We start from the raw sequence: 56,548 nt of genomic DNA, 5'->3' as shown, positions 1-56,548 counted from the left end.
GTCGGGGCCCCCGCCTGGTCGCGTACGGAGATCTGGGCGACGGTCTTCAGCAGACTGCGCTGGAACGTGGCCACGAAGCCCTCCGTCGTGTCGGTATCGCGCGGCTTGCTGAGATACGGCTTCAGCTTCTTCTCCACCTCACGGACACCCGGCTGCGCCGCCATGTGGCGGGCGACGGCCTCGAGGTCGCCGGTGTACTCGATGACGCGGACCAGCGTGTCGTCCCGCAGGAAGACGGCGGTGGCCAGGATGGTGCCGGCCGTGCGGCCCCCCTCGTCCGTGACACTGCTGCCGCGCACCCGCTTGAAGTTGCCGAAGATCTCGGTGAGTTCCTTCTCGTAGCCGGGCTTGATGTCGTAGGTGATCGCCGCAAACGGCATGGGACGGCTCCTGTTCGCTCCGGGGTGTGTGGGCCCAGCGGAACCGAGACGGCTCGGAAGTGCCTCGAGGCGCCCTCCATCCCCCGGAGAGCTGGATCTGTGTTCGAGCGGCTCTCCAGACAGCGGTGCGACCGTCCGACCTGATGCTGACCGTGGTTCCCCAGGAGGTACGCCGTGCACCGCACCTTGATCGTCGCCCGTCTGAAGCCCGACAAGGCCGACGACATCGCTGAGATCTTCGCCGAGTCCGACGCCACCGACCTCCCGGGAATGGTCGGCGTCTCCCGTCGCACCCTCTTCCGGTTCCACGGCCTCTACTTCCACCTTGTCGAGGCCGACGAGGACATCACCGGCAACCTGTACCGGGCGCGCAGCCACCCGCTGTACGACGACATCAACACCCGGCTCGCCGAGTGCGTCGAGCCCTACGACCCCGACTGGAAGGAGCCCAAGGACGCGATGGCCGAGCCCTTCTACATCTGGACCAAGGACGGAGGGCGGATCCAGTGACCACCTCCCTCACCCGAACCGTGAAGGTCTCCGAGGACGAGGTCGCGGCCAACACCAAGCGCGGCGGCGACATCCGGGTCACCCTCAGCCCCAAGACCGTCGGCTGCACCTCGGGCTTCGGCGGGGTCGTGACCCTGGAGCCCGGTGACTTCATCACCGAGCACTACCACCCGTACTCCGAGGAGTTCCTCCACGTCGTCAGCGGCGAGCTGCGGATGACGCTGGACGGCGGCGAACCGATCGCGCTGGCCGCCGGGGACTCGCTGCTCGTCCCGATCGGCGTACGGCACCGGCTGGTCAACGCCGGCGACACCACCGCGAAGTGCGCCTTCCATCTGTCCCCGCTGGCCCCGCGTCCCGAGCTCGGGCATGTGGACACCGAGACGGCGCAGCACCCCGAGCGGTCCAACCCGGATGTGGGTGGGGCGCCGTGAGACGACGGGCCGTCATCACCGGTATCGGTGCGGTGGTGCCGGGCGGCGTCGGCCGGGAGGCGTTCTGGAAACTCCTGTCCGAAGGCCGCACCGCCACCCGGCGGATCAGCCTGTTCAATCCCACTCCCTTCCGTTCGCAGGTCGCCGCTGAGGTCGACTTCGACCCGGCCGCCGCGGGCCTCGAAGAACGCCATGTGCGGCGGATGGACCGTGCCGCGCAGTTCGCCGTCGTCTCCGCCCGGGAGGCGGTCGCGGACAGCGGACTCGACCTGGCCGCGCTCCCCCCGGAGCGGATCACGGTCAGCCTGGGCAGCGCCGTCGGCTGCACGATGGGCCTCGAGGAGGAGTACGTCGTCCTCAGCGACCGGGGCCGCAAGTGGCTGGTCGACCACGAGTACGGCGTACCCCATCTGTACGGCTACATGGTGCCCAGCACCCTGGCCGCCGAGGTCGCCTGGGAGGTCGGCGCCGAGGGGCCGGTCGCCCTGGTCTCCACCGGCTGTACGTCGGGGCTGGACTCGATCGCCCACGCCGTCCAGCTGATCGAGGAGGGCAGCGCGGACGTCGCGCTGGCCGGCGCCACCGACGCCCCGATCTCGCCGATCACCTCGGCGTGCTTCGACGCGATCAAGGCGACGACCACCAACAACACCGATCCGGAGCACGCCTCGAGGCCCTTCGACCGCGACCGGGACGGTTTCGTGCTCGCCGAGGGCTCGGCCGTACTGGTCCTGGAGGAGCGGGAGGCCGCCGAGGCGCGCGGTGCCCGGATCTACGGCGAGATCGTCGGCTTCGCCGGGCGCAGCAACGCGTACCACATGACGGGACTGAAGCCGGACGGCAGAGAGATGGCCGAGGCCATCTCGGTCTCCCTGAACCAGGCGCGGCTCAACCCGACGGACGTGGGCTACATCAACGCCCATGGTTCCGGCACCAAGCAGAACGACCGGCACGAGACGGCGGCGTTCAAGCGGAGTCTGGGCGAGCACGCCTACGACATCCCGGTGAGCTCCATCAAGTCGATGGTGGGCCACTCCCTCGGGGCGATCGGGTCCATCGAGGTGGCGGCCTGCGCCCTCGCCCTGGAGCGGCAGGTCGTGCCGCCGACGGCGAACCTGCACAACGCCGACCCGCAGTGCGACCTGGACTACGTACCGCTCACCGCCCGGGACCACGCGATGGACGTGGTGCTGAGCGTCGGTAGCGGTTTCGGCGGGTTCCAGACCGCGATGCTGCTGGCCCGCCCGGGTACGGCGGCCGCGGCGGCCGGAAGGAGCGGGGCATGACGGCCGCAGAGACCGCCCCGCCGGTGATCACCGGGATCGGCGTCACCGCCCCGACCGGTATCGGGGTCGAGGCCCACTGGTCGGCGGTGCTCGCCGGGAAGTCGGCGATCAGCCGGATCGAGCGGTTCGACCCGTCCGGGTATCCGGTGCAACTGGCGGGCGAGGTACCGGGGTTCGACGCCGACAGCGCCGTACGGCCCAATCGGCTGGTCTCCCAGACCGACCACTGGACGCATCTGGCGTTCGCGGCCGCCGAGGAGGCGCTCGCGGACGCCGAGGTCGATCCGTCCGGGCTTCCCGAGTACGAGATGGCCGTGGTGACCTCCTCGTCCTCGGGCGGCACCGAGTTCGGGCAGCGGGAGATGACCGCGCTCTACCGGAACGATCCTTCCTGGGTGGGCGCCTACCAGTCCATCGCCTGGTTCTACGCGGCCACCACCGGCCAGCTGTCCATACGGCACAAGATGCGCGGTCCGTGCGGTGTGCTGGCCTGCGAACAGGCCGGCGGGCTCGACGCGGTCGCCCAGGCGAAGCGGCTGACCGACAAGGGTTCCCGGCTGGTGCTCACCGGCGGCACGGACGCCTCGCTGTGCCCGTACGGCCTCACCGCGCAGCTGTCGACCGGCAGGCTCTCCACGGTCCAGGACCCGGGCCGCGCCTATCTGCCCTTCGACGCGGAGGCGCGCGGCTACATCCCGGGCGAGGGCGGGGCGATCCTGGTCCTGGAGAGCGCCGGGTCGGCGGCCGAGCGAGGTGCCGGGCCGGGCTACGGGAGGGTGCTCGGCCACGCCGCCGGGTTCGACCCGCCGCCCGACTCGGGGCGGCCCCGGGTGCTGCGCCGGGTGGCCGCGCAGGCTCTGCGGGCGGCCCGGCTGACGCCGGGGGACATCGACGTGGTGTTCGCCGACGCCGCCGGACTGCCCGCCGACGACCGCGCGGAGGCCGAGGCCCTCGCGGCGCTCTTCGGGCCCTCGGCGGTCCCGGTCACGGCTCCGAAGACCCTCACCGGACGGCTCTACGGCGGGGGCGCGCCCCTCGACGTGGCCACGGCGCTGCTCGCCCTGCGCGACGGAGTCGTCCCGCCCACCGTCGGCACCCGCCGGCCGGCGCCCGGTCTGGAGATCGACCTGGTCACCGACGGCCCCCGGCAACTGCCGCTGCGCCACGCCCTGGTGCTGGCGCGGGGCCACGGGGGCTTCACCTCGGCCCTGGTCCTGGGCCGCTGACGGGACCACCGTCACGACAATGGTTAGGAGCACAACGATGGCTGGACACACCGACAACCACATCGTCATCGACGCCCCCATCGACGTGGTGTGGCAGATGACCAACGACGTGCCGAACTGGCCCGGTCTTTTCAGTGAGTACGCCTCCGCCGAGGTGCTGGAGCGCGACGGCGAGACCGTGCTCTTCCGGCTCACCATGCACCCCGACGAGGACGGCAACGTCTGGAGCTGGGTGTCACGGCGCACCAGTGACCCCAAGACCCGCAGTGTGCGGGCCGAGCGGGTGGAGACCGGCCCGTTCGACTTCATGAAGATCTTCTGGGAGTACACCGAGGAACCCGGCGGGGGCGTGCGGATGCGCTGGGTCCAGGACTTCCACATGAAGCCGCAGGCGCCCGCCACCGACGAGGCGATGACCGAGCACCTCAACCGCAACACCAAGGTGCAGATGGCGCTCATCAAGGAGAAGGTCGAGGCCGCCGCGCGCGCCCTGACCCGCTGAGGGGGACCTCGTGCTCGCGTTTCTCACTCCCCTGGTCCTGCTGCTCAACGGGCTCGCGGCCGGGGTGCTGTTCGGCACCCAGCTGGGCGGATTCCCCTATCTGGCCTCGCTGCCCGCCGACCGGTACGTGCACGCCCACGCGTTCTTCGGGACCCGGTACGACCCGGCGATGCCGATCTGTCTGCTCGGCACAGTCGTCTGCGACGCGGCCCTGGTGTTCGTGGCCACGGAACCGGTGGCGCGGGCCGCGTTCGCCACGGCCGCCGTGCTCGCCGCGGCCACCGCCGTCATCTCGGTCGCGAAGAACGTCCCGGTCAACCGGTGGATGCGCACCCTCGACCCGGAGAACCTGCCGGCGGACTTCGCGGACCGGGACCCGCGGCTCGACTGGGGCGCCTGGAACCGCAGGCGCAGCCTGCTGACCATCGCCGCGCTGCTGGTGAACTGCGCCGCGCTCGTCGTCCTGCTGTGACCCACCGCTCGCACCCACCGTCAACCTCACTGTCAACCCCGCTGTGGAGGAATCATGGATCTCGCACTTCGTGGCAAGAAAGCCCTGGTCACCGGCGGCACCCGAGGCGTCGGCCGGGGCATCGTCCTCGCCCTCGCCCGGGCCGGCATCGACGTCGTGACCTGCTACCAGCGTGAGAGCGACTTCGTCACCTCGCTGGAGGCCGAACTCAAGGAGATCGGCGGCGACCACCACGTCCTGCGCGCCGACATCTCGCAGCCGGCCGAGATCGCCGACCTGCTGGAACAGGTCAAGGAGCGGTACGGACGGCTCGACCTGGTCGTCAACAACGCCGGCGCGATCAGCCACATCCCGTACGCCGAGCTGCCGTTGGAGGAGTGGCAGCGGATCTTCACCACCAATGTCACCGGCGCCCATCTGGTGATCCAGCACGCGCTGCCGCTGCTGGGCGAGGGCTCCTCGGTGGTCAGCATCGGCTCCCGGGCCATCGACGCCGGTATCCCGCTGCGCTCCCACTACACGGCGACCAAGGCGGCGCTGGTGGGCCTCAACCGTTCGCTGGCCAAGGAGTTCGGGCCAAAGGGCATCCGCTTCAACGTGGTCGCCCTGGGTGTCATCGAGACCGAGAACTTCCACGCGATGCCCGAGGAGCAGCGCACCGTCATGGCGGAGCGGTACGGCGCGAAGACCGCCCTCGGCCGGCTCGGCACCCCGGACGAGGTGGCCGGCGCCGTGCTGTGGCTCGCGAGCGACCTGTCCCGCTACGTCACCGGCAACACCATCGGCGTCGACGGGGGGATCTCCTGATGACGTTCCGGGTGATGCTGCGCATGGAGATCGAGCCGGGCAGGGAGACGGACTTCGAACAGGCCTGGTACTCCGGGACCGACGCGGTGACCGGGCACCCGGCCAACCTGGGGCAGTCGCTGTCCCGGTCCACCGGCGAGGAGAGCACGTACTACATCGTCAGCGACTGGCTGGACGAGGCACGGTTCCGCGAGTTCGAGGACAGCCCCGCCCACCTGGAGCACCGCTCCACGCTGCACCCGTTCCGCCGAAGCGGCTCCTTCCACACCATGGAGCTTGTCACCCACCTCGACGGCAAGGCGGCCGGCCGTGCCCGCTGAGGTCCGGGTCATGGTCTACCAGGCAGCGTACGACGAGGCGCAGCTCGCCGAGGTCAGGAGCGCGTACCACCTGGTGAGCAAGCGGCTGGCGGGGGTGCCCGGCATGCTCGGGAACGAGCTGCTGCGCAGCCCCGCCGACCCCACCGCCCTCGCGGTGGTGAGCAGTTGGGAGTCCATGGCCGCGTTCCAGCGCTGGGAGCAGGGCGACGGCCACCGTAACGACACGGCCCCGCTGCGCCCCTTCCGCGACACCCGCGTCCCCGCGCCGTTCGCGGTCTACGAGGTCGACGCGGCGTACTGAAAGAAGGGTTTTGCAATGAATCACCGCCAGTTGGCGTTCATCGGCCTCGGCAACATGGGCAGCGGCATGGCGCATCGGCTGCTGGAGCGCGAGTACCAGGTCACCGTGTTCAACCGGACCGCCGCGAAGGCCGGTCCGCTGGTCGAGGCCGGGGCCCTCCTCGCCGACTCCCCGGAGCAGGCCGCGAAGGGGCACCGGGTCGTCCTGCTGAGCCTCAGTGACGAACAGGCGGTCGAGGAGGTGCTCTTCGGCCGGGTCGTGCCCGTCCTGGAACCGGGTTCGCTGATCGTCGACACGTCGACCGTCTCCCCCGGTTACGCCCGGGAGGTGGCCGAGCGGCTGGCCGCCAAGGGGCTGCGCCGGGTCGAGGCCTGCGTGGTGGGCAATCCGCTGCAGGCCCGGGAGGGCGCCCTGCGCGTCTATGTGTCCGGCGCCGAGGAGGACCTGGCCGAGGTGCGGCCGGTGCTGGAGTCGATCGGCTCGCAGGTGCTCCACCTGGGCGCTCCGGGCACGGCGACGAGCATGAAGCTCATCCTGAACCTGCTGCTGGGCGCCCAGGTCGCCTCGATGGCCGAGGCCGTCGCCTACGGCGTCGCCGCCGGCCTGGACCGGGAGCAGCTCATCACCTCCATAGCGGAGAGCGGCTTCAGCTCCGTGGTGATGCGCTTCCGTGCGGCTCTGATGCGCAGCAACTCCTACGAACCGGCGTTCTTCCGCGCCGATCTGATGGAGAAGGACATCCGGATCGCCACGGCCGCGGCCCAGGAGAGCGGACTCGCCCTGCCGGTCCTGAACACGGTCCGGGAGAGGTTCGCCGCGGTGGTCGCCGCCGGGGACGGCCCCAAGGACGCGTCCGTCATCGTCGAACACGCCGTGTAGCCGGGCGGGAAAAGGCGGGCGCCCTCCTCCGACGGAAGCGGAGGAGGGCGCCCGCCTTCGCGGTTCCCGGCTCGGCGCAGCGACACCGACGGGGAAGGCGGCGCCGGGACCGTGAGGCCCGCGGGTCCGCCTTCCCCGCCTTGCGCGTCCTTCGTGTGGAGGCCGTGCGACCTCACCTCATGCCGCCGCCGCCCGCATCCCCGCCAGGCCGAGGCCCTGGTAGATCTCCAAGGTCGCGGTGGAGTTGTTCAGCGTGATGAAGTGCAGTCCCGGTACGTCCTCTTCGAGCAGCCGCTCGCACATACGGGCCGCGTACTCCACGCCGATCTCCCGTACGGCGGCCGGATCGTCCTCGACCGCGTGCAGCCTCTCGGCTAGCGCCGGCGGGAACACCGCGTTGCTCAGCTGCGCCATGCGCTCGATCTGACCGACGTGGGTGACCGGCATGATCCCGGCGATCACCGGAACCCGGCAGCCCTGTGCGTACAGCCGGTCGCGGAGCCGGAGGTAGTCCTCGACGTCGAAGAACATCTGGGTGACGGCGTAGTCGGCCCCGGCCTCGCACTTGCGGTGGAAGTGCCTGATCTCGCTCTCCCAGTCGGGCGAGCGCGGGTGCCGCTCGGGAAACGCGGCGACCCCGACCCCGAAGTCCCCGCAGGACCGCACCAGGCGGACCAGTTCCTCGGCGTGGCTGAGCCCCTCGGGGTGCGGGCGCCACTCCCCCATGGGATCGCCCGGCGGGTCCCCGCGCAGCGCGAGGATGTCGCGTACGCCGGCGTCCGCGTACTGGCCGATGATGTGGCGCAGTTCCGCCTCGGAGTGCTCGACCGCGGTGAGATGCGCGACCGGGGTGAGGGTGGTCTCCAGGGCGATGCGCCGGGTCGTCTCGACCGTGCGCTCGCGGGAGGATCCGCCGGCCCCGTAGGTCACGGAGACGAAGGTGGGGTGCAGTGGTTCGAGCCGCCGGATGGACTCCCACAACCGCTGCTCGGCCTTCTCCGTCTTTGCCGGGAAGAACTCGAAGGAGTAGGAGCGCACGCCGGCGGCGAGCACGTCTGAGATGCGTGGCACTGCTCGCCTCCCCGAATCAGTAGCGGTAGTGGTCCGGCTTGTACGGGCCCTCGACCTCGACCCCGATGTACGACGCCTGCTCCGGGCGCAGCGTGGTCAGCTTGACGCCGAGGGCGTCGAGGTGGAGACGGGCGACCTTCTCGTCGAGGTGCTTGGGCAGCACGTAGACGTCGGTCGGGTACTCCTCGGGCTTGGTGAACAGCTCGATCTGGGCCAGGGTCTGGTCCGCGAAGGAGTTGGACATCACGAACGACGGGTGCCCTGTCGCGTTGCCCAGGTTCAGCAGACGGCCCTCCGACAGCACGATCAGGACCTTGCCGTCGGGGAACGTCCACGTGTGGACCTGCGGCTTGACCTCGTCCTTGACGATGCCCGGAACCTTCGCCAGGCCCGCCATGTCGATCTCGTTGTCGAAGTGGCCGATGTTGCCCACGATCGCCTGGTGCTTCATCCGGGCCATGTCCGAGGCCATGATGATGTCCTTGTTGCCGGTCGTGGTGATGAAGATGTCCGCCGTCTCCACCACATCGTCCAGCGTCGCCACCTGATAGCCGTCCATCGCCGCCTGCAACGCGCAGATCGGGTCGATCTCCGTCACGATCACCCGGGCGCCCTGACCGCGCAGCGACTCCGCACAGCCCTTGCCGACATCGCCGTAGCCGAACACGACCGCAGTCTTGCCGCCGATCAGGACATCCGTGGCCCGGTTGATGCCGTCGATCAGCGAATGCCGGCAGCCGTACTTGTTGTCGAACTTCGACTTCGTCACCGCGTCGTTCACGTTGATCGCCGGGAACAGCAGGCTGCCCTCGCGCTGCATCTCGTACAGGCGGTGCACACCCGTCGTGGTCTCCTCGGTCACACCACGGATCTCCGACGCCAGCTGCGTCCACTTCTGCGAGCCGTTGCTGATCGTCCGGTTGAGGAGTTCGAGAATGACCCGGTGCTCGTCGTTCTCGGCGGTGTCGGGCGAGGGGACCTCACCGGCCTTCTCGTACTCCACGCCCTTGTGGACCAGGAGCGTGGCGTCACCACCGTCGTCCAGGATCATGTTCGGACCACCCGTGGGACTGCCCGGCCAGGTCAACGCCTGCTCCGTGCACCACCAGTACTCCTCCAGCGTCTCGCCCTTCCAGGCGAACACCGGAACACCCTGCGGGTTGTCGGGTGTGCCGTTCGGGCCGACCGCGATGGCCGCGGCCGCGTGGTCCTGGGTGGAGAAGATGTTGCAGGACACCCAGCGGACCTCGGCACCGAGGGCGACCAGGGTCTCGATCAGCACGGCCGTCTGCACGGTCATGTGCAGCGAACCCATGATCCGGGCACCGGCGAGCGGCTGCGCCGCCGCGAACTCCTTGCGGATGGACATCAGACCGGGCATCTCGTGCTCGGCAAGGGTGATCTCCTTCCGGCCGAACGCGGCCAGCGAGAGATCCGCGACCTTGAAGTCCTGGGCGGTGTGGGTCGTGGTCATGTGAGCAGCTCCTCAGCGTGCGTTGAAGTACTTGGCTTCGGGGTGGTGGATGACGATGGCGTCGGTGGACTGCTCGGGGTGGAGCTGGAACTCCTCGGAGAGGTGGACGCCGATGCGCTCGGGCTGGAGAAGGTCGGCGATCTTGGCGCGGTCCTCGAGGTCGGGGCAGGCGCCGTAGCCGAGGGAGAAACGGGCGCCCCGGTACTTGAGGGCGAACATGTCCTCGACGTCGGTGGGGTCCTCGCCGGCGAAGCCGAGTTCGCAGCGGACGCGGGCGTGCCAGTACTCGGCGAGCGCCTCGGCCAACTGGACGGACAGGCCGTGCAGTTCGAGGTAGTCGCGGTAGGAGTTCGCCTCGAAGAGCTTGGCGGCCTCCTCCCCGATCCGGTTGCCGACGGTGACGACCTGCAGGCCCACGACATCCGTCTCGCCTGACTCCTCCGGGCGGAAGAAGTCGGCCAGGCACAGCCGGCGGCCACGCCGCTGACGCGGGAACGTGAAACGCGTACGTTCGGAGCCGTCCTCGTTCAGCAGGATGAGGTCGTCGCCCTTGGAGTGGCAGGGGTAGTAGCCGTAGACGACGGCGGCTTCGAGGAGGTTGCCCGTCTGCAGTCGCTCCAGGAGGCCGCGCAGCCTGGGCCGGCCCTCCGTCTCCACCAGTTCCTCGTACGTCGGCCCTTCACCGGTGCGGGCCTGCTTGAGACCCCACTGCCCCTTGAAGAGCGCATCTTCGTCCAACCACGAGGCGTACTCCCCCAGTTGGATGCCCTTGACGATTCGCGTGTCCCAGAAGGGCGGGGTGGGGACGGGGTTGTCCGTCGCGACGTCGGAGCGGACGTGCCCTTCCTCGGGCCGCTCCTTCACCACCGTGTCGGCCGCGCTCGCCCGCACCCGGCGCTGCTTCAGCTCCGGCAGCTTCGCCCCCGGCACCCCGCGCTTGACGCCGATCAACGCGTCCATCAGCCGCAGACCCTCAAAGGCGTCACGGGCGTAGCGGACCTCGCCCTCGTAGATCTCGTGCAGGTCCTGCTCCACATACGCCCGGGTCAGCGCCGCGCCACCGAGAATCACCGGGTAGTCGGCGGCCAGCCTGCGCTGGTTGAGTTCCTGGAGGTTCTCCTTCATGATCACCGTGGACTTGACCAACAGGCCCGACATGCCGATGACGTCGGCCCTGTGCTCCTCGGCAGCGTCCAGGATCGCGGAGACCGGCTGCTTGATCCCCAGGTTGACCACGTTGTAGCCGTTGTTCGACAGGATGATGTCCACGAGGTTCTTGCCGATGTCGTGCACATCCCCGCGCACGGTGGCCAGCACGATCGTGCCCTTGCCCTCTGCTTCCGACTTCTCCATGTGCGGCTCGAGATGCGCGACGGCCGTCTTCATGACCTCGGCCGACTGCAGTACGAACGGGAGCTGCATCTGGCCGGAACCGAAGAGCTCGCCGACGACCTTCATGCCCTCCAGGAGGGTGTCGTTGACGATGTCGAGAGCGGGACGGGACGTCAGGGCCTCGTCGAGGTCGGCCTCCAGGCCGTTCTTCTCCCCGTCGATGATCCGCCGCTTGAGCCGCTCCTCCAACGGCAGTGCGGCGAGTTCCTCGGCCTTGCCCGCCTTCAGCGACTTGGTGGTGGCGCCCTCGAACAGCGCCATCAGCTTCTGCAGCGGGTCGTAACCCTCGCGGCGGCGGTCGTAGACCAGGTCGAGAGCAGTGCTCACCTCCTCCTCGCTGAAGCGGGCGATGGGGAGGATCTTCGACGCGTGCACGATCGCCGAGTCGAGGCCGGCCTTGACGCACTCGTCCAGGAAGACGGAGTTGAGCAGGATCCGGGCGGCCGGGTTGAGACCGAAGGAGATGTTCGACAGGCCCAGCGTGGTCTGGACGTCCGGGTGGCGGCGCTTCAGCTCACGGATCGCCTCGATCGTGGCGATGCCGTCCTTACGGGACTCCTCCTGACCAGTACAGATCGTGAAGGTCAGGGTGTCGATGAGGATGTCCGACTCGTGGATACCCCAGTTCGTCGTCAGGTCCCCGATCAGGCGTTCGGCGATGGCGACCTTCGTCTCGACGGTCCGCGCCTGGCCCTCCTCGTCGATCGTCAGCGCGATCAGCGCGGCGCCATGTTCCCGGGCCAGCCGGGTCACCCTGGCGAACCGGGACTCCGGCCCATCCCCGTCCTCGTAGTTGACGGAGTTGATGACCGCCCGGCCGCCGAGCTTCTCCAGACCTGCCTGCAGCACCTCGACCTCGGTCGAGTCCAGCACGATCGGCAGCGTCGACGCGGTGGCGAAACGGCCCGCCAGCTCCTCCATGTCCGCCACGCCATCGCGGCCCACGTAGTCCACGCACAGGTCCAGCATGTGCGCGCCCTCACGGACCTGATCCCGGGCCATCTCCACACAGTCGTCCCAGCGGGCCTCCAGCATCGCCTCGCGGAACTTCTTCGAACCGTTGGCGTTCGTCCGCTCACCGATCGCCATGTACGACGTGTCCTGACGGAACGGCACCGTCTGATAGAGCGAGGCGGCGCCCGCCTCCGGCTGCGGCCGGCGTTCGGTGACAGCCGTACCCCGGACCCGCTCCACGACCTGCCGCAGGTGCTCGGGCGTCGTGCCGCAACACCCGCCGACCAGTGAAAGCCCGTACTCGCGAACGAAGTTCTCCTGGGCGTCGGCCAACTCCGGTGCGCCCAGCGGGTAGTGCGCACCGTCCTTGGTCAGTACCGGCAGACCGGCGTTGGGCATGCACGACAGCGGGACTCGGGAGTGGCGGGAGAGGTAGCGAAGGTGCTCGCTCATCTCGGCGGGCCCCGTCGCGCAGTTGAGGCCGATCATGTCGATACCGAGGGGCTCCAGCGCGGTCAGCGCGGCGCCGATCTCCGAGCCCAGCAGCATCGTGCCGGTGGCCTCGACCGTCACCGACACGATCACCGGGACATCCGCGCCCAGTGCCTTCAGGGCGCGCCGGGCGCCCAGTACGGCGGCCTTGGTCTGGAGGAGGTCCTGGGTCGTCTCGACGAGCAGCGCGTCCGCGCCGCCGGTCAGCAGGCCCTCGGCGTTGATCTGGTAGGCGTCCCGGATCTTGGCGTAGGTGATGTGGCCGAGCGTCGGCAGCTTGGTGCCCGGTCCCATCGAGCCCAGGACCCAGCGCTCCCGCCCGTCGACGGACGTGAACGCGTCGGCCGTCTCCCGGGCGATACGGGCGCCGGCCTCCGACAGCTCGAAGTTGCGCTCGGCGATGTCGTACTCGGCGAGGGCGGCGAGGTTCGCGCCGAAGGTGTTGGTCTCGACGCAGTCCACGCCCACCGAGAAGTACGCCTCGTGGACGGAACGGACGATGTCGGGGCGGGTGATGTTGAGGACCTCGTTGCAGCCCTCCAGCTGCTGGAAGTCCTCCAGCGTCGGGTCCTGCGCCTGGAGCATGGTGCCCATCGCGCCGTCGGCCACCACGACGCGCGAGGCGAGCGCCGCCCGCAGGGACGCGCCGCTCACAGGACTTCGCCGAGGTGAGGGGTGACGGCGTCCGTCGCGACGGATCCGTACCCGGCGCGCAGGGCCACCTTCAGGGCGCGGCGGCTGAGCGCGTACGTCTGGGTGCCGGTGGTGGCCAGGGCCGCGGAGGCCATGGCGCAGCCCAGCCAGGCCGACTGTTCGGTCCCCAGCCGCCGGCTCTGTCCGGCGAGGAAGCCGGCCCGGAAGGCGTCTCCGGCACCGGTGGGTTCCGCGACCCGGCGTACGGGGACGGCCGGGATCCGCAGGGGCGCGGACCGGGCGCTCTCGATGTGCACGCCGTCGGCGCCCTGGGTGATCACCCAGGTGCCCACCTGCTCGAGAACGTCCTCCTTGTTCCAGCCCGTGCGCTCGGTCAGCAGCTCGGCCTCGTAGGCGTTGGTGAACAGGAAGCGTGCGCCGCGTACGACGTCCTGGGCCTCGGCGCGTTCGAGTACGGCCAGTTGCTGCGAGGGGTCGGCGGAGAAGGTGATGCCGTGGGTCCGGCACTCGCGGGCGTGGCGGACCATCGCGGCGGGGTCGTCGGGTGAGACGAGGACGTGGTCGACGGCCGTCCGGTGGGCGATGTCGGCGATCGATATCTCCCGGGCCTCGGACATCGCCCCCGGGTAGAAGGTGCCGATCTGGTTGTTCTCCCGGTCGGTCGTGCAGATGAACCGGGCGGTGTGGGCGCGGTCGCTGACGCGGACCCAGTCGGTGTCGACGCGGTGCTCCTTCAGCCAGACCCGGTAGTCGTCGAAGTCGACCCCCGCCGCCGCCACCAGCACCGGCTGCACACCGAGCCGTCCCAGTCCGAAGGCGATGTTCGCGGCGACACCGCCCCGCCGGATCTCCAGTGACTCGGCGAGGAAGGAAAGGGAAACCTGGTCCAGCCGCTCCCCGATCAGCTGCTGGGCGAAGCTGCCGGAGAAGCCCATGAGCTGGTCGATGGCGATCGAGCCGGTCACGGCGATACGCATGGCTGTGCCTCCTGTGATGTGGCGCCTGGTCGAAACCCTGTGGTGCGGTGGCCGTGGTGTGGTCGGGTCAGCGGCCGTGGTGTGCTCGGGTCAGCCGATAGCGGACCGCAGGGCGGAGACGCGGTCGGTGCGCTCCCAGGTGAAGTCGGGCAGTTCGCGGCCGAAGTGGCCGTAGGCGGCGGTCCGGGCGTAGATCGGGCGCAGCAGGTCCAGGTCGCGGATGATGGCGGCGGGGCGCAGGTCGAAGACGGAGGCGATGGCGGCCTCGATCCTGTCGACGGCGACCTTCTCGGTGCCGAAGGTCTCCACGAACAGGCCGACCGGCTCGGCCTTGCCGATGGCGTACGCGACCTGCACCTCGCAGCGTGAGGCGAGGCCCGCCGCGACCACGTTCTTCGCCACCCAGCGCATCGCGTAGGCGGCGGAGCGGTCGACCTTGGAGGGGTCCTTGCCGGAGAAGGCGCCGCCGCCGTGGCGGGCCATGCCGCCGTACGTGTCAATGATGATCTTGCGGCCGGTCAGGCCGGCGTCACCCATCGGGCCGCCGATCTCGAACCGCCCGGTGGGGTTGACCAGCAGGCGGTAGCCCTCGGTGTCCAGCTTGGTGCCGTCCTCGCCGAGTGCGGCGAGCACGGGTTCGACGACGAACCTGCGGATGTCCGGGGTCAGCAGACTGTCCAGGGAGATGTCCGGGGCGTGCTGGCTGGACACGACGACGGTGTCCAGCCGTACGGGCCGGTGGCCGTCGTACTCGATGGTCACCTGGGTCTTGCCGTCGGGCCGCAGATACGGCAGAACGCCGTCCTTGCGGACCGCGGTGAGACGCTGGGCGAGCCGGTGGGCGAGCATGATGGGCAGCGGCATCAGCTCGGGCGTCTCGTCGCAGGCGAAGCCGAACATCAGGCCCTGGTCGCCGGCGCCCTGTCCGTCGAGCTCGTCCGACTCGCCGCCGACGCGCCGCTCGTAGGCCGAGTCCACTCCCTGGGCGATGTCCGGGGACTGCGCGCCCAGGGAGACGGACACTCCGCAGGAGGCGCCGTCGAACCCCTTCTGCGAGGCGTCGTAGCCGATGCCGAGCACGGTCTGCCTGATCAGGGTGGTGATGTCGGCGTACCCCTTGGTGGTGACCTCGCCGGCCACGTGCACCTGGCCCGTGGCGATGAGGGTCTCCACCGCGACACGGGAGGACGGGTCCTGGGACAGCAGGGCGTCCAGGATGCCGTCGCTGATCTGGTCGGCGATCTTGTCGGGATGCCCCTCGGTCACGGACTCCGAGGTGAAGAGGTTACGGGTCACGGGTCCTCCAGCGCGGAAACGACGGAAACGACGGATACAGCGGATTCAGCGGATTCAGCGGATTCAGCGGATACGACAGACAACGTGCTCCCGTGAGGCTGGGCGAGCCGACTGCAGACGGGCTCAAGGGCGGCTGGACACAAGGCCGTTGCCGGGATCGAGCAGATCCCGAGCTGGTTGCTAGCCGGTTGCCGCACTGTCCGTCCAGCACGGGACCCACCCGGTCCGCCGGGTCCGCCGGGATCCACCCACGTCACGAAGGGGCTGACGGAAGCCATGCGCGTACTGTTCACGACCTGGGCCTGGCCCTCGCACCTGTACGCCCTGGTGCCGCTGGCCTCGGCCTTCCGGGCAGCGGGCCACGAGGTGCTGATCGCCAGTCAGCCGGCTCTGAAGCCGGAGATCGAACGGACCGGGCTGCCCGCCGCCGTGGTGGGCGAGGACGTCGACGCGGTCGGAATGGTGCGCGGCTACGTGCTGCCGTCCGCCGCCGGTGAGGCCGCGGGCGGCCCGCAGGCGCCCAAGGAGGGAAAGGGTCCCCGGGCGCTGCGCATGTTCTGGGCGCACGCGGATTCGATGACCGACGGTCTGGTGGACCTGGCCCGCGACTGGCGTGCGGACGCGGTGGTGTACGAGCCGACCGCGCTGGCCGGCCCGCTGGCCGCAGCGGCGGTGGGGATTCCGGCGATCCGGGTGCTGTACGGCACCGATCTGATGCTGCGGGCCCGCAAGCTGCTGCCCGAGCTGCTCTCCCCGCTGCTCGAGCGGCACGGTGTGGCGGACTTCGACCCGCTGGGAGCGGTCACCGTCGACCCGTGTCCCGACACCTTCCAGGTGCCCACCGACTATCCACGGCTGCCGGTCCGGCATGTGCCCTACAACGGTGTCGGCATCGCCCCCGGGCCGACGGCCCCGCCCGCGCCGGGTGTCCGGCGGGTGCTGGTGACCTGGGGCCACACCATGGCCCGGCTCAGCCCCGGTCTCTTCCTCGCCGGGGAGGTCGCGGCGGCGCTGCGCGGCGCGGACACCGAGGTGGTGCTGGCGGTGACGGGGGCGCAGCGCGGGCTGCTCGACCCGGCCCTGCTGTCCGGTCCCGGCGCGGTCCGGGTGGTGGCGGACGCCCCGCTGCACACGCTGATGCCGGGCACCGATCTGGTGGTGGCGCACGGCGGCGCGGGAACGGTGCTCGCCTCGCTGCGCGCCGGGGTGCCGCTGCTCCTCGTACCGCAACTCCCCGACCACACCGGTCACGCGGGGCGGGTCTTCGCGGCCGGTGCGGGAGAGGTGCTGTCCCGGGACGAGGCGACGCCGGAGCGGCTGCGCGAGGAGGCCGGGCGGCTGCTGGACCCCGAGAAGGGGGCGGCGGTGCGCGAGACGGCGCGCCGGCTGCGGGCGGAGATGCTGGACCGGCCCTCCCCCGCCGACATCGTCAACGAACTTCGGACGAAGGTGATCTCGTGTGCGGCATAGCGGGCTGGCTCGACTTCCGGCGTGACCTCGGCGAGGAGGGCGCCACCGTACGGACGATGGTCGCCGCGCTCGCCAATCGCGGCCCGGACGACGAGGCCGTGTGGACCGACCGGCGGGCCGCCCTGGGCCATCGCAGGCTGTCGGTCATCGACCTGGAGAACAGCACACAGCCGATGGCCGTCGAGGAGGACGGCCGCACCCTGGCGGTCGTCGTGCACAACGGCGAGATCTACAACTTCCGCCAGTTGCGGCGGCAGTTGGAGGGGCTCGGACACCGTTTCCGCACCGCCGGCGACACCGAAGTGGTGGTGCGCGCCTATCTGGAGTGGGGCGACCGCTGCGCGGAACACCTGGAGGGCATGTTCGCGTTCGCCGTCTGGGACCCGGCCCGCGAAAGGCTGCTGCTGGCCCGTGACCGGCTGGGCATCAAGCCGCTGTACTACGCGAGGACGGCGAACGGGGTGCTGTTCGGCTCCGAGCCCAAGGCGCTGTTCGCGCACCCGTCGATGGAGTGCGCGGTGGACTCCGAGGGCTTCGCGGAGCTGCTGGCGTACATCGCGACGCCCGGGCACGCCGTCTACCGCGGGGTGCGCGAACTGCCGGCGGGACACACGGCGGTGGTGCACCGGGGCGGGGTGACCGAGTCCGCGTACTGGACGCTGCCGTCCCGTCCCCACGAGGACGACACGGCCACCACCATCGATGCCGTACGCGGTCTGCTGGCCGAGTCCGTCGAGGCGCATCTGGTCTCCGACGTGCCGCTGTGCACCCTGCTGTCCGGCGGGGTGGACTCCAGCGCCATCGTCGCGCTCGCCGCCCGCGCCGGAAACCGGCCACGGACGTTCTCGGTCGACTTCGAGGGCCACACCGAGCGGTTCCAGAAGGACTTCTGGCACGAGGACGCCGACGCGCCGTACGCCGCCGAGGTGGCCCGGCATGTGGGCACGGACCACGAGCCGGTGGTGCTGCGCACCGCGGATCTCGCCGACCCGGTGGTCGACGCGGCGGCGCTGCGCTCGCAGGACCTGCCGCGCCCGATCCCGGACATGGACCGCTCGCTATACCTGCTGCTGCGCGCGGTGCGCCAGCGCTCGACGGTGGCCCTGATGGGCGAGGCGGCCGACGAACTCTTCGGCGGCTACCGGTCGTTCCAGGATCCGTCGCTGACCGACACCGGGAACTTCCCCTGGGTGTCGATGGGTCTGAAGGTGGCTCCGCACGGCATGAGTACCGGACTGCTGGACCCCGGGATGCTCAAGAAGATCGACGTGCCCGGGTACGCCGCCCAGCGGTACTCGGAGGCCGTGGCCGAAGTGCCCCGGGTGGCGGGCGAGTCCGAGCTGGAGCACCGGATGCGGCGAGTCAGCCATGTCCATCTGACCCGTTGGATGCCTCTGCTGCTCACCCGGGACGACCGGCTGAGCATGGCGGTCGGCCTGGAGCTGCGGGTGCCGTACTGCGACCACCGTCTGGTCGAGTACGTCTACAACATCCCCTGGGAGATGAAGACGGCGGACGGCCGGGAGAAGAGCGTGCTGCGCTCCGCCGTGGCCGACCTGCTGCCCGCCTCGGTGACCGAACGCCGCAAGAGCCCCTTCCCGATCACCCAGGACCCGGGCTACGGCCAGGTGCTCAAGGAACGATTCGACGCCGTGGTCAACGACCCCGCCGGACCGGTGGCCCCGCTGCTCGACCGCGAGGCCTGCGCCCGCCTCTCCGCACAGGACCGGCCCATCGAGGTCAGCGGCTGGGGGGAGCGGCGCGACGTGGAGATGGTGCTGCAACTGGACGGCTGGCTACGGCACTACCGCGTACGCCTGGATCTGTGAACCCGGAACCGACAGGAGGAGGATGCCCATGCTGAGCAAGGAACTCCAGGAGCTGGCCGAACCCGTTCTCGCCGAGGTCAGGGAGCACCCGTTCTGGGCGGGGCTGCGGGACGGTTCGCTGCCTGCCGAGTCGCTCGCGTACTTCGTGGAGCAGGACACCGGCTGGCTGCTGCCCGGGTACGCCCGCTCGCTGGCCCGTACGGCCGCCGCCACCCGGTGGGACGCGCACGCCACGCTGCTGGCCCGCTCGGTCATCGGCACCCTGGAGGCCAGGGACCGGCTGCGCGGGGCGTACGCGGAACTGGCTCCGCGGCTGGAGCTGCCGCCGGCGGCCGAGTCGCCCGAGGTCACCGCGGCCACCCACGCGCACTGCTCGTTCTTCCACGCGGCCACCGCGGCGACGGTGGCTTCGGGGATGGGGGCGCTGCTGCCGATGGTCTGGTTCAACCACCAGATCTCCGACGACCTGCTGCGCCGCCATGTGCCGGGCTCCCGCTACGCCGAGTGGATCAAGGTCTACCACCCGGGTGAGGGCTACCAGTACGCGGTGAAGGGGTTCATGGCGGCCTACGACGAGCTGGGCGAGCGCATGGCCGTCCCCGGCCGCGCCGAACTCCTCGAATATTTCGCGACCAGCATCCGCTACGAGTGGGCGTTCGCCGAGGCCGCGTGGTCCCGGTCGGGCTGGCCGCTGTGAATCCGATGACCGTGACACCGTCTGTGAAGGGATCGATGTGACCGCCGACGTGAGCCCCGAAGTGTGCCCCCATGCCGCCAACCCTCCCCGGTACCCGTTCGCCTGGGAACCGCCCATGCAGATGCCGGAGGCACTCAAGAACGTGCACGAGTCCTCGGCGATGGAGGTGACCCTGCCGAGCGGTGACACGGCGACGCTGGTCACCCGGTACCAGGACGTGCGCGCCCTGTTCGCCGACAAGCGGCTGTCGCGGAACATCGCGCGGCCCGACTGCGCCCGGATCTCCAAGGACAACGACCTGTTCATGGATCCGCACATCGACCCGGACCCGCCCAAGCACACCCAGGTGCGCTCCCTGGTGACGAAGGCGTTCACCGCCCGGCGCATCGAGGCGCTGCGGCCGTACGTCCAGGAGGTCGCGGACGAGCTGCTGGAGGAGATGGCGGCCGGCCCCAGGCCCGCCGAGCTCAACGAGGCGTTCGCGTTCCCGCTGCCCATCAAGGTGATCTGCAAGCTGCTCGGCGTGCCCGCCGAGGACCGGGACCAGTTCCGCGGTTACGTGGACGGGTTCCTCGCGGTGACCAAGCTGCCGCCGGAGGAGATCGGCAGGGCCCGGCAGAACCTGTGGAAGTACCTGGGCGACCTCATCGAGGACAAGCGCAAGAACCCGGCGGACGACCTGATCAGCGAGTTCATCCGGGTCCGCGACGAGGACGACAACCGGATGAACGAGCACGAGCTGCACTTCTGGTGCCAGGGGCTGCTCATCGCCGGTTACGTGACCACCGCGAGCCAGATCGGCACGGGCACCGCCGTACTCCTCCACCGCCCCGACCTGGTCCGGGAGATCCAGGCGGACTGGTCGCTGGTCCCCTCCACGGTCGAAGAACTGCTGCGCACCCAGATCATGGGCTCCTCGGTGGGCACGATGCGCTACGCGATAGAGGACATCCCCCTCTCCGACGGCTCGGTGATCAAGAAGGGCACGAGTGTTCTCCTCTCCGAGGAGGGCGCCAACTGTGACCACCGGGTCTTCGAGAAGCCCTTCGAGCTCGACATCCGGCGCCAGGAGAACCACCACATGACCTTCGGGGCGGGCATCCACTACTGCGTGGGCGCCGCGCTGGCCCGGATGGAGCTGCAGATCGCCACGGAGAGTCTGCTGCGCCGCTTCCCCGACATCCACCTCGCCAAGCCGGCCGAGGAACTGCCCCGCGCGCTGGGCGGCTTCATGGAGGGGTTCACCGAGATCCCGGTGGACTGGTGAGGGAGCGACAGCGATGCGTGTGGTAGCCAACGCCGAGACCTGCGCGGTCGCCAGCCTGTGCGTGTTCCGCCTCCCCGGTGTCTTCGACCAGGACGAGGAAGGGCTGGTACTGGTCCTGGACGACCACCCGGACACCGCACTGCACGAGGAGGTCCACCGCGCGGTCCGCGCATGCCCGACAAACTCGATCCGGGTCCTCGAAACCGACTGAGCCTCCGTCACCGGCCCCTCTCCCACGGCACGCGGCCCGGGAACCAACCACCGGTTCCCGGGCCACACCCATGCCCACACCGCCCTACCTGCCAGACCTACCCGACCTGCCTGGTCGGGCCCGCGTCGGGGCCTCGGGGCCGGTGCGGGGTGCCCGGGGGCCCGGGGCCGGGGCCGGGGTCCGAGGCCGGGGTCCGAGGCCGGGGCCGGGGCCCAGGGCCGGTGCTCGGGGCCTGGGGTCGGGGCCGTGGGCGAGGCCAGGGCCGGGGACCGGTCTCGGAGTCCGGGGTCTGTGGCCGCGTTCGGGTGTGGAAACGGCGCCGGACGGGCTGGTGAGACCAGTCCGTCCGGCGCCCGGGGAGGGGAGGGAAAGGGAGTGTTCAGCTGCGGCCCAGCAGGGCCAGGACCGCTGCGGTCAGTTCCTCCTCCGGTTGGGCCGCCGCGCCCTGTGAGCGCCAGGAGACGAAGCCGTCGCTGCGGATCAGGGCGGCGCCGTCTGCTCCGATGCCGTATCGCGACGCCAGTGCGTTGTCCGGGTCGGTGAGGCCGCCGGTGCCGATTCGGTGCGCCTTCAGCGGGACGCCGTGGCGCTTGACGACCGCTACGGCCGCCGCCTCCCAGGCCTGGCCGCCGGCGGCGGTGACCAGCACCGGCCCGGAACCGTACAGGTCGAGCGAGGAGATGGTCTTGCCGTCGCGCTCCAGGGCCACGTGCGGAGCCCTGGTGCCGGCCTCGCCGCTGAGCTGCCGGGGCGGCACCGGCGGGCCTTCGGAGTAGCGGTAGCCGAAGACAGTGGTGCTGTAGCTCTCGGCCGGGCTGAGCCCGCCGTCCTCACCGCCGTCCTGCCCGGTACGGTCCTGCATCATCGCCATCGTCTGCTGCAGGGTCATCCAGGCCACCGGCTGCCGCTCCGCCTGGTACGTGTCGAGCAGCGCCTCGCCCGCGGTGCCGTCGAGCACCGCGGCCAGCTTCCACGCCAGGTTGTGCGCGTCCTGGATGCCCAGGCTGGCACCGAACCCGCCCGTCGGCGGGACCAGGTGAGCGGCGTCGCCGACGAGGAACACCCGGCCGCGCCGGTACTCGCGGGCGACCTGCGCGCCGATGATGAAGCTGAGCCACTTCGCGCCGCCCGCCGGCAGCTGCTCGATGATCCGCACCTTGAGGTCGGGCACGCCGATGGCGGCCCGCACCAGCTCGATGGCCTGCTCCTCGGTGACCGTCTCCAGCGTGGTGTCCGGCGGCATCGCCGTGGCGAAGATCCAGCGCTGGTCGCCGTCGTGCGCGAAGAGGATCGTCGAGGGCGCCGGCCGGTCGAGGTAGCAGACCCCCACCGGACGGCCGCGGGCCGCCTCGCTCAGGTCGGCCTCGAACAGCACCGAGAGCGTGGTGGCGAACTCCCCGGGACCGTCGACCTCGATGCCGAGTTCGGAGCGGACCGGACTGCGGCTGCCGTCGGCCGCGATCAGATAGCGGGCCCGCACGCTGCGTTCGGCCCCGCTCCCCCGCTCCCGCAGGACGGCGGTGACGCCGTCGTCGTCCTGCTCGAAGGAGACGAGCTCCGTGGCGAAGGCGAGTTCGGCGCCGAACTCGGTGGCCCGCTCACGCAGCAGGTGCTCCAGCCGGTCCTGGTCGATCGGCGCCCACTCGCAGGGGCTGACCTCGCCGGTCGGGTCGGGGCTGTCCGTCGGACCGCTGAAGTGTTCCTCGGCGGCCAAGGTCTCCGCTTTGATCATCTGGAGCTTGCTGAAGTCCGTGGCCAGGCTGGCCTCGGCCCAGATCCGGGACTCGAGCCCCGCCTGCCGGTAGACCTCGACCGTACGGGGGTTGATGCCCCGGGAGCGGGGGTGGCTGAGGGTGTCGGGGTGCCGCTCCACCACGAGGGTGCTGACCCCGTGCGAGGCGAGGAAGACGGCGGTCGACAGGCCGGCGACCGCGCCTCCGACCACCAGCACCTGCACCTCTGAAGGCGCCTTGCTCATGGGAGACTCCTCTCTCTTGTTCAGGCCTTCTTGCGGCACACGACGAGCGTGTCGTACTCACTGAGGGTGGAGACCTCGACAGCGGCGAAGCCGACCTGCTTGGCGACCGCCACGGCCTCGGAAATGGGGTACTCCTCGCCGCCGTCGGTGACGAGCAGCATGTCGAGGCTGATCACGAGGTTCTCGATGTGCGTGGACTCGTCCTCCAGCATCCGGTCGTACATGAGGAGGGTCCCGCCGGGGTTGACGGCGTCGTAGGCCTTCGCGATGAGCGCGGCCCGCTGTTCCTTGTCCCAGTCGTGCAGTACGTGCCCGAGGACGACCACGTCGGCGGTGGGCAGCGGGTCGTCGAAGAAGCTGCCGCCGTGGAAGGTGATCTGTCCGGTCAGCCCGTCCTCGGCCACCCGCTCGTCGAACAGGGGCTCCATCGGAGGCAGGTCGAAGACATGACCCGTCAGATGCGGGTGGTGCTTGACGATGATGGAGCACAGGTTGCCCCGGGCGCCGCCGACATCGAGTACGGAGGCGTGCCCCGACCAGTCGTACTTCTGGGCGAGTTCGGGCCCGACGACATGGGTGAGGGCGTCCATCATCCCGACGAACTGCCGCAGGATGTGCTGGTTCTGGGTGACGGTCTCGAAGTCGCTGCCGGACTGCGGCTTTCCGGTGCGCAGACCCTCGGAGAGCCGGCCCCAGGCGGGGTAGAGGTTCCGGTTCGACCGCTCCAGGAAGCCGCCGACGTAGCTCTTCCGACCGTGCACCAGGTAGGTGTCCGCGCCCGCGCCGTTGCGGTAGGTCCCGTTCTCGCGCTCCAGCAGACCGAGGGCCGTGAGCAGGCTGAGGAAGTCCGACAGACCACGCCCGTGCAGCTCCAGAGCGGCCCTGATCTCCTCCTCGGTGGCCGGGCCCTTCTCGTGGAGCACCGTGAACAGGCGCAGCTCGACGGCGGTCAGCAGCGCCTTGGCGTCGCAGAACATGTTGCCGAGCCGGATGATCCCGGCAGGAGTGCTGACGTCGGGAATGGTTTGCGTCATGCGCTTGTGCTCCTTCCAACGCCTGCCGTGGCCGAGTGCCACGCGGCCGGGGGACCGTCGCACGGCCGAGTCGAGAGGCCCTCGAACGGTGCCGGGGCGGTCCGGCGGGACAGCCGGCGACCCCTCCGCCGAACCCCTGGCGACCCCTCCGCCGAACCCCTTGCGAACCCCTTCGCTCCACCGCGTCTTGAGGCGGCGCAGCTATTCATCTCGCGTCTGTCCGTCCGTCCGACCGGAGCGTCCAGAGGGGACATGCATGTATGACGTGAGGATTCCAGTGCTGATCATCGGTGGAGGGCCCGTGGGGCTTGCCACCGCCCTTTTCAGCGGACGGCGTGGTGTACGCACGATGCTGTTGGAGAAGCGTGACAGCACCTCCACCCTGCCGCGCGCCCCCGGCCTGCAGGCCCGCACGATGGAACTGTTCCGGGCAGCCGGTCTCGGCGCGGACATCCGGGCTCTGGAGATGGGCGACTCGCACGCCTATTTCGAGGGCGGCATCATCAAGGTGAACACGTTCGCCGACATCGACAACGCCGAGCTCCTCGAGGCCCCTTCGCTGGACGGGCCGACGGTCAGCCCCGAGCGGGTCATGGGCTGTGGACAGGACCGCTACGAGAAGGTGCTGGTCGCCAAGGCCCAGGAGGCCGGCACCGACATCCGGTTCGGCACCCGCCTGATCTCCTTCGAGCAGGACGCCGACGGCGTCACCGCCATCGCGGAGGAGGACAGCGGCAAGCGGTTCACCATCCGGGCCGACTACCTGGTGGGGGCCGACGGCGCCGGCAGTCTCACGCGTGAGGCGCTCGGCGTACCGCGCAGCGGCCGCGGCACCGTCTTCAACGCCCTCAGCATCTACTTCCGGGCGCCCGAGCTCGAAGTGCTGCTGAAGGACCGTAAGTTCATCCTCTGCTACGCCAGCGCCAGCGGCACCCTGATGGGTCTGTCCCGGCTGCACGGCTGCGACCCCTGGCTGGCGGCGCCCATCTACTTCCCGGAGAAGGGCGAGAAGCCGGAGGACTACACCGACGAGCGCTGCATCGACATCGTGCGCCGCTCGGCCGGCAAGGACATCGACGTGGAGATCATGGACAAGGTGCCGTGGCGCGGCGCCCAGTTGGTCTCCGACACCTTCCGGGTGGGCCGGGTGTTCCTCGCGGGTGACGCCGCGCACGTGCATCCGCCGGCCGGTGGGTTCGGAGCCAACACCGGTATCCACGACGCCCACAACCTGTCCTGGAAGCTGGCCGCGGTGCTGCAGGGCTGGGGCACCGACACCCTGCTGGACACCTATGACGCCGAGCGCCGTCCGCTGGGCAAGGCCATGTCGGAGCAAGCACTCGTCCGCAACCGGATCCGGCACGGCTATGCCACCGACCAGGACAAGGCCGACTTCGTCGACGACGTCGTCATCACCCTCGGGTACCGCTACCGCTCCTCGTCGGTGTCCGCGCCGGCGGACGCCAAGGTGCTCTCCCCCGACCTGGAGCTGACCGGCGAGCCCGGCACCCGCGCGCCGCATCTGTGGCTGCGCCGGGGGGACGAGGAGATCTCCACGATCGACCTGTTCTGGGACTCGTACGTGCTGCTCCACGGCCCCGACGGCGCCGACTGGGCACAGGCGGCGACGAAGGTCGCCGAGAAGCTCGGGATTCCGCTGCGCACGCATGCCGTGGGCGCGGACCAGGAGCTGCGGCCCACGGACCGCGAGTGGACCGACGTCTACGGAGTGGGACCGGGGGGCGCTGTGCTGGTGCGTCCGGACGCCTTCGTGGCCTGGCGCTCGGCGGAGTCCGCGGACGACCCGACGGCGGTGCTGTCCGATGTGATCGCCCGCGCGGCCGGCCATGTGCCGACCACGGTCTGAGAGGACCACGAGATGACTGACACCAACACCGCCGCCGGACCGGCGGCCGTGCTGGGCCAGGCCATGGCGTTCCAGTCGGCGAAGCTCGTGCTGACCGGGATGGAGCTGGGCCTGTTCGAGGCACTGGCCAAGGAGCCGGGCGACGAGGCGGAGCTGCGCAACCGGCTCGGCCTTCACGCCCGGGGCACCGGGCACTTCCTGGCGGCCCTGGCCGAGTTGGGCTTCCTGGAGCGGGATTCGTCCGGCCGCTACCGCAACTCGGACATCACCCGGTCCTGCCTCGTTCCCGGCGCCGAGGGCTATCTCGGTGGCTTCCTGCGGGCCGCCGACCAGGTGATGTACCCGGCGTGGGGCAAGCTCTCCGAGTCGCTGCGCACCGGGGCACCGCAGGCCGCCACGTACAGCGGCGAGGACATGTTCGGCGAGCTGTACGACAGCGAGGAGAAGAAGGACGGGCTGGTCGGCATGGCGGAGGACGCCAGTCGGCCACTCATCCCCGCGCTGGTGGACGGCTTCGACTGGGCGGCTCACCACTCGGTGCTGGAGCTCGGCGGCTGCCGTGGCAACGTACTGGCCGGACTGGCCCGGGCCCATCCGCATCTGGACCCCTGCGTGTTCGATCTGCCGCAGCTGGAGCCCGACTTCGCCGCGCACATGGCGTCGATCGGGATGACGGGCAAGGTCCGGTTCCACGGCGGGGACTTCTTCGCAGGTGCGCTGCCCGAGGCCGACGTCGTGATGATCGGCCACGCGCTCATCGACTGGAACGACGAGCAGCGCCAGAGTCTGGTCCGCAACGCCTTCGCGGCGGTGCGGCCCGGCGGGGCGTTCCTGGTGTGGGACCCGGTCATCGTGAACGGCGAGGACAGCTATCTGCGCAACCTGCTCCGCAGCCTGAACCTCCAACTGATGACACCGCACGGCACGGGGTACGACCTCACCCAATGCGCCGAGTGGATGCGAGAGGCAGGCTTCACCTCCGTAGACCACACGTCACTGGGCCACGACGTCACCCTGGTCATAGCCAGAAAGGAGTAACCCCCGACGTGCCCTCCGGCCACGCGTGGCCCGCAGCGCGGCCCTGCGGCCGCGCGTGAACCGCAGTACGACCACGGCCACCGGTGAACCGCGATGTCACCAACGACCGCATGTGAACCGCAGCATGACCACGGCCGCATGTGAACGCAGCGCAATCACGGCCTCATGTGAACCGTGATGTCACCAAGGAACGCACGTGAACGCAGCGTGATCAGTCCACGCGTGAACCGTGACGTCACCTACGGCCACCTCCCCGGCCCGACACGGCCCGGGAAGGCCGGGGTAACGCCGGCCTGCACCCCTCCGGCCCCGGTGGCCCCCGCCGCTTCGGCGTCGCGGGCCACCGGGGCCTGTGGCGTTCACCCACGAATAGGGGCCGCGCGTGGGCCCCCGGCGTAACCCACGGCCGCGCGCGCCCCGCCCCCGGCCCCCGGCACCGCCCGGACGACCGGGTGACCCCGGCCCGCACACCCAACCCAACCCCAATGCCCTCGCCCCTCGGTATCGCAGCCCCCAGCGCCGGCGGCGCGTTCAGCCGCGGATTCGGGACACGTGTTTCTCCTGGACCTCTCGGCTGCCCCGCACGAAGTCCAGGAGCAGCCGCAGTTCCGTCTCCGAGTAGCGGCGGAGCCCCTCGACCGCCTCCTCGGCCAGCGGCCGGTAGATCTCCTCGGCGGCCCGCCGCGTGCGCTCGCTGGGGCGCACGACCGACCTGCGCCGGTCGTCCGGGTGCGGTTCCCGGGTCAGATAGCCGAGCTTGTCCAGCCGGTCCAGCATGGCCGTGACGCTGCCGGTGGTGAGTCCGAGCGCCGTCCCCAGTTCCCCGGGGGTGGCGCTCTCCCGCTGGAGGAGTACGTCCAGGCAGCGCAGATCCGTCTGGTTCACCCCCAGCCGGGCGGCGGCCGCCGCGTCGACCGCCTCCACCGCGCCCTGCAGGGCGCGGATCTCACCGGCGAGTTCCCAGTACAGCGCCTCGTTCGTCGGGCCGTCCACCGCTTCACTTGACATTCAAGTATCTCGACCTTCAAGATAGAGGTACACCTTGAAAGTCAAGATAGTTGACTCCCAAGGAAAATCAAGCCGCAAGAAGGCGCAAGAAATCGGGAATGTTGCCCGGGTTCCAGAAAGGAACACTGTGATGAACAGCCCGCAGGACTCCGCACCGACCAACTCCGCACAGCCCAACTCCGCCCACCTCGAGACATCCGACCACGGGGACACCGTCCGCGTGGAGACCTTCTACGTCAGTGAGAAGAAGCTCGGACACTGGACCGAGGCCCGGCGGATCGAGGTCCGCGCACGGCGGGCCTCGCTCCACCTCGACCTGCGCTCCCACCGCATCCCCGAGGGCGAGATCGTGGTCCACCTGGACGCCGAGCGCTCCACGGTCAAGCTGCTGGTCCCGGACGGGGCCGTGGTCGACGAGCGGGAGCTGGAGCTGCCCGACCGCTCCAAGGTCAAGGACATCGAGCGGCACGTCCCGGGCAGCGGCCGGCGCATCCGCCTCACCGGCCGGCTGCAGCACAGCGAGATCCGGATCTCACGCGGCGGCATGGCGAACCTCAGCACGATGTTCTCCCGCGAGTTCGTCGAGGAGGCCCGCAGGGCCCACCGCGACGGCGACCACCCCGCCCTCCCCGACCCCTCCCTCCCGGGCCCCAGGCCGAAGGACATCGTCTGACAGTCGACGAGGTCTTGAGGGGCTCCCCTTACCTTCGCGGCCTGCCCGCCGGTCTCCGGACGGGCAGGCCACAAGACCACAGGGAGCCACGCAATGACCCAGGACCAGACTCAGGACCAGACTGAAGTGCCGCTCGCCGGCCTCGCGGTGACACCGGGAACAGGAACAGCCCCGGTCTCCTCCGACGAGGAAGGGGACGCCCGATGGAGCTGAGCACGACCGCGATGCTGCTGCTCGACCTGGTGGTGATCGTCGCGGTGGCACGGCTGCTCGGCGCGCTGGCCCGGCGCCTGCGGCAGCCCGCCGTGATCGGCGAGATCCTCGGCGGCATCCTCCTCGGCCCGACGCTGTTCGACGGCGAGATCACCTCCTTCCTCTTCCCCGCCGACGTCCGGCCGTCCCTGACGACGCTGGCCAACGTCGGCGTGTGCGTGTTCATGTTCCTCGTCGGCCTGGAGTTCAACAGGGGCCTGCTGCGCGGTCAGGGCCGCATCGCGGTCAGCGTGTCGCTCAGCGCGGTCGTCCTGCCGTTCTCCCTCGGGGCGCTGCTGGCCCTGCATCTCGTCGCCAACCATCCCACCGGCGACCGGCTCGCCTTCGTACTGTTCCTCGGTACGGCGATGTCCGTGACGGCGTTCCCCGTACTGGCCCGCATCCTGACCGACAAGGGCCTGATCGACACACCCATCGGCGGCCTCGCCCTCGCCGCCGCGGCCGTCGACGACGTGCTCGCCTGGTCGATGCTGGCCGCCGTGGCGGCACTGGCCGGCGCAGGCGGCGCCCCCTGGCAGATCCTGCTCGTCCTCCCCTACGCCGCCGCGCTGGTGTGGGTCGTACGGCCGCTGCTGGCCCGACTGGCCGGCCGCGAGGCCACGGCGGGCAGGCCCACGGGGCGGGTGACTGGACGGATGGCCGGGCGGGTGACCGTGCGGCTCGCCGACGCCGGCGTCCTGCTCGCCGTCGGCGCGGGGCTGTGGCTGTCGGCGCAGGCGACCGACTGGATGGGACTGCACCTCATCTTCGGCGCGTTCCTGTTCGGCATCGTCATGCCGCGCGAGGGCGCCTCGAGGCTCCGCCGGTACGCCCTGCCCCGGGTGGAGCAGCTCTGCTCGATCCTGCTGCTCCCGGTGTTCTTCATGGTGGCCGGCCTCAAGGTCGACCTGTCGTCGATGAACGCGACGGCGTTCGGCGAACTGGGGCTCATCCTGCTGGTGGCGATCGGCGGCAAGTTCGTCGGTGCCTTCCTCGGGGCCCGGCTCAACGGGGTGCGACCCCGGCATTCGGCCGTGCTCGCCGTCCTCATCAACACCCGTGGCCTGACCGAGCTGATCGTGCTGACGGTCGGGCTGCAGATCGGCGTACTGGATCAGCCCCTCTACTCCCTCATGGTGGTGATGGCCCTGGTCACCACGGCCATGGCGGGCGTGCTGCTGCCGTTCGTCTACCCCGACGAACGGATACGTCAGGACCTGGCCGCCCGCGACCAGTCGGCGCCCCTCGGCAGAACCGTCACCGGGGCACGCCCACCGCTGTCCGAGAAGTAACCGTCCACACCGTCCACACCGTCCACTCGAACGGAACGGCAAGGTCCTCCACCGGCGTCGCCCGTGGAGGACCTTGCCGTCTTTCCGGGACACACGCCACGCACGCCACGCACGCCGCACACGGCCGAGCCGGGCGGATCGGCGGGGAGGCCGATCCGCCCGGCTCGGGCCGGGAGGTGCGGAGGTCAGCGCAGAGCGGCCTCCGCGAGGAGTTCCAGTTGGGCCGGGTCCGCCGTGCAGGGGAAGACCAGCAGCTCGTCGCAGCCCGACTCCGCGTAGGCCGACACGGTCTCGCGCAGCGCTTCCGCCCCGATGACGACCGCCTTGGCGGCCATCTCGGCCTTGGGCCCGATGAAGGCGTAGTACGCCCGCAGATAGCGCTCGGCCACCTCACGGGAGCCGGGGCCCAGGCACGCGTAGGTCAGGGCGACCAGCCGGGGCTTCTCCGGGCGCCCCTCCGTCCCCCAGGCCTGGCGGGCCCGGTCGGCGAGTTCCGCGTACCCGGTGGCCGAACTGCCTCCGGCGATCCAGCCGTCCGCGTGGCGGGCGGCCCTGGCCATCGCGGCCGGCGTGTGTCCGCCCACGATCAGCTCAGGAGCGTTGCCGTCCGGGAAGAAGGGCCCGATGCCGGGCACCGGTCCCTTGCCCGCCCAGACGGCCTTCATCTCGGTGATCATGTCGTCCAGCCGCCGGCCGCGGTCCCGGTAGCGCGCCCCGGTGGCCTGGAAGTCGTCCTCCCGGCCACCGGCCGCCACACCCAGCGTCAACCGCCCGCCGGAGAGCGCGTGGACGGTCGCCGCCTGTTTGGCGAGGACCGCCGTGCCCGGCCGGTACGCGGCGATCAGGATGCTGGAGACCAGCCGGATCCGCTCGGTCACCGCGGCAGCGGCGGCGAGCGAGGTCAGCGACTCGTAGTTGTCGTACACCAGCCGGTCCAGCACGCCGAGACTGGCGAAGCCGTGGTCCTCGGCCTGCCTGGCCCAGGTGGTGAGCCGTTTCCCGTCGACGTCGGGAACCGTGGTGGGCAGCCCCACTCCTATCTCCATGGCGGGCTCCCTCCCCTCAGGCGGGCTTGCGGGCGACGAGCAGGGTGTTGCCGAGCAGCAGCGGATGGCTGGTGACATCGGTGAAGCCGGCCACCCGCATCCACTGTTCGCAGTCGCCGGGGTGGTAGCCCGCCCCCGCCGGAGTCATCACCAGCATGTGGAGACTGGACACCAGCGCGGGCAGATGGGGTTCGTCCCCCGGCATCGGGTCGTACACCAGCAGCGCACCGCCCGGGCTGACGGCCTCGAAGGCCTTCGCCACCAGCTGCTTGCGTTCGTCGACGGAGAAGTCGGCGAGCACATGGCCGATGACCAGCACGTCCGCCGCGGGCAGCGGGTCGGCGAAGAAGTCCCCGCCGACAAAGTCGAGCCTGCCGTCCACTCCGAGGGTCTTGGCGTGCTCCGCGCACGGCCCGGCGTTCTGGGGCCGGTCGAAGACCCGGGCGGTCAGCTCGGGCCGCGCAGCCAGGATGAGCCCGGCGAGGTTGCCGCGCGCACCGCCGATGTCGGCGAGGGTGCGGAAGTCGCTGAAGTCGACCGCCTCGAGCAGTTGTGGGATCAGCGGGGAGCTGAGGGCGTCCTGCATGCTGAGGAAGGCCTGCCGCGCCCGCGGGTCGTTCAGCATCTCCTCGAAGTCGCCCTCGGCCTGGGGCTTTCCGGTGCGCAGCGCCTCGGTGAGCCGTCCCCAGGCGGGGTAGAGCACGTAGTTGGCGCCGTCCAGGAAGCCGCCCCGGTAGTTCTCGCCGCGTACCAGGCATGCCTGCGCGAGTGCGCTGTTGTAGTAGCGGCCCTCCTTCTTCTTCTCCAGCAGCCCGAGGGCCACCAGGGCGTCGAAGAAGTCGGTGGCCGAGCGGGCGTGCAGCCCGGTGGCGGCCCGCAGTTCCTCGGTCTCGGCGCTGCCCTCGGCACTGTTGGCGAGCGCGGTGAACACCCCGACCTCGACGGCGCTGAGGAGCAGCTTGGAGACCGTGAAGCTATGGCCCAGGCCGCTGATCTTGGTGATGTCCTCGGGGGAGACCGCTGTGGGCTGAGTGGTCGTCGTCATCGGGCCGTCCCTCCTTCCGCTCGCCTGAGGCCCAGGCTGGGCCCGAAGGACAGATACAGGCCGCCCACGGCGTTGGCCGGGCTCATCGGAGCCTGCTTCTGCTCGTGGACCTTGTTGAGGTTGGCCAGGGGGTTGGGGTCGCCGCTCTCGGCGCCGTTGAGGTGGGCGTGGACGCTGGCGTACACGTCCTGTGCGTCGTCCATGTCGGCGATGCCGGTGACGATGCGGTTGAACGCCTCCTGGAGGTCGAGGCTGTCGCGCTGGTGCTGGGTGAGCCGCTGGGCGTTGTAGAAGTGGTGCTCCTTGCCGCGGTAGCTCTCGTAGAACACGGACACCAGCACCAACAGCCGCTCGTAGGCGTGCCGGTAGACGGTCTGGTAGAACTCCCAGGCCTCGTCCTCCGCGACGTCTCCGCGCAGCACGCTGGACAGTGCGGCGGCGCTGAGCATCCCGCTGTACGTGGCCAGGTGGACGCCGGTGGACAGCAGCGGGTCCAGGAAGCAGGCCGCGTCGCCGCTGAGCAGATAGCCGGGGCCGCAGAAGCGCTCGGCGGTGTAGGAGTAGTCCTGTTCGACCTTCATCCCGGACACCTGCTCGGCGCCTTCGAGCAGCGCCGCCACCTGCGGGCACTCGGTGACGACCTGGTCGTAGACCTGCTGGATGCCGCCCTGGGCGCGCTTCTTCTCGTTGAAGATGTCCCGTCCGGTGACCAGTCCGACGCTGGTGGTGCCGTCGTGGAGCGGGATGACCCAGAACCAGCCGTCGGGGGCCGAGGCCACCGTGATGGCGCCGTCCGGGCCCCGGTCGAGCCGCTTGACGCCCTTCCAGTAGCTCCAGGCGGCCACGTTCTGGAACACCTCGTGGTACTTCCGGCTCTTGTGCTGCCGGGCGGCGATCAGCCCGGTGCGGCCGGAGCAGTCGATCACGTAGTCGAAGCCGATGCGGCCGGACCGGCCGGGGTCCTTGGAGTCGACCCAGGTGGCGGCCACCGGCCGGCCGTCCTCGAAGTGGACCTCCTTGACGGTGGTCTCCTCCACCACCGTCACACCCAGTTCGGCGGCGTGGCGCAGCAGGATCTCGTCGAACTCCGAGCGCACCACCTGCCAGGCGTTGGTGCCGTCCGCGCCGAGCCCGCTGAAGTTGACCTCCCACTCCTCCGGGCCCCAGAAGAAGTAGGCGCCGCCCTTGGGCTGGAAGCCGTGGCGGTTCACCTTGTCCCAGACGCCGAGGTACTCGAGGATCGGCCGGCACGAGGGCAGGATCGACTCGCCGATGTGATAGCGCGGGAACTTGTCCCGTTCCAGGAGCGTGACCTCGAATCCCTCCTTGGCCAGCAGACCGGCCGCCGTGGAGCCGGCGGGACCTCCCCCGATGACAAGGATCTGGGTGGAGTCGCGCATGAGCTCTCCAATCTCTGCGTCGCCGGGACGCGGTAGCAGGGTGGGATGCCGTGCCTCACCGTCGCGCCGGGCGCTGGAAGAGGGGTGGAGATGAACTCGATGAGCTTCTCGAGTGATACACGAGGTCGATTCGGTTGCCTTCTGACTCAATGAGCTCCGCTCATTTCACAGCAAAAAGGAGTCACCGGATGAGGACGTCGTTGAACGCGCGAAGATGGGCTGCGGGGACCGCCGTGTCCACGTTGCTGATGGTCGGCCTGGGCAGCGTCTCGAACGCCACCGAAGCCAAGCAGGACAAGGCCGATGTGGTCGCCGCGGCGACCCGCTACGGGCAGCCGAACCTGTACACCGGCGACGTCGACAAGATGCTCGACTTCTACAGCAGGGCCCTGGGCTTCACGGTGGACTTCCGGTTCCCCGCGGAGGGGCCCGGGATGTTCGGCACCGTGAGCAAGGAAGGCACTTACTACATCACCTTCTCGTCGTACGACACGATGAAGACGTACACGGGCCTGCCGCACATCGGGAAGTCCACGCACAAGCAGTCGGACGTCGCGGTGCTCGTCCCCGACGTCGACGCGGCCTTCGCCAAGGCCAAGGCCGCCGGCGCCAAGGTGCTCATGACCCCCAGGAACCAGCCGTGGGGTGAGCGTCAGGCCTATGTCGCGGACCCCGAGGGCAACTACGTGCAGATCTCCACGCACACCGACCACTGACCACCGATCACCGATCACTGATCACCGATCACTGATCACTGATCACTGACAGCACGAGGAGAAAAAGGGAGCCGGCAGGGCCTCGGCCCTGCCGGCTCCGCCGGCCGTCGTCCGTCTACCGGGCGGCGGCCACCGTCTTCTCGGTCACCTTCTCGTCCCAGGCCACCCGGTAGGTGTAGACGGGGATGGTCGCCTTGACGCCGAGCTTCAGGAAGAACGGCAGGACCAGGTCCCGCACCGCGCGCTGGAGGCCGTTGGGTGCCGCCTTCTGGTTGCCGGTCCTGCGGCCCTCCTTGATGATCTTCTCCACCCGCTCCTGGCGGAGGGACTGGAAGGCGGCGAAGGCCTCCTGCGGGGTGGGAAGGTCGCGCAGGCACTTGGCCAGGACGATCGCGTCCTCCATCGCCATCGACGCCCCCTGCCCCACGTGCGGCGACGTGGCGTGGGCCGCGTCACCGACGAGGCAGACCCTGCCCCGGTGCCACAGCGGCAGCGTCAGCATGTCGTAGATGGGGTAGCCGATGATGCCGCTCGGCGTGGAGTCGATGATGGCCGAAACAGGGTGATGGTCCTTGCGGTGGCGCTCCAGCAGCCGGGCCTTCCACTCCTCGTGGGGGGTCCCCTCCGTCTCGCCCCGCGCGGGCTCCTCGGCCTGGTGGTAGTTCTCGAACCAGTAGACCTCCTCGCCCGGGATGGTCTGGTAGCCGAAGAACCCCTTGTAGCAGAACGACATCCGCATCACGCCGTCGGCCGGCGCGGCGTCCTTGGAGCGGGTGTACCCGGCCGTGCCGATCACCCCGGTGTACTCGGGGTGGGGGGCGTCGGGCATCACGGTGTACCGGGTCTTGGAGTGGATGCCGTCGCAGCCGATGAGGATGTCCGCCTCGGCGGTGGTGCCGTCGGCGAAGTGCACCCGGACGCCGTCGGCGGTCTCCTCCACGCTCTTGAAGAACTTGCCGAACTCCAGCCGGACACCGCGCTTCACGGCGGCCTCACGCAGGGCCTTGTTGAGCAGGCCCCGCTTCAGCAGCAGGGTCTCCGCCGGGTTCTCGCCGAGCTTCTTGCCGTGGTGGTTGAGGAAGGCGGTGCTGGTGGTCTGGCTGCCGACCGCCTCGACGTCCTCGCGGATGCCCAGGGTGTCCAGTACGGCCAGTCCGTTGGGGGCCAGGTTCAGAAAGGCGCCGACCTCGTCGCGGGGTTCCTCTTTCCCCTCGTAGATGACCGCCTCGATGCCCGCCCTCTGCAGGAACAGGGCCAAGACCGGTCCGGCGATGCCGCAGCCGATCAGGACCGCACTCCTTGTCCGGGTCGTCTCCAGGTCACGCATCAGTCCACCTCGTCGTCTTGGATCGGCCCGCGGGCCGGCAGCATTCCTGATCTGGATTCGGCTTGTCGCTCCCCGGATGCCGACTTCCACGGCGTCCGGGGACTCTCTTATCTTGAGGGTCGAGATACTTGACTGTCAAGTGAATACGGGAGCGGCCGGCCGGTCAGTGGTGTGCGCTGTCGATCGTCCGGGGGGCGCTGTTCTCCGTCCCCGGCTTCACCACGGTGAACTGCCCCATCATTCCCAGGTCTTCGTGACGCAGGATGTGGCAGTGGTACATGTACGGGATCTTGGAATCGATGTGGGTCGGCAGACTGACCGCCAGCCGCACGGTGCCCCCCGAAGGCACGCGCACGGTGTCCTTCGGACCGCGCTGCCACGCCTCGGGTTTCTTCCCCGCGTACTCGATGACGTTGAAAGTGGCCCCGTGGACATGGAAGTTGTGCACCACCTCCGCGTCGCCGGTCACCTCCCAGATCTCGACCTTCCCGGCCGGACACACCTCGTCGATACGGCTCATGTCCATGCTCTTGCCGTTGATGGAGAAGCTGTTGAACTCGAAGGTGCGGGTGCGCGGCTTCTCGGGGACGCCGATGGCGGCGGGGGCCCCGCGCAGGGTCTCGGGCAATGGGCGGGACCGGGAGAGCCTCTCCCCCGCCCGCACCTCGATCATGTCGAAGGTGTCGTCCGCGCCGCCCAGCCGGTCGGTCGGGAACGAGAGCCCCAGCTCCGGCTCGAAACTGCGCAGCACGACGCGTTCCCCGGGCTTGAAGGCCACGACCACCTCGGCGCGTTCACCCGGCGTCAGCTGGAGCCGGCGCAGCGGCAGGGGCCGCTCCAGCAGCCCGTTGTCCTGGGCGACCAGCTGGAACTCGCGGCTGTCGGTGAACCCCAGGTTGTAGGTCCTGGCGCCGGAGGCGTTCATCAGCCGGAACCGCACCAGCGTGGTGGAGATCCGGACATGCGGGTCGTAGGTACCGTTCACCAGGATCGTGTCGCCGAGCACACCGGGGCTGCCCACCCCCGCCAGACTCTCCATGAAGGAGGCCCCGCGCAGGTCGATGGTGCCGTCGTCGTTGAACTGCCGGTCCTGCAGGATCAGCGGAATGTCGTCCACACCATAGGAGTTGGGGAGACCGGCCCGGTCCGCGTCGTCGTCCTCGAGGATGAAGAGGCCCGCCAGGCCCCGGGACACATGGTCGGCCGTGCTCTGGTGCGGGTGCGGGTGGTACCAGAGGGTCGCGGCGGGCTGGCTGATCTCCCACTCGGGGTTCCAGACGGCTCCGGGCTGCACCATCTGGTGCGGCCCGCCGTCCATCTCGGCGGGCAGATGCATCCCGTGCCAGTGCAGGGTGGTCGCCTCGGGAAGGCGGTTGGTGAGCGAGACCGCCACCTTCTGCCCCCGGCGGGCCCGTAACGTCGGCCCCAGGAAAGCCCCGTTGATGCCCCAGGTCGGTGTCTGCTTGCCGGGCAGCAGCCGGCTCTCCCCGGTCTGGGCGGTCAGCTTGAACACATGGCGTCCGGAGCCGTCGTCCTCGCCCTCCAGCAGCGGAGGAATTCTCACCTTGTTGGCGAAGGAGAGCTCGCCGACGTTGCTGAGCTTGCGCCCGCTGTACACCCGGGCGAAGTTGATCGCGTACGCCCCGCCGCCGACCAGGCCGACACCCAGCAGGCCTGCCGTCGCCAGCAGGATCCTGCGTCGGATCGTACGGGGGCGTTTCGGCGTCGCCCGGCCCTGTCCGCTCTCGCCGTTTCCTGTCACCGTGGAGTCGCTCTCGTCACTTCCCCTGTGATCGTCGGTCATGTAATTGTGGCTACCGGTCATTGGGCAATGATGGGGCGGCGTACTGGAGTTACGCCCGATTATCGGTCGACTTCGGCTCGAGCCCGGCTCGAGTCACACTCCAGGCACATCCTCCGCTTCCCGCCGCTTGAGCGGTCCTCCAGGCACACCCCGCATGCTCACCCACGTCCCATGTCCCCGTGTCCGTCCCCGGATCAGGAGTCGACGTGCCCCCTACCCGTACCGCACTGGTGACCGGAGCGAACCGGGGCCTGGGCCTCGCGGTCGCCGCCGAACTGCACGCCCGGGGACACCGGGTGGTGCTGGCCGCACGCGACGAGCGCACCGCGGTCGAGGCCGCCGGCCGCCTGGGCGCCGAGGTCGTCCCGCTCGCCCTCGACGTCACCGACCAGGCGTCGGTCGACCGGGCGGTCAAGCACGCCGGGCCCGTGGACGTCCTCGTCAACAACGCCGGTGTGCAACTGGACTGGGGCGTGGCGCCCTCCGCCGTCGAGCTGGACCAGGTGCGGTACACCCTCGAGGTGAACCTGCTGGGCGCCTGGCGGATGGCGCAGGCCTTTCTGCCGGGCATGGTGGAGCGCGGCTGGGGCAGAGTGGTCAACGTCTCCAGTGGCGCCGCGTCCTTCGCGTACGGCCCCGCCGCGCAGTGCCCCGCCTACTCCGCTTCCAAGACGGCGCTGAACGCGCTGACCGTGATGCTGGCGAAGGAGACGGAGGGCAGCGGGGTACTGGTGAACTCCATCAACCCGGGGATGGTCAGGACCCGGATGCGCCCGGACGCCGAACAGACCCCCCAGGAAGCCGCACGGCACATAGCCGACGCGGCTCTGCTGCCGCAGGACGGCCCGTCAGGGGTCTTCCTGCGCAAGGACGGCACCATCCCCTGGTGACAGCCGCTGAAAGCCGATGGCAGCCGGCGACTCCGGACGGGGGGCGCGTTCTAGTGCGGCTGTACGCGGACACTAGCGCCTGCTGCGTTGATGACTCCCCATCTCGTCCGACAAGGGGATCGCGACCATCATGTCTACTCGTCCACCCGGGACCGCCTCCGCGGTCCGGTCCGAACAGGCCGGGGTCTTCTCCCGTATCGCGGGGTTCGCCAACCGGCATCGATGGACCGCGCTGATCCTCTGGCTCGTCGTGCTCGTCGGCGTCTGGGCCGGCGCCTCGCAGGCGGGCGACCGCTACCGGGACGACTACTCGCTGCCGGGGACCGAGACGCAGAACGCCCTCGAGGTCCTGAAGGAGCACGGCGCGGGCAACGCCTGGAACACCGTCGACATCGTGCTCCACGACAAGGACGGCCTGCGCACCCCGGGCACCGAGAGCGCGGTCGCGGGGATGCTCAAGCAGGTCTCCGGACTGCCCGGCGTCGTCCAGGTGCGGAGCCCGTACGAGGACCAGTCGGCGATCTCGGCCGACGCCACCGTCGGTTACGCCACCGTGGAGCTGGACCGGCCGTCCGAGAACGTGCCCCTCGAGCAGAGCAAGAAGATCCTCGACACCGCGCGGGAGATCCAGAAGGACGGGCTCCAGGTGGAGCTGGGCGGTGAGGCCGCCCGGAAACTGGGCGAGAACCAGGGCAGCGGGGCGGAGGGCGCCGGGGTCTTCGCGGCGCTGGTGATCCTGCTGTTCATGTTCGGCACGGTGATCGCCGCGAGCCTGCCGATCATCACCGCGGTGTTCGCGGTCGGCGCCACGCTGGGCATCATCGTGCTCGCCTCGCACCAGTTCACCATCGCCAGCTACTCCCCGTATGTCATGGCCCTGGTCGGTCTGGGCGTGGGCATCGACTACGCGCTGCTGATCTTCGCCCGCTACCGGGCCGAGCTGGTCAAGGCGGTCGACCCGGAGGAAGCCGAGCGCAGGGCGCTGGAGGGCGCCGGACGGACCGTCCTGTTCGCCGGCTGCACGGTGATCATCGCGCTGCTCGGCCTGGTCGCCCTCGGTCTCGGCTCACTGCGCGGCATGGCGCTCGCGGTCGCGCTGACGGTCCTGCTGACCATGGTGGCCTCGCTGACCCTGCTGCCCGCGCTGCTCGCGATCTTCGGCAAGCGCTTCGCCCGCCAGTTCACGGCGCGCGAGGAGAAGCGGGCGGCCAAGGGCCGCGCCGAGGAGGGCACGCGCTGGCGGGCCTGGGGGGAGGCCGTACAGAAGCGGCCGTGGGCGGCTCTGGTGCTGCCCCTGGTGGCGCTGGGCGCGCTCGCCGTTCCCGCGGCGGACCTGCGGCTCGGCCTCGCGGACGCCGGCAACGACCCGGACGGCACCACCAGCCGGGTCGCGTACGACCTGCTCGCGAAGGGCTTCGGCCCCGGGTTCAACGGACCGCTGGTGATCGTGGCCGAGGGCGACAACGCCGTACAGGCCGCGGGGGCCGCCGCGGGCACGCTCAAGACCACCCCGGGCATCGCACTGGTCAACGGCCCGATCCCCACCGAGGACGGCAAGGCCGCCATGCTCCTCGCCATCCCGAAGACCGCGCCGCAGGACACCGCGACGACGGACCTCGTCCACCGGCTGCGGGACGACGTACTGCCCGGGGTGGCCGAGCAGACGAAGGCCGAGTACCTGGTCGGCGGGGCGACGGCGTCGGTCATCGACTTCTCCGAGACCATCGGGGGCAAGCTGCCGCTGTTCGTGACCATCGTGATCGGCCTCTCGATCGTCCTGCTGACGATGGTGTTCCGCTCGGTACTGATCCCGCTCAAGGCCGCCCTGCTCAACCTGGTGAGCGTGGGCGCGGCCCTCGGCGCGGTCGCCCTGGTCTTCCAGCACGGCTGGCTGGGCGCCGAGCCCGGACCCATCGAGGCGTTCATCCCGACCATGATCTTCGCGATCGTCTTCGGGCTCTCCATGGACTACGAGATCTTCCTCGTCTCCCGGATGCGCGAGGAGTGGCTGCGCTCGAAGGACCCGGCCAAGGCGGTGCGGGAGGGCCTCGCGCACACCGGCGCGGTGGTCACCGCGGCGGGCGCGGTGATGATCGTGGTGTTCGGCGCCTTCATGCTGAGCCCCGACCGGATGCTGCGTCAGTTCGGCTTCGGACTGGCGGTGGCGATCTTCGTGGACGCCGTCCTCATCCGCTGTCTGATCGTGCCGGCGGCGATGCGCCTGATGGGCGCGCACGCCTGGTGGCTGCCGAAGTCACTGGCGAGGGCCCTGCCGGAAGTAAAGGTGGAAAACCACTGAGCAGCGTCCCGCCGGCAACCTGACACCCGACCGGACGCCAGGCCGCTGGGTACCGCAGTCCCCCTTCCAGGACACGCGACACCCAGCGGCCACACCAGTTTCACTTTTCAGCGCCGGCCCGCACCCCCAGCCCGTCCGGCGTTTGAGGACAAGGCCCGTTCAGGGCCGGAGGGGGGCCTGGGGGCGCAGCCCCCAGAACAGGATGGGACGGGTAGGGGCGGCGGGGGCGAAAACCCCTACGCCCCCTCCAGCAAACACACCGTCTGACTGAGCACCATCCCCCCACCCCGCCGGTAAGGCGCAAGCCGCCGCCGATTCTCCACATGCGCCTCACTGTGCTCGAACACATGAAAACTGGCCGCATCAACCCAATCAGTGACGACGTGATACACGTCCACCTCATCCACCGACCGAGCCAACGACTGACACACATTCCCCGGCTGCGCCGCGATCCCCCGCCCCACCTCCTCCCACACCTTCTCGAACTCAGCGCCCTGACCAGGCACGATCTCCATCCGCAGCATCACACGGAAGGGAAGGGAATCCGCCATCTGACTGACCTCCTGCACAAAACGGGCTCGACTCGGACCGCCCAGTCTCCGTACCAAGACTCAACACCCGCTCAAGGAAGACCACTTCGAGCCGTCCTCGACCAGCCTCCGACACCCCGGCGGGAGCCTTGCTCCTCTCCCAGTGACCCGTTGGAGGAGCCATGACCGCGCCGGCCAAGTCCCCCGTCCAACCGCCAGGTCCGTCCGGACACACCGGCCGACAAGGACTGCTGGGCTGGCCCCGCTGGTTCACCACCCTGTTCGGCACCGACATCTGGGAGCGGTTCAGCTTCTACGGGATGACCGCGATCCTCGTCCTCTACGCGACGGAGCCGACCGCCGACGGCGGCCTCGGGATGACCAACGAGGACGCCACGCTGCTCTTCGGCCTCTACATGGCCTCGGTGTTCCTCTCCTCCGTACCCGGCGGCTGGCTCGGCGACCGGCTGTTCGGTTCCGTCCGCGCGGTCCTCTACGGGGGCGTGCTGATCGGGCTCGGACATGTGTCGCTGGCCCTGCCCGGGCACGTGTTCTTCTACCCCGGCCTGCTCCTGATCGCCGGCGGCACCGGGCTGCTCAAGCCCAACATGGCCAACCTGCTGAGCGCGTTCTACGCTCCGCGGGACCGGGCCGGCCGGGACGCCGGTTTCGCCATCTTCTATATGAGCGTCCAGGTCAGCGCCCTGGCGGCGCCCGTCGTGGTGGGGGCGGTCGGCGAGACCGTCAACTGGCATCTGGGCTTCGGGCTCGCCGCCGCGGGCATGGCCGTCGGGCTGGTGCAGTACGTGCGCGGCTCGCACCACTTCGGCGACACCGGCCGGACCCCCGAGCGTGCCGCCACCCCCGCCCAGCGGACCCGGGTGTCGCGGACGGTCGGCCTCACGCTGGCCGTGGTCGTCATCGTCTACGGCACGGACGCGGCCATGGGGACCTTCAAGATCGCCCATGTCATGGGGCTGATCGGGCTGCTGACCGTCGTCGTACCGGTGGTCTTCTTCTGGCGGCTGATCCGCAACCCGCTGCTCACGGCGCAGGAGCGGATCCGGGTAAAGACCTACATCTGGCTGTTCCTCGCCTCGGCCCTGTTCTGGGCGATGTTCCTGCAGGGCGGCTCGGTCTTCGCGATCTTCGCCAAGGAGTCCACGGACCGTTCGGTGCTCGGCTTCACCGTGCCCACCAGCTGGTTCCAGTCCGCGACACCGCTGTTCGTCCTGCTCACCGCCCCGCTGTTCGCCTCGCTGTGGAAGCGTGCGGGGGACCGGATCGGTACCGCCGTCAAGTTCGCGATCGGCATGGGGTGCACGGCGGTGGCCTTCGGCGTGATGGCGCTGGCCGCGTGGCGGACCGGCTCGGCGGAGGGCGGCCTGGTGTCCCCGTGGTGGCTGGTGGTCGCGTTCCTGCTGCTGGCCGCCGGGGAGGTGGCCTTCGCCCCGGTCGGGATGAGCGCGACCACCGCCGTGGCCCCGGCGACCTTCGTCAGCCAGATGGTGGGGCTGTTCTGGCTGGCGGGAGCGCTCGGCGGCGGTCTGGGCGGCAACGCCCTGAAGGTGTCGGGCGACGAGTCCCCGTCCGCCGCGTACTTCCTCGCGTTGAGCCTGGTTCTGCTGGCGGCGGGGGTGGCCCTGGTGCTGGCCCGTGGGCCGCTGGGCCGACGGCTGGGGGTGTGATCACCGCCTGCGGCCGGACCGCGGCGTCGTCCTTTCCCCGAAGTGTCCCTGGAGGTGTTCGCCTTGACAGTTCCCACAGCAAGGGTCGTCGTCCCGGCGCCGGAGCGCGAACGACGCTCACGGCAGGGCCGTGAAGTCCCGGAGCTCCCGGCCCGCGCGTCCTGGTCCCAGGAGCCCGTGACCGCGCCGCCCGGGACCGCGCCCGGGAACGCCCCGCAGGTGGTCGTGCTGGCCGGCGAGGACGAGGACGCCTGCCGCCGGGAGCCGCACATCTGGCGGGGCATCGACTGAACAACTGAACAGTGGCCGCGAGGCGCCGGGTCAGCCGTCCTGCCGGGACTGTTCGTCGCCGGCCCGGGCCTTGGCCCGTTGCTCGTTGGCGTAGTTGAGATAGTTGTAGACCGTGAAACGGCTGACCCCGAGGGCGCTCGCCACCGTCTCGACCCCGTGCCGCACGGAGAAGGCGCCGCGCGCCTCGAGTATCCGTACGGTCTCCTGCTTGGCCTTGCGGTCCAGTTCGGCCAGCGGCTTGCCGTGACCGCGCTCGAGGGCGGCCAGGATGTGGTCGAGCGAGTCGGCGAGCTGGGGCAGGCGTACGGCGATCACGTCGGCGCCCTCCCAGGCGAGGACGACGTCGTCGGGGCCGGCCTGGCCGGGCGGGAGCAGTTCGCCGCCCATGGCGTCGACGAGCGGTTTCACGGCCGCGACGAACGCCGCGCCGCCGGAGCCGTCCCCGGCGCCGGTCACCGGCCGTCCTCCCCGTCGATCACGTTGACCTGGAGCGAGATCCGGGTGGCGCCGGCCTCAAGGGTCCGGCGCAGCACCGCGTCGAGGGCGGTCAGCACGGCGTCTGCGCGTCCCTCGGCGGTGTTGCCGAACGGGCCGACGTCCACCGCGTCCAGTTCGGCCGCCTCGATGACCTCACGGGCGACCAGCGCGTGGGCGGGTGCCTCGTCGAGGTCGAAGGGCTCGGTCGTGAACTCCACTCGCAGTCGCACCGTGCACATTCTTCCGTCGGGTCGTGTCCCAGCCGCTGGGTCACGACCCTAACGGACTCCCCTGCGGCACACACCGGCGCGCCGCCTCCGCGGTGCCGAACCGGCGTCCGGCACCGGGAACCGGCCTGCCGCCGCAGAGAGTTCGCCGCCGGCCCCGGCTCGGGAACGGCGTCCCGCGAACCGGCGCCGCGCAGTGCGCGGGCGAGCGACACGGCCAGAACGGTCAGCACGGCGAGCGTCGCGACCCAGGCCGCCAGAGCGGGCAGCGGGTACACGGCCCCGCCCGCCTGCCCTACGTAGGCGAGTACCGGGGAGTCGACGCGCGTGCCCAGCAGATGCGAAGCGGCGAGGGCATATGAACGTTGCACTCTGTCCAACCGCCCCCTGACCAGGCCGCCACTCGGGCGAACCCCCTTGACAACACCGGACATTCGGCGGACTCTTCCATAAGACAGAAATTAACTTCCACGATACGGAATGACAGAAAGAGCGCCGACGGCATGGAATCCCGAGAGCAGCGCTACAACGTCAACCTGTCGATCCTCTTCACGGAACTCCCGCTCCTGGATCGCCCGGCGGCGGCCCGGGCCGCCGGTTTCACCGCGGTCGAGCTGTGGTGGCCCTGGCTCGACTCCCCCACCCCGCCCCGCTCCGAGCTGGACTCCCTGCGATCCGCGATCGAGGACGCGGGTGTGCGCCTGGGCGGCCTGAACTTCTACGCCGGACAGCTGCCGGGCCCGGACCGGGGCGCCCTGTCGGTGCCGGGCGAGGAGTCCGAGCGGTTCCGCGCCAACATCGAGGTGGCCGCGGGTCTGGCCGAGTCGCTGGGCTGCGGTGCGCTCAACGCGCTGTACGGCAACCGGATCGAGGGCGTGGACCCGGCGGAGCAGGACGTGTTGGCGCTGGAGAACCTGGTACTCGCGGCGCGCGCCGCGCACCGTATCGGCGCGGTGCTGCTCGTCGAGGCGCTGAACAAGGTGGAGTCGCCCCGGTATCCGCTGGTGAGCGCGCCGGCCGCCGTGGAGGTCGTGGACCGGGTCAACGAGGCGAGCGGCCTCGGCAACGCCCGCTTCCTGATGGACCTCTACCACCTGTCCATGAACGGCGAGGACCTCCCGTCGGTGATCGACCTGTTCGCCGCGAAGACGGGCCATGTCCAGATCGCCGACAACCCCGGCCGAGGCGCCCCCGGCACCGGCACCCTCCCCCTCGCGGACCACCTCGACCACCTGCGCAAGGCCGGTTACGACGGCTGGGTGGGCCTCGAGTACAAGCCGGGCGACCGGCCGAGCGCCGAGGCGTTCGACTGGCTGCCGCGCGAGGCGCGCCGAACCCACCGAGCCCCCTGACATCGCAGAACGGCAGCAGAGAGGCGCCCCCGTCATGAGCAGTCTTCCCAAGGTCGCCTGGATAGGTCTCGGCATCATGGGCTCCCCCATGTCCGAGAACCTGATCAAGGCGGGTTACGACGTCACCGGTTTCACCCTGGAACAGGACAAGCTCGACCGCCTCGCAGCGGCCGGCGGCACGGCCGCGGGCTCGATCGCCGAGGCGGTGCGGGACGCCGACGTGGTGATCACGATGGTGCCCGCGTCCCCGCAGGTCGAGGCGATCGCGTACGGCCCCGAGGGCATCCTGGCGAACGTGCGGCCCGGCACTCTGCTGATCGACATGTCGTCGATCACCCCGCGGACTTCGGTGGAGCTGGCGAGGGCGGCGGCCGAGAAGGGCGTCCGGGTGCTGGACGCGCCCGTGTCGGGCGGTGAGGCGGGTGCGGTCGAGGCCGTGCTGTCCATCATGGCCGGCGGCGAACAGGCCGACTTCGACACGGCGTTGCCGCTCTTCGAGGCGCTGGGCAGAACCATCGTGCTGTGCGGTCCGCACGGCTCGGGCCAGACGGTGAAGGCCGCGAACCAGCTGATCGTCGCCGTGAACATTCAGGCGTGCGCCGAGGCCGTGGTGTTCCTGGAGAGGTCGGGTGTGGACCTGAGGGCGGCGCTGGAGGTGCTGGGGGGCGGGCTGGCCGGCTCGACGGTCCTGGCCCGCAAGAAGGACAACTTCCTCGACCGTGACTTCGCCCCGGGCTTCCGGATCGACCTCCACCACAAGGACATGGGCATCGTCACGGACGCGGCCCGGGCGGTCGGCGCCGCGCTGCCGGTCGGCGCGGTGGTCGCCCAACTCGTCGCGTCCCTGCGTGCGCAGGGCGACGGGGGCCTGGACCACTCGGCCCTGCTGCGGGGCGTGGAGCGGCTGTCGGGCGCCGAACTCTGATCTTCCGGGCGGTGCCGACGCCGACAACTGTCCTGTCGCGCCCAGGCGTCGACGCCGCCCGGAAACCTCCGCGAGGCCCGGAGAAGAGGGGGTGCCCACACGGGCACCCCCTCTTCTCCGGTCGCCCTCCCGGCCCTCGGCGTCAGATCAGATCTTCAGCGCCCTGATCGACGTCGGCGCATGACCCGGCTCGGTCGCGATGTCCTCGAACTCCACCACGTTTCCTATGTCGTTGGTGGTCGACATGGAGATGTTCGTGACGCGTTCCAGGATCGCCTCGACGACCACCGGGACCCGGTGCTGTGCCGCGAGCTTCTTGGCCTGCTCGAAGGCGGTGGCCAGTTCGGCCGGGTCCGTCACCCGGATCGCCCTGCAGCCGAGCCCCTCGGCGACCTTGACGTGGTCGACGCCGTAGACGCCCAGTTCGGGCGAGTTGAGGTTCTCGAACTCCAGGTTGACCTGGAAGTCGATGTCGAAGGCCCGCTGCGCCTGCCGGATCAGCCCGAGGTAGGAGTTGTTCACCAGGACGTGCACATACGGGATGCGGTGCTGGGCGCCGACCGCCAACTCCTCGATCATGAACTGGAAGTCGTAGTCCCCGGAGAGGGCCACCACGGACGCCTCCGGGTCGGCGACGGCGACACCGAGCGCGGCCGGGATCGTCCAGCCGAGGGGGCCCGCCTGGCCGCAGTTGATCCAGTGGCGGGGCCGCTGGACGTGCAGCAGTTGGGCGCCGGCGATCTGGGAGAGGCCGATCGTCGTCACGTACCGCGTCTCGGGGCCGAACGCCCTGTTCATCTCCTCGTACACGCGCTGCGGCTTGATCGGGATGTCGTCGAAGTGCGTACGCCGCTGGAGGCGCGCCCTGCGTTCCTGGGTCGCCGCGGCCCACTCGGAGCGGTCCGGGAGGCCACCGCCCGTGTCCCTCAACTCCCTTGCCACCGTGACGAACAGCTCCAGCGCGGCCCTGGCGTCGGAGGCGATGCCGTAGTCGGGGGCGAAGACGCGGCCGATCTGGGTGGGCTCGATGTCGACGTGGACGAAGGTGCGGCCGGCGGTGTAGACGTCGAGCCGGCCGGTGTGGCGGTTGGCCCAGCGGTTGCCGATGCCGAGGACGAAGTCGGACTCCAGGAAGGTGGCGTTGCCGTGGCGGTGCGAGGTCTGGAGGCCGACCATGCCGGCGTTCAGGTCGTGGTCGTCCGGCAGCGCGCCCCAGCCCATGAGGGTGGGGACGACCGGGACGCCCGTCAACTCGGCGAATTCCACGAGGAGTTCGGACGCGTCGGCGTTGATGATGCCGCCGCCCGCCACGATCAGCGGCCGGTGCGAGGCGTTCAGCATCGCGAGGGCCTTCTCGATCTGGGCGCGGGTCGCGGCCGGTTTGTGGACGGAGAGGGGTGCGTAGGTTTCCGGGTCGAACTCGATCTCCGTCTGCTGGACGTCGACCGGCAGATCGACCAGCACCGGTCCGGGCCGGCCCGACCGCATCAGATGGAAGGCCTGCTGGAGAACTCCGGGGACCTGGGCGGCCTCCAGCACGGTGGTGGCCATCTTGGTGACAGGCCGGGCGATGGCGGCGATGTCGACGGCCTGGAAGTCCTCCTTGTGGATCACCGCGGTGGGGGCCTGCCCGGTGATGCAGAGGATGGGGATGGAGTCGCCGGTCGCGGAGTACAGCCCGGTGATCATGTCGGTGCCGGCCGGGCCCGAAGTGCCCACGCAGACGCCGATGTTGCCGGGGTGGGTGCGGGTGTAGCCCTCGGCCATGTGCGAGGCGCCCTCGACATGGCGGGCGAGGGTGTGGCTGATGCCGCCGGCGGCCTGGAGCGCCGCGTAGAAGGGGTTGATCGCCGCGCCGGGGACGCCGAACGCGTGCGTGACGCCCTCCCGCTTGAGGATCTCGACTGCCGCGCGGGCAGCGGTCATACGTGCCATGGAGCAACTCCTTGGATTCGTACTCCCGTCGCGCCCCGCGGAGAGTGTGAAGTCCTACAGTAAATTCCACAATGCGGAATTTACTTTCTACTATCTGGAAATAATGTAAGTGGGGCCGGAAAGGCCGTCAAGAGACGGACAAGCGGGGGTCAGGTGGAGCACGATGGGCTCTGACCCCGACGTCACCCAGTGGAGTGGGCCATGGCCGAGAGCATGCCGGTGCGGTGCCCGGCCTGCCTGCGCGAGCATCTGTACGCGGCGCCGTCCTATCCGTGCGCGTGCGGTGCGCCCGTCAGCCCGCCCCTCGACGAACGGGCCTCCGCGACGGCCGTCACCCACCGCGTCTGGGACGAGCAGTGGCTCACCGTGCGCTGCACGGCCTGCGACCGGCAGGACCAGTGGCCCTACCCCGAACTGGGCTGCCCGTGCGGCACGGTCCTGCGCATCCCGGTGACCCGCTCCGCTCCGGACACCGGGCCTCCGCCGGGCACCGCGAAACTCCCCGGCGCGCTGCGCGTCCCGCGCTCCTCGGCCCGCCCCAGGCGCGCCTTCCAGCCCGTCACCATCCGCACCGCGCGCGACGCCGTCACCGCCGCCGCGCTCTATCTGCGCTGGCTCGGCTACCAGGACATCCGCCGCGCGGACCAACGACCCACGTCCGGCGTCGGGCTCGCCGCCCGCGGGGTCCTGGCACAGGTCGACCCGACGGTGAACCCGGCGACCCTGCGGGACATCGAGTGCCTGTGGCTGACGGCCATGACGGAGTCCTCGACCTGCGTCTACTTCTCCCTCGCAGGCTTCGAAAACGAGGCCCGCACCCGCGCCGACACCCTAGGCATCCCCCTCTTCGTCCTCGACCTCACAGGCACCCCCCAGCCGGTGAACACCCCGGCCGACGACCTGGACGAGACAGGAGCCTGAACCGTACACACACCGGGGACGCCGCAGCGCCCCCAAAGGGGCGCGGGGAACTGCGCGACCAGCCACGACGCCGCCGCGGCGAACGGACATCGCGAATCGCGACGCCGAACCCCCGGCCCCCCACGTCGAACAACTCTCCGTCCACCCCGACTTCGCGCACCGGGGCATGGCAAGACCCTGCGCGCGTAGGGGGCGCGGCAGCGCCCCCGAGGGGCGCGGGGAACTGCGCGACCAGCCACGATGGTGCCGCGGCAGACCGACACCTCACCCGGACAGGGCGCCCTCCGGGGCGCGCCGGCCGTTGCCCCTTCACACCCCGGCGTAAGTCTCCCTCAGTTCCACCTTGCGTACCTTCCCCGATACCGTCATCGGGAAGGTGTCCAGGAGTTGCAGGCGGCTCGGGATCTTGTAGTGGGCCAGCCTTCCCTCGCAGAAGGTGCGCAGTTCGGCCAGGGTGAGCGGTTCGGCGCCCTCATGCGGGATGACGCAGGCGAGGACCTCCTCGCCGTACCGCTCGTGCGGGACCCCGACCACCTGGACGTCGGCGATCTTCGGGTGGGCGTACAGGAACTCCTCGATCTCGCGCGGGTAGATGTTCTCGCCACCCCGGATGATCATGTCCTTGATGCGGCCGACGATCTCGACATAGCCGTCCTCGCGCATCATCGCGAGGTCGCCGGTGTGCATCCAGCGGCCCGCGTCGACCGACTCGGCCGTCTTCTCGGGCTGCTGCCAGTAGCCGAGCATGACGCTGTAGCCGCGGGTGCACAACTCCCCTGCGGTGCCTCGCGGTTGGGTCACTCCGGTCGCCGGGTCGACGACCTTGACCTCGATGTGCGGCAGGACCCGGCCGACCGTGCCCGTGCGGTGTTCGAGGTCGTCGTCCCTGCGGGTCTGGAGGGAGACCGGGGACGTCTCCGTCATGCCGTAGCAGATGGACACCTCGGCCATGTGCATCTCGGCGACCACCCGTTTCATCACCTCGACGGGACAGGGCGAGCCCGCCATGATGCCGGTGCGCAGGGAGGAGAGGTCGTAGGTCGCGAAGTCGGGCAGGTTGAGCTCCGCGATGAACATGGTCGGTACGCCGTACAGCGAGGTGCAGCGCTCCTGGGCCACCGCCCGCAGCGTCGCCGCCGGTTCGAAGGACGGCGCCGGGATCACCACGCACGCGCCGTGCGAGGTGGCCGCGAGGTTGCCCATCACCATGCCGAAGCAGTGGTAGAAGGGCACCGGCACGCACACCCGGTCCTGTTCCGTGTAGGCGATCAACTCCCCGACGAAATAACCGTTGTTGAGGATGTTGTGGTGGGAGAGCGTGGCCCCCTTGGGGAAGCCCGTGGTGCCCGAGGTGTACTGGATGTTGATCGGGTCGTCGCAGGACAGTTCCTCGAACTGGACGTCAGGAGTGCCCCGTTCGAGAAGCGCCGTCCAGCTCGGGTCGCCGATGTAGACGACCTCCATCAAGTCGGGGCAGCCGCCCCGCACTTCGGTGACCATGGCCCGGTAGTCGCTGGTCTTGTGCGCGAGGGAGGCGAAGAGGAGCCGGACACCGGCCTGCTTGAGGACGTACTCGACCTCGTGGGTGCGGTACGCCGGGTTGATGTTCACCATGATCGCGCCGATGCGCGCGGTGGCGTACTGGACGAGCATCCACTCGGGACAGTTGATCGCCCAGATCCCCACCCGGTCACCCTTGGCGACCCCGGCGGCGACCAGCGCGTACGCCAACTCGTCGACGTCGGCGGCGAATTGGGCGTACGTCCAGCGACGCCCCGACGGTACGTCGACCAGCACCTCGCGGTCCGGCCAGGCGGCCACCGCCCGGTCCAGGTTGGCGCCGATGGTGTCGCCGAGCAGAGGGGTCGAGCCGACTCCGTGGCTGTATGAGGTCACCGGAAGTCCTCCTCGCGGTACTCGTCCGTCGAACCCGCCGCTGTCGCCTCGCGCAACTCGATGCGGCGGATCTTGCCGGACACGGTCTTGGGCAGGTCGCCGAACTCAAGGCGGCGCAGGCGTTTGTAGGGCGCGAGGACCTCGCGGCTGTGCTCGAACAGCACCTTCGCGGTGTCCGGTCCGGGCTCCCAGCCCTCCGCGAGCACGATGTACGCCTTGGGCACGGCCAGGCGCAGTTCGTCCGGCGCGGGGACGACGGCGGCCTCCGCGACCGCCTCGTGCTCCAGCAGCGCGCTCTCCAGCTCGAAGGGGGAGATCTTGTAGTCGGAGGCCTTGAAGACGTCGTCGGCCCGGCCGACATACGTGATGTAGCCGTCCTCGTCGCGTGAACCGATGTCGCCGGTGCGGTAGAAGCCGCCGGCCATCGCTTCCGCCGTACGGTCGGCGTCGCCGTGGTAACCGGTCATCACGCCGACCGGGCGGGTGGCGAGGTCGAGCGCGATCTCGCCCTCGGTGGCGCCCGGCTCGCCCGAGACGGGGTCGAGCAGGACGACCCGGTAGCCGGGGCTCGGGCGGCCCATGGAGCCCGTCTTCAGCGGCTGGCCGGGGCTGTTGGAGACCTGGACGGCGGTCTCCGTCTGACCGAAGCCGTCCCGGATCGTGACGCCCCAGAAGCGGCGCACCTGTTCGATGACCTCGGGGTTGAGCGGCTCCCCGGCGGCCACGACCTCGCGCGGCGGGGTGCGCAGCTGGGTCAGGTCGGCCTGGATGAGCATGCGCCAGACGGTCGGCGGGGCGCAGAAGGAGGTGACGCCCGCGCGGTCCATCTCCGCCATCAGCCGGGCGGCGTCGAAGCGCGTGTAGTTGTGGATGAAGACGGTCGCCTCGGCGTTCCAGGGCGCGAAGAGGTTGGACCAGGCGTGCTTGGCCCAGCCTGGCGAGGAGATGTTCAGATGCACGTCGCCGGGCCTGAGGCCGATCCAGTACATCGTCGCCAGGTGCCCGATGGGGTACGAGGCGTGGGTGTGTTCGACGAGTTTGGGGCGGGCTGTCGTGCCCGAGGTGAAGTACAGCATCAGGGGGTCGTCGGCGTGGGTGGGGCCGCCGGGGGTGAACTCCGCGGGTGCGTCGTACGCCTCCTCGTACGGCCGCCAGCCCTCGGGGGCGCCGCCCACCGCGACGCGGGTGTATCCGCCGGGCACCTCGTCGAACTTGCCGGTGTCCCCGGCGCGTACCAGGACGTGGGCGACCCGGCCGCGGTCCACCCGGTCACGCAGGTCGGCGGGGCCGAGCAGCGGGGTGGCGGGGATGACGACGGCGCCGATCTTCATCGCGGCGAGGGCGGTCTCCCACAGCTCGGTCTGGTTGCCGAGCATGACGAGGAGCCGGTCCTCCCGGCGGACCCCGAGGCCGCGCAGCCAGTTCGCGACCCGGGCGGAGCGGGCCGACATCTCGGCGAAGGACACCCTGGACTCGGAGCCGTCCTCCTCGACGATGTGCAGGGCGGTGCGGTCGTTCCCGTCCGCGATGACGTCGAACCAGTCCAGGGCCCAGTTGAAGCGGTCGGGGCGGGGCCAGCGGAACTGCTCGTAGGCGGTGGCGTAGTCCTCGCGATGGGTCAGCAGGAAGTCCCGCGCCTCGCGGAAGCTCTCGGTCACCGTCGTCATCAGTCCTCCTTGGTCCCGGACCATTGCCGGGCGACACTCTGGCATCGTGTAATCCGTGATGCAGGTCTCACTACCCCCGAACGGGGGTGAGTGCCACGTACGACCGGCGAACACACCACGAGCGGGCCGCGACGAAGGGGCGATGACGTGGCAGCAGACACGGCCGAGGCGGCCGAGGTACGGCAGGCGCTTGCCCGGCTGCGGCGGTCGACCGGGCTGCCGGTCGCCTTCGGCGGACTGGTGGAACCCGGCCACCGGCAGGTGCGCATCAGCGAACTGAGCGGCACCTCCACCCAGGCGCTGCGCGCGCTCGCGGTGACCTCGGGCAACGGCCTGGGCGGCCGGGCGGTGGCGCTGGCCCGCCCGTGCGCGGTGACGGACTACTCCGCCTCCCGGCAGATCAGCCACGAGTACGACGTCCCGGTCGCCGCCGAGGGCCTGCGCTCCGTGCTGGCCGTCCCGGTCGTCGTACGGCGCCGGGTGCGCGGGGTGCTGTACGGGGCGCTGCGCACCGCCCAGCCCCTCGGTGACCGGTTGATCGGCGCGGCGGTCGAGGCGGCCAGGGACGTGGAGCAGGCGCTCGTCGTACGGGAGCAGGCGCGGGAGCTGATGGCGGCGGCGCGGCCGGAGCCCGCCGGTGCCGCGCGGCCCGGTGACGGGGCGTGGGAGCAGGTGCGGGAGGCGCATGCCGCGTTGCGCGCGCTGGCGCCGCGGATCACCGATCCGGAGCTGCGGGAGGCCCTGCTCGACGCGTGCGGGCTGCTGGCCGCCGAGCGGCCCGTCTCGGGGGTCGAGCTGGCGCCCCGCGAGCTGGACGTCCTGGCGTGTGTCGCCTCGGGGGTGTCCAACGCGGTCGCCGCCGAGCGGCTGGGGCTGCGTCCGGAGACGGTGAAGGGGTATCTGCGCTCGGCGATGCGCAGGCTGGGCGCGCACTCGCGCGGGGAGGCGGTCGTGGCGGCGCGGCGGGCGGGGCTGCTGCCCTGAGGAGGCCTCGGAGGGGGCTTTTTCTCGTCACGCTCCGCGCACGCATACGGAACATTCATTCACAAGTGATGTGAATTTCCCCATGCCGCTACCGTCCTGTTATTTGCCTCACCGCGCCACCGGTCCGTATTTCAAAGATCTGTTGCCTAATATTGGGGCCCACACGACACAGGAGGGGAGCGGTGACCGTGCGACGGGACTTCCAGGAGTCTGGCCGATGCCGCTCTGACCTGCTCATTGGACGGGACGAAGCGCTCGCGTCGGCGCGCGAGCAGCTTTCGCGGGGCGGCAGCGTACTGCTGCACGGACCGGCCGGAATAGGAAAGTCCGTCGTTTTGCGGACATTGGCCGCGGAATACGGTGAATCGGCACGGACCGTGCTGCGTTGCTCCGCGACCGAGTCCGAATCACATCTTCCCTTCCTCGCGCTCGCCGATCTTCTGGGCCTCGCCCTCGACGAGGTGTCCGGCCGGCTGCCCGTCGCCCAGCGTGTCGCCCTGGAGTCGGCGCTCACCGGCCGGGGCGAGTCCACCCTCCAGCGCGACGGCCTCGCGCTGCGGCTCGCCGTGCTGTCCGCGCTGCGCGCCCTGGCCGCCAAGGGCCCCGTACTCGTCGTCGCCGACGACCTCCAGTGGCTGGACACCGCGAGCACCGAACTCCTCGGTTTCGCCGCCCGCCGCCTCGGCGACACTCCCGTCCGGATGGTGTTCGCGGGGCGGACGGACGGTCAGGAGTACGACCGCTATCTACGCGCGTCCACGCCGGACACCCTGGCCGTCCGGGTCAACCCGCTGAACCGCACCCAGGTCGAGACACTCCTGCGCCACCGGGGCTACGACCTCCCGCGTTCCACCGTGCGGGAGATCCACAGCACCAGCGCCGGCAACCCGCTGTACGCCCTCGAACTGGGCCGGGCCCTCGCCGAGAACCCCGCTCCCCCGCGTCCGGGCGAGCCGCTGCCGGTGCCGACGTCGCTGCGCGCCCTGGTCCTGAGCCGGCTGGAGATGCTGTCGGACGACGCCCGCCGCACCCTCCTCGTGGTGAGCGCCGGCGCCCGTCCCACCCTGGACCTGCTGCACGCGGCGGGCCGGACCAACGCCGAGGCCGAGACCGCCCAGGCCGCCGCCCTCGGCCTGCTGGCGCCGGATCCCGAGGGTCCGGCCGTACGGTTCGCGCATCCCCTCGTCTCGGCCGCGCTGTACGCGGAGGCCGGCGCCCAGGAGCGCCGGGCGGCGCACGCCGCGCTGTCCACGGCCGCCTCCGACCCCATCGAGCGGGCCCGGCACCTCGCCCTGGCCACCGACGGCACGGATCCGGAGGTGGCCGCCCGTCTCGCCGAGGCGGCCGCGCTGGCCCGGGACCGCGGGGCACCGACGGTGGCCTCCTCGCTCGGTCTGCTCGCCGCCCGCCACACCCCGGCCGACAGCGTGCCGAACCCGGACGAGCACCGGCTGCGGGCCGCCGAGGACGCGATCACCGCCGGTGAGCTGGACCTGGCGCGGGACATCGCCCGGCAGGTGCTCGCCAGGAGCACGGTGCCCGCGGAACGGGTGCGGGCCTGGATCATCGTGATCGACACGGCGGGCCACGCCATGACGGAGGTCGACGCCGTCTTCCCGCAGGCGCTCGCCGACGCGGGCGACGACCCGAGGCTGCTCGCCCTGATCCACTACCAACTGGCCTGGCGGGCGCTGCTCGTGGAGGGCGACTTCGCCGAGTGCCGCGAGGAGGCCGCACGCGCGGCGGAACTCGCCGAGCGGGGCGGCGACCGGCACATGGAGCTGATGTCGCTCTCCTTCCAGGCGCAGACGGAGACCCTGATGGGCCACCCGGACGCGCCCGCGACCATCAAACGCGCGCTGAAGGAGCCCCAGGACCCGCAGGTGACGGTCCATCACAACGGCATCGGCTCGGCCCGCTTCCGCTGGCTGATCATGAGCGACCAGCTGCCCGAGGCGCGGGCCACCATCACCACCCTGCTGCGCGAGGTCCGCCGGCGCGGGTCGGTCGAGAGCGAGGTGCACTTCCTGCGCGGCCTGGCCGAGACCGAACTGCGCTGCGGGCACTGCGGCCGGGCGCTCGACGTGGCCCGGGAGAGCCTGCGGGTGGCCCGGGACACCGGTATCGGCGAGGTCGCCTCCGCGATGCTCGCCGCGCTGGCCGAGGCGTCCGGCGGCGATGTGGACCGCGCGCTGGCGCTGGCCAAGGAGTCGGTCGAGCACGCCGAGGAGAACGGCGACCTGATGTATCTGTCCCGGGCCCAGGCCGCCCTGGGATACGCCCGGTTGGTGGCCGGCGACGCGCCGGGCGCCGTGCAGTCGCTGCGCCGGGCACGGGAGTTGGAGCACGATCTCGGCGTCGACGACCCGGCGCGCGGACGCTGGCAGGGCGACCTCGCGGAGGCGCTGGTCCGCGTGGGCGAGCTGGACGAGGCGCAGGAGGTCATCGACGTGTCGCGCGGCCACGCGCTGCGGCTGGGGCGCGAGAGCGTGCTCGCGGTGCTCGACCGGGCGGAGGCCCAGGTGCGCGCCGCACGCGGCGAACCCGAGGCGGCTCTCGCCCAGTTGGCGTCCGCGCAGGACCGGCTCGCCAAACTGGGCTACGGCCTCGAGGAGGCGCGCGCCGCCCTCGCGCTGGCCGAACTGCGCGCCGGCGCACCGCCCGGGCCGACGCGGGCCTCGGCCCCGTACGACGAGGCGGCACGGCTGTTCAGACGTTCCCGCGCGCTGCCCTGGCTGCGTCGGGTGGACGCGGCCACCGTGCCGGCTCCCGCGCCGCAGCCGCTCGTACGGCAGCCGCAGGCCGTCGCCGCGCTCGACGGGCTCGCCGCGATGGAACGTCAGGTCGCGGCGCTCGTGATGGAGGGCGCGACCAACCGCGAGATCGCCGGACGCCTGTTCATCAGCGTCAAGACGGTCGAGGCGACGCTCACCCGGGTGTACCGGAAGCTGGGGATCCGGTCTCGGGTGGACATCGTCAGGCTGGCGGCGGGTCACCACACCAACTGACAGCCCGCTTACCCGTATACGCCCGCACGCCCGCCGTGCGGCCGTGTGCGGCCTGCGCGCAATCCGTCCTCGCGCTC

General features: G+C 70.5%; 49 protein-coding genes (1 of these 49 running past the window's edge). 29 read left to right on the top strand and 20 right to left on the bottom strand.

Going from position 1 to position 56,548, the window contains the following annotated elements:
- Positions 1-380: the 5' portion of a SchA/CurD-like domain-containing protein gene (locus tag ABZ855_RS08305; protein WP_360802913.1), read on the bottom strand. It extends 31 nt beyond the left edge of the window; 380 of the gene's 411 nt are visible here — the first part of the coding sequence; it begins with the start codon at positions 378-380; its stop codon lies off the left edge, out of view.
- 174 nt (positions 381-554) lie between these two features.
- Between ABZ855_RS08305 and ABZ855_RS08300 the strand changes: the two genes are divergently transcribed.
- Genes ABZ855_RS08300 through ABZ855_RS08255 form a run of 10 tightly spaced genes read left to right on the top strand, consistent with a single transcriptional unit; the run spans position 555 to position 7,117 of the window.
- Positions 555-890 carry a TcmI family type II polyketide cyclase gene (locus tag ABZ855_RS08300; RefSeq protein ID WP_319212503.1) on the top strand — a complete coding sequence of 112 codons (336 nt, stop codon included), beginning with the start codon at positions 555-557 and terminating at the stop codon, positions 888-890.
- The gene (locus ABZ855_RS08295) at positions 887-1,324 is read left to right on the top strand and encodes a cupin domain-containing protein (protein ID WP_360802910.1); all 438 of its coding nucleotides are present in this window, start codon (positions 887-889) and stop codon (positions 1,322-1,324) included. The genes ABZ855_RS08300 and ABZ855_RS08295 overlap by 4 nt, the downstream gene beginning before the upstream one ends.
- The gene (locus tag ABZ855_RS08290) at positions 1,321-2,610 is read left to right on the top strand and encodes a beta-ketoacyl-[acyl-carrier-protein] synthase family protein (RefSeq protein ID WP_360802907.1); all 1,290 of its coding nucleotides are present in this window, start codon (positions 1,321-1,323) and stop codon (positions 2,608-2,610) included. The genes ABZ855_RS08295 and ABZ855_RS08290 overlap by 4 nt, the downstream gene beginning before the upstream one ends.
- Positions 2,607-3,836 (top strand): ketosynthase chain-length factor, encoded by a 1,230-nt coding sequence (locus ABZ855_RS08285; protein WP_360802904.1) that lies wholly within the window; start codon positions 2,607-2,609, stop codon positions 3,834-3,836. The genes ABZ855_RS08290 and ABZ855_RS08285 overlap by 4 nt, the downstream gene beginning before the upstream one ends.
- Before the next feature lie 37 nt (positions 3,837-3,873).
- Positions 3,874-4,338: an SRPBCC family protein gene (locus ABZ855_RS08280; protein ID WP_360802901.1), complete on the top strand. Its 465-nt coding sequence runs from the start codon at positions 3,874-3,876 to the stop codon at positions 4,336-4,338.
- A 10-nt stretch (positions 4,339-4,348) separates the two neighbouring features.
- Positions 4,349-4,810: an anthrone oxygenase family protein gene (locus ABZ855_RS08275; protein WP_360802898.1), complete on the top strand. Its 462-nt coding sequence runs from the start codon at positions 4,349-4,351 to the stop codon at positions 4,808-4,810.
- 54 nt (positions 4,811-4,864) lie between these two features.
- Positions 4,865-5,617 (top strand): SDR family oxidoreductase, encoded by a 753-nt coding sequence (locus tag ABZ855_RS08270; RefSeq protein WP_360802895.1) that lies wholly within the window; start codon positions 4,865-4,867, stop codon positions 5,615-5,617.
- Complete coding sequence (locus ABZ855_RS08265) at positions 5,617-5,937, top strand: antibiotic biosynthesis monooxygenase family protein (RefSeq protein WP_360802892.1); 321 nt, start codon at positions 5,617-5,619, stop codon at positions 5,935-5,937. The genes ABZ855_RS08270 and ABZ855_RS08265 overlap by 1 nt, the downstream gene beginning before the upstream one ends.
- Positions 5,927-6,238 carry an antibiotic biosynthesis monooxygenase family protein gene (locus ABZ855_RS08260; RefSeq protein ID WP_360802889.1) on the top strand — a complete coding sequence of 104 codons (312 nt, stop codon included), beginning with the start codon at positions 5,927-5,929 and terminating at the stop codon, positions 6,236-6,238. The genes ABZ855_RS08265 and ABZ855_RS08260 overlap by 11 nt, the downstream gene beginning before the upstream one ends.
- A 15-nt stretch (positions 6,239-6,253) precedes the next feature.
- Positions 6,254-7,117 (top strand): NAD(P)-dependent oxidoreductase, encoded by an 864-nt coding sequence (locus tag ABZ855_RS08255; protein WP_360802886.1) that lies wholly within the window; start codon positions 6,254-6,256, stop codon positions 7,115-7,117.
- Between the two features lie 177 nt (positions 7,118-7,294).
- On the opposite strand, the gene metF is transcribed toward ABZ855_RS08255, so the two are convergent.
- The 5 genes from metF to metK all read right to left on the bottom strand — a co-directional run bounded on the left by metF (position 7,295) and on the right by metK (position 15,427).
- Positions 7,295-8,179: a methylenetetrahydrofolate reductase [NAD(P)H] gene (metF, locus tag ABZ855_RS08250; RefSeq protein ID WP_360803422.1), complete on the bottom strand. Its 885-nt coding sequence runs from the start codon at positions 8,177-8,179 to the stop codon at positions 7,295-7,297.
- A 25-nt stretch (positions 8,180-8,204) separates the two neighbouring features.
- Positions 8,205-9,662: an adenosylhomocysteinase gene (gene ahcY, locus ABZ855_RS08245; RefSeq protein ID WP_360802883.1), complete on the bottom strand. Its 1,458-nt coding sequence runs from the start codon at positions 9,660-9,662 to the stop codon at positions 8,205-8,207.
- A 12-nt stretch (positions 9,663-9,674) separates the two neighbouring features.
- Positions 9,675-13,199, bottom strand: coding sequence for a methionine synthase (gene metH, locus ABZ855_RS08240; RefSeq protein WP_360803419.1), 3,525 nt, complete (start codon positions 13,197-13,199; stop codon positions 9,675-9,677).
- On the bottom strand, positions 13,151-14,131 hold the full coding sequence (locus tag ABZ855_RS08235) for a carbohydrate kinase family protein (RefSeq protein ID WP_360802880.1): 981 nt from the start codon (positions 14,129-14,131) through the stop codon (positions 13,151-13,153). The genes metH and ABZ855_RS08235 overlap by 49 nt, the downstream gene beginning before the upstream one ends.
- 90 nt (positions 14,132-14,221) lie before the next feature.
- Positions 14,222-15,427: a methionine adenosyltransferase gene (gene metK, locus ABZ855_RS08230; RefSeq protein ID WP_360802877.1), complete on the bottom strand. Its 1,206-nt coding sequence runs from the start codon at positions 15,425-15,427 to the stop codon at positions 14,222-14,224.
- A 276-nt stretch (positions 15,428-15,703) separates the two neighbouring features.
- On the opposite strand from metK, the gene ABZ855_RS08225 reads away from it, so the two are divergent.
- From ABZ855_RS08225 to ABZ855_RS08205, 5 genes are all read left to right on the top strand, one after another.
- Positions 15,704-16,897, top strand: coding sequence for a nucleotide disphospho-sugar-binding domain-containing protein (locus ABZ855_RS08225; protein ID WP_360802874.1), 1,194 nt, complete (start codon positions 15,704-15,706; stop codon positions 16,895-16,897).
- A complete protein-coding gene (gene asnB, locus ABZ855_RS08220; RefSeq protein WP_360802871.1) occupies positions 16,885-18,726 on the top strand; it encodes an asparagine synthase (glutamine-hydrolyzing) in 1,842 nt (613 codons plus the stop codon). Before ABZ855_RS08225 ends, asnB begins: the two co-directional genes overlap by 13 nt.
- Positions 18,727-18,754: 28 nt before the next feature.
- Entirely contained in the window at positions 18,755-19,423 is a 669-nt protein-coding gene (locus tag ABZ855_RS08215; RefSeq protein ID WP_360802868.1) for a TenA family transcriptional regulator, read from the top strand.
- Positions 19,424-19,538: 115 nt separating this feature from the next.
- Positions 19,539-20,690 carry a cytochrome P450 gene (locus ABZ855_RS08210; RefSeq protein WP_360802865.1) on the top strand — a complete coding sequence of 384 codons (1,152 nt, stop codon included), beginning with the start codon at positions 19,539-19,541 and terminating at the stop codon, positions 20,688-20,690.
- Between the two features lie 13 nt (positions 20,691-20,703).
- On the top strand, positions 20,704-20,901 hold the full coding sequence (locus ABZ855_RS08205) for a ferredoxin (RefSeq protein ID WP_360802862.1): 198 nt from the start codon (positions 20,704-20,706) through the stop codon (positions 20,899-20,901).
- A 379-nt stretch (positions 20,902-21,280) separates the two neighbouring features.
- Here ABZ855_RS08205 and ABZ855_RS08200 read toward each other — a convergent pair whose 3' ends face one another.
- Positions 21,281-22,879, bottom strand: a complete 1,599-nt coding sequence (locus ABZ855_RS08200; protein WP_360802859.1) for an FAD-dependent monooxygenase — start codon at positions 22,877-22,879, stop codon at positions 21,281-21,283.
- Positions 22,880-22,899: 20 nt separating this feature from the next.
- Positions 22,900-23,913, bottom strand: coding sequence for a methyltransferase (locus ABZ855_RS08195; protein WP_360802856.1), 1,014 nt, complete (start codon positions 23,911-23,913; stop codon positions 22,900-22,902).
- A gap of 256 nt (positions 23,914-24,169) precedes the next feature.
- On the opposite strand from ABZ855_RS08195, the gene ABZ855_RS08190 reads away from it, so the two are divergent.
- Positions 24,170-25,780, top strand: a complete 1,611-nt coding sequence (locus tag ABZ855_RS08190) for an FAD-dependent monooxygenase (RefSeq protein WP_360802853.1) — start codon at positions 24,170-24,172, stop codon at positions 25,778-25,780.
- Between the two features lie 12 nt (positions 25,781-25,792).
- Positions 25,793-26,818, top strand: a complete 1,026-nt coding sequence (locus ABZ855_RS08185) for a methyltransferase (RefSeq protein ID WP_360802850.1) — start codon at positions 25,793-25,795, stop codon at positions 26,816-26,818.
- Between the two features lie 531 nt (positions 26,819-27,349).
- On the opposite strand, the gene ABZ855_RS08180 is transcribed toward ABZ855_RS08185, so the two are convergent.
- A complete protein-coding gene (locus ABZ855_RS08180; protein ID WP_360802847.1) occupies positions 27,350-27,826 on the bottom strand; it encodes a MarR family transcriptional regulator in 477 nt (158 codons plus the stop codon).
- A gap of 130 nt (positions 27,827-27,956) precedes the next feature.
- On the opposite strand from ABZ855_RS08180, the gene ABZ855_RS08175 reads away from it, so the two are divergent.
- Both ABZ855_RS08175 and ABZ855_RS08170 read left to right on the top strand, forming a co-directional pair.
- Positions 27,957-28,499: a hypothetical protein gene (locus tag ABZ855_RS08175; protein WP_360802844.1), complete on the top strand. Its 543-nt coding sequence runs from the start codon at positions 27,957-27,959 to the stop codon at positions 28,497-28,499.
- Positions 28,500-28,702: 203 nt separating this feature from the next.
- On the top strand, positions 28,703-30,043 hold the full coding sequence (locus ABZ855_RS08170; protein WP_360802841.1) for a cation:proton antiporter: 1,341 nt from the start codon (positions 28,703-28,705) through the stop codon (positions 30,041-30,043).
- A 185-nt stretch (positions 30,044-30,228) separates the two neighbouring features.
- Here ABZ855_RS08170 and ABZ855_RS08165 read toward each other — a convergent pair whose 3' ends face one another.
- Genes ABZ855_RS08165 through ABZ855_RS08155 form a run of 3 tightly spaced genes read right to left on the bottom strand, consistent with a single transcriptional unit; the run spans position 30,229 to position 33,534 of the window.
- On the bottom strand, positions 30,229-31,089 hold the full coding sequence (locus tag ABZ855_RS08165; RefSeq protein ID WP_360802838.1) for an LLM class flavin-dependent oxidoreductase: 861 nt from the start codon (positions 31,087-31,089) through the stop codon (positions 30,229-30,231).
- Between the two features lie 16 nt (positions 31,090-31,105).
- On the bottom strand, positions 31,106-32,134 hold the full coding sequence (locus ABZ855_RS08160) for a methyltransferase (protein ID WP_360802835.1): 1,029 nt from the start codon (positions 32,132-32,134) through the stop codon (positions 31,106-31,108).
- Positions 32,131-33,534, bottom strand: coding sequence for an NAD(P)/FAD-dependent oxidoreductase (locus tag ABZ855_RS08155; RefSeq protein WP_360802833.1), 1,404 nt, complete (start codon positions 33,532-33,534; stop codon positions 32,131-32,133). Before ABZ855_RS08155 ends, ABZ855_RS08160 begins: the two co-directional genes overlap by 4 nt.
- Before the next feature lie 188 nt (positions 33,535-33,722).
- On the opposite strand from ABZ855_RS08155, the gene ABZ855_RS08150 reads away from it, so the two are divergent.
- The gene (locus ABZ855_RS08150; protein WP_360802830.1) at positions 33,723-34,250 is read left to right on the top strand and encodes a VOC family protein; all 528 of its coding nucleotides are present in this window, start codon (positions 33,723-33,725) and stop codon (positions 34,248-34,250) included.
- A gap of 115 nt (positions 34,251-34,365) precedes the next feature.
- Here the strand turns inward: ABZ855_RS08150 and ABZ855_RS08145 are convergent, their stop codons facing one another.
- Complete coding sequence (locus tag ABZ855_RS08145; protein ID WP_360802827.1) at positions 34,366-35,577, bottom strand: FAD-dependent monooxygenase; 1,212 nt, start codon at positions 35,575-35,577, stop codon at positions 34,366-34,368.
- 163 nt (positions 35,578-35,740) lie between these two features.
- The gene (locus tag ABZ855_RS08140; protein WP_360802824.1) at positions 35,741-37,381 is read right to left on the bottom strand and encodes a multicopper oxidase domain-containing protein; all 1,641 of its coding nucleotides are present in this window, start codon (positions 37,379-37,381) and stop codon (positions 35,741-35,743) included.
- A 206-nt stretch (positions 37,382-37,587) separates the two neighbouring features.
- On the opposite strand from ABZ855_RS08140, the gene ABZ855_RS08135 reads away from it, so the two are divergent.
- Together ABZ855_RS08135 and ABZ855_RS08130 are read left to right on the top strand one after the other, a co-directional pair.
- The gene (locus tag ABZ855_RS08135; RefSeq protein ID WP_360802821.1) at positions 37,588-38,271 is read left to right on the top strand and encodes an SDR family NAD(P)-dependent oxidoreductase; all 684 of its coding nucleotides are present in this window, start codon (positions 37,588-37,590) and stop codon (positions 38,269-38,271) included.
- 130 nt (positions 38,272-38,401) lie between these two features.
- Positions 38,402-40,570 carry an MMPL family transporter gene (locus tag ABZ855_RS08130; protein ID WP_360802818.1) on the top strand — a complete coding sequence of 723 codons (2,169 nt, stop codon included), beginning with the start codon at positions 38,402-38,404 and terminating at the stop codon, positions 40,568-40,570.
- 236 nt (positions 40,571-40,806) lie between these two features.
- Here ABZ855_RS08130 and ABZ855_RS08125 read toward each other — a convergent pair whose 3' ends face one another.
- A complete protein-coding gene (locus ABZ855_RS08125) occupies positions 40,807-41,121 on the bottom strand; it encodes an antibiotic biosynthesis monooxygenase family protein (RefSeq protein WP_360802814.1) in 315 nt (104 codons plus the stop codon).
- A 161-nt stretch (positions 41,122-41,282) separates the two neighbouring features.
- Here ABZ855_RS08125 and ABZ855_RS08120 point away from each other — a divergent pair, with 161 nt between their 5' ends.
- The gene (locus tag ABZ855_RS08120; protein ID WP_360802811.1) at positions 41,283-42,788 is read left to right on the top strand and encodes an oligopeptide:H+ symporter; all 1,506 of its coding nucleotides are present in this window, start codon (positions 41,283-41,285) and stop codon (positions 42,786-42,788) included.
- A gap of 63 nt (positions 42,789-42,851) precedes the next feature.
- Positions 42,852-43,079 (top strand): hypothetical protein, encoded by a 228-nt coding sequence (locus tag ABZ855_RS08115; protein WP_360802808.1) that lies wholly within the window; start codon positions 42,852-42,854, stop codon positions 43,077-43,079.
- A gap of 30 nt (positions 43,080-43,109) precedes the next feature.
- Here ABZ855_RS08115 and ABZ855_RS08110 read toward each other — a convergent pair whose 3' ends face one another.
- Positions 43,110-43,466, bottom strand: a complete 357-nt coding sequence (locus ABZ855_RS08110) for a helix-turn-helix domain-containing protein (protein ID WP_360803416.1) — start codon at positions 43,464-43,466, stop codon at positions 43,110-43,112.
- Positions 43,467-43,531: 65 nt separating this feature from the next.
- Entirely contained in the window at positions 43,532-43,786 is a 255-nt protein-coding gene (locus tag ABZ855_RS08105; protein WP_360802805.1) for a hypothetical protein, read from the bottom strand.
- Positions 43,787-44,286: 500 nt separating this feature from the next.
- On the opposite strand from ABZ855_RS08105, the gene ABZ855_RS08100 reads away from it, so the two are divergent.
- The gene (locus tag ABZ855_RS08100; protein WP_360802802.1) at positions 44,287-45,135 is read left to right on the top strand and encodes a TIM barrel protein; all 849 of its coding nucleotides are present in this window, start codon (positions 44,287-44,289) and stop codon (positions 45,133-45,135) included.
- A 34-nt stretch (positions 45,136-45,169) separates the two neighbouring features.
- A complete protein-coding gene (locus tag ABZ855_RS08095) occupies positions 45,170-46,060 on the top strand; it encodes a 2-hydroxy-3-oxopropionate reductase (protein WP_360802799.1) in 891 nt (296 codons plus the stop codon).
- A 147-nt stretch (positions 46,061-46,207) separates the two neighbouring features.
- Here the strand turns inward: ABZ855_RS08095 and gcl are convergent, their stop codons facing one another.
- Positions 46,208-47,995 (bottom strand): glyoxylate carboligase, encoded by a 1,788-nt coding sequence (gcl, locus tag ABZ855_RS08090; protein WP_360802796.1) that lies wholly within the window; start codon positions 47,993-47,995, stop codon positions 46,208-46,210.
- Between the two features lie 201 nt (positions 47,996-48,196).
- Here gcl and ABZ855_RS08085 point away from each other — a divergent pair, with 201 nt between their 5' ends.
- Entirely contained in the window at positions 48,197-48,916 is a 720-nt protein-coding gene (locus ABZ855_RS08085) for a hypothetical protein (RefSeq protein WP_360802793.1), read from the top strand.
- Positions 48,917-49,225: 309 nt separating this feature from the next.
- Here the strand turns inward: ABZ855_RS08085 and ABZ855_RS08080 are convergent, their stop codons facing one another.
- Positions 49,226-50,812 carry an AMP-binding protein gene (locus tag ABZ855_RS08080; protein ID WP_360802790.1) on the bottom strand — a complete coding sequence of 529 codons (1,587 nt, stop codon included), beginning with the start codon at positions 50,810-50,812 and terminating at the stop codon, positions 49,226-49,228.
- A complete protein-coding gene (locus ABZ855_RS08075) occupies positions 50,809-52,479 on the bottom strand; it encodes an AMP-binding protein (RefSeq protein WP_360802787.1) in 1,671 nt (556 codons plus the stop codon). The genes ABZ855_RS08080 and ABZ855_RS08075 overlap by 4 nt, the downstream gene beginning before the upstream one ends.
- A gap of 147 nt (positions 52,480-52,626) precedes the next feature.
- Between ABZ855_RS08075 and ABZ855_RS08070 the strand changes: the two genes are divergently transcribed.
- Positions 52,627-53,463, top strand: a complete 837-nt coding sequence (locus ABZ855_RS08070; RefSeq protein ID WP_360802784.1) for a LuxR C-terminal-related transcriptional regulator — start codon at positions 52,627-52,629, stop codon at positions 53,461-53,463.
- A gap of 182 nt (positions 53,464-53,645) precedes the next feature.
- Complete coding sequence (locus tag ABZ855_RS08065) at positions 53,646-56,471, top strand: LuxR family transcriptional regulator (RefSeq protein WP_360802781.1); 2,826 nt, start codon at positions 53,646-53,648, stop codon at positions 56,469-56,471.
- The last annotated feature ends 77 nt before the right edge of the window (positions 56,472-56,548 follow it).

This window comes from Streptomyces sp. NPDC047042 (genome assembly GCF_040644035.1).
GTDB lineage: Bacteria > Actinomycetota > Actinomycetes > Streptomycetales > Streptomycetaceae > Streptomyces.
This window is presented reverse-complemented; position numbering and strand designations above follow the sequence as displayed.

Bases quoted from the DNA above. Each gene is read 5' to 3' on its own strand.
- ABZ855_RS08285 (WP_360802904.1), top strand. From the start codon at position 2,607: ATGACGGCCGCAGAGACCGCCCCGCCGGTGATCACCGGGATCGGCGTC.
- ABZ855_RS08280 (WP_360802901.1), top strand. From the start codon at position 3,874: ATGGCTGGACACACCGACAACCACATCGTCATCGACGCCCCCATCGAC.
- ABZ855_RS08270 (WP_360802895.1), top strand. From the start codon at position 4,865: ATGGATCTCGCACTTCGTGGCAAGAAAGCCCTGGTCACCGGCGGCACC.
- ABZ855_RS08265 (WP_360802892.1), top strand. From the start codon at position 5,617: ATGACGTTCCGGGTGATGCTGCGCATGGAGATCGAGCCGGGCAGGGAG.
- ABZ855_RS08255 (WP_360802886.1), top strand. From the start codon at position 6,254: ATGAATCACCGCCAGTTGGCGTTCATCGGCCTCGGCAACATGGGCAGC.
- ahcY (WP_360802883.1), bottom strand. From the start codon at position 9,662: ATGACCACGACCCACACCGCCCAGGACTTCAAGGTCGCGGATCTCTCG.
- ABZ855_RS08235 (WP_360802880.1), bottom strand. From the start codon at position 14,131: ATGCGTATCGCCGTGACCGGCTCGATCGCCATCGACCAGCTCATGGGC.
- ABZ855_RS08225 (WP_360802874.1), top strand. From the start codon at position 15,704: ATGCGCGTACTGTTCACGACCTGGGCCTGGCCCTCGCACCTGTACGCC.
- ABZ855_RS08215 (WP_360802868.1), top strand. From the start codon at position 18,755: ATGCTGAGCAAGGAACTCCAGGAGCTGGCCGAACCCGTTCTCGCCGAG.
- ABZ855_RS08210 (WP_360802865.1), top strand. From the start codon at position 19,539: ATGCAGATGCCGGAGGCACTCAAGAACGTGCACGAGTCCTCGGCGATG.
- ABZ855_RS08205 (WP_360802862.1), top strand. From the start codon at position 20,704: ATGCGTGTGGTAGCCAACGCCGAGACCTGCGCGGTCGCCAGCCTGTGC.
- ABZ855_RS08200 (WP_360802859.1), bottom strand. From the start codon at position 22,879: ATGAGCAAGGCGCCTTCAGAGGTGCAGGTGCTGGTGGTCGGAGGCGCG.
- ABZ855_RS08195 (WP_360802856.1), bottom strand. From the start codon at position 23,913: ATGACGCAAACCATTCCCGACGTCAGCACTCCTGCCGGGATCATCCGG.
- ABZ855_RS08190 (WP_360802853.1), top strand. From the start codon at position 24,170: ATGTATGACGTGAGGATTCCAGTGCTGATCATCGGTGGAGGGCCCGTG.
- ABZ855_RS08185 (WP_360802850.1), top strand. From the start codon at position 25,793: ATGACTGACACCAACACCGCCGCCGGACCGGCGGCCGTGCTGGGCCAG.
- ABZ855_RS08180 (WP_360802847.1), bottom strand. From the start codon at position 27,826: ATGTCAAGTGAAGCGGTGGACGGCCCGACGAACGAGGCGCTGTACTGG.
- ABZ855_RS08175 (WP_360802844.1), top strand. From the start codon at position 27,957: ATGAACAGCCCGCAGGACTCCGCACCGACCAACTCCGCACAGCCCAAC.
- ABZ855_RS08170 (WP_360802841.1), top strand. From the start codon at position 28,703: ATGGAGCTGAGCACGACCGCGATGCTGCTGCTCGACCTGGTGGTGATC.
- ABZ855_RS08165 (WP_360802838.1), bottom strand. From the start codon at position 31,089: ATGGAGATAGGAGTGGGGCTGCCCACCACGGTTCCCGACGTCGACGGG.
- ABZ855_RS08160 (WP_360802835.1), bottom strand. From the start codon at position 32,134: ATGACGACGACCACTCAGCCCACAGCGGTCTCCCCCGAGGACATCACC.
- ABZ855_RS08155 (WP_360802833.1), bottom strand. From the start codon at position 33,534: ATGCGCGACTCCACCCAGATCCTTGTCATCGGGGGAGGTCCCGCCGGC.
- ABZ855_RS08150 (WP_360802830.1), top strand. From the start codon at position 33,723: ATGAGGACGTCGTTGAACGCGCGAAGATGGGCTGCGGGGACCGCCGTG.
- ABZ855_RS08145 (WP_360802827.1), bottom strand. From the start codon at position 35,577: ATGCGTGACCTGGAGACGACCCGGACAAGGAGTGCGGTCCTGATCGGC.
- ABZ855_RS08140 (WP_360802824.1), bottom strand. From the start codon at position 37,381: ATGACCGACGATCACAGGGGAAGTGACGAGAGCGACTCCACGGTGACA.
- ABZ855_RS08130 (WP_360802818.1), top strand. From the start codon at position 38,402: ATGTCTACTCGTCCACCCGGGACCGCCTCCGCGGTCCGGTCCGAACAG.
- ABZ855_RS08125 (WP_360802814.1), bottom strand. From the start codon at position 41,121: ATGGCGGATTCCCTTCCCTTCCGTGTGATGCTGCGGATGGAGATCGTG.
- ABZ855_RS08120 (WP_360802811.1), top strand. From the start codon at position 41,283: ATGACCGCGCCGGCCAAGTCCCCCGTCCAACCGCCAGGTCCGTCCGGA.
- ABZ855_RS08110 (WP_360803416.1), bottom strand. From the start codon at position 43,466: ATGGGCGGCGAACTGCTCCCGCCCGGCCAGGCCGGCCCCGACGACGTC.
- ABZ855_RS08100 (WP_360802802.1), top strand. From the start codon at position 44,287: ATGGAATCCCGAGAGCAGCGCTACAACGTCAACCTGTCGATCCTCTTC.
- ABZ855_RS08095 (WP_360802799.1), top strand. From the start codon at position 45,170: ATGAGCAGTCTTCCCAAGGTCGCCTGGATAGGTCTCGGCATCATGGGC.
- gcl (WP_360802796.1), bottom strand. From the start codon at position 47,995: ATGGCACGTATGACCGCTGCCCGCGCGGCAGTCGAGATCCTCAAGCGG.
- ABZ855_RS08085 (WP_360802793.1), top strand. From the start codon at position 48,197: ATGGCCGAGAGCATGCCGGTGCGGTGCCCGGCCTGCCTGCGCGAGCAT.
- ABZ855_RS08075 (WP_360802787.1), bottom strand. From the start codon at position 52,479: ATGACGACGGTGACCGAGAGCTTCCGCGAGGCGCGGGACTTCCTGCTG.